This is a genomic window from Halorientalis sp. IM1011 (assembly GCF_001989615.1).
GTDB lineage: Archaea > Halobacteriota > Halobacteria > Halobacteriales > Haloarculaceae > Halorientalis.
This window is the reverse complement of the sequence record NZ_CP019067.1, coordinates 2,601,642-2,655,041: the sequence shown is the minus strand read 5'-3', so window position 1 is coordinate 2,655,041 and position 53,400 is coordinate 2,601,642. Positions and strand designations below refer to the sequence as shown.

At 67.2% G+C, this 53,400-nt stretch carries 67 protein-coding genes (2 of these 67 running past the window's edge); 34 read left to right on the top strand and 33 right to left on the bottom strand.

The genetic code is table 11. The features are described 5' to 3' along the window. The 3 genes from radB to BV210_RS13740 form a co-directional block, all read left to right on the top strand. On the top strand, nt 1-79 hold the final stretch of the coding sequence (gene radB / locus BV210_RS13750; RefSeq protein WP_077207201.1) for a DNA repair and recombination protein RadB. The gene continues 614 nt to the left of window position 1, outside the view; 79 of the gene's 693 nt are visible here — the last part of the coding sequence; its start codon lies beyond the left edge, outside the window; the stop codon is at nt 77-79. A 104-nt stretch (nt 80-183) separates the two neighbouring features. Continuing rightward, on the top strand, nt 184-1,521 hold the full coding sequence (hisD, locus tag BV210_RS13745) for a histidinol dehydrogenase (RefSeq protein WP_077207200.1): 1,338 nt from the start codon (nt 184-186) through the stop codon (nt 1,519-1,521). Next, nucleotides 1,521-2,294, top strand: coding sequence for an SDR family NAD(P)-dependent oxidoreductase (locus BV210_RS13740; protein WP_077207199.1), 774 nt, complete (start codon nt 1,521-1,523; stop codon nt 2,292-2,294). The genes hisD and BV210_RS13740 overlap by 1 nt, the downstream gene beginning before the upstream one ends. A gap of 175 nt (nt 2,295-2,469) precedes the next feature. On the opposite strand, the gene phoU is transcribed toward BV210_RS13740, so the two are convergent. The 6 genes from phoU to BV210_RS13710 form a co-directional block, all read right to left on the bottom strand. Next, nucleotides 2,470-3,156 (bottom strand): phosphate signaling complex protein PhoU, encoded by a 687-nt coding sequence (gene phoU, locus BV210_RS13735; protein ID WP_077207198.1) that lies wholly within the window; start codon nt 3,154-3,156, stop codon nt 2,470-2,472. Nucleotides 3,157-3,205: 49 nt separating this feature from the next. Beyond that, nucleotides 3,206-4,129 carry a phosphate ABC transporter ATP-binding protein PstB gene (gene pstB, locus BV210_RS13730; RefSeq protein WP_077207197.1) on the bottom strand — a complete coding sequence of 308 codons (924 nt, stop codon included), beginning with the start codon at nt 4,127-4,129 and terminating at the stop codon, nt 3,206-3,208. Next, entirely contained in the window at nt 4,126-5,763 is a 1,638-nt protein-coding gene (gene pstA / locus BV210_RS13725; RefSeq protein WP_077207196.1) for a phosphate ABC transporter permease PstA, read from the bottom strand. Before pstA ends, pstB begins: the two co-directional genes overlap by 4 nt. After that, the gene (gene pstC, locus BV210_RS13720) at nt 5,760-6,803 is read right to left on the bottom strand and encodes a phosphate ABC transporter permease subunit PstC (protein WP_077207195.1); all 1,044 of its coding nucleotides are present in this window, start codon (nt 6,801-6,803) and stop codon (nt 5,760-5,762) included. The genes pstA and pstC overlap by 4 nt, the downstream gene beginning before the upstream one ends. Continuing rightward, nucleotides 6,800-7,876: a PstS family phosphate ABC transporter substrate-binding protein gene (locus BV210_RS13715; RefSeq protein WP_216640626.1), complete on the bottom strand. Its 1,077-nt coding sequence runs from the start codon at nt 7,874-7,876 to the stop codon at nt 6,800-6,802. Before BV210_RS13715 ends, pstC begins: the two co-directional genes overlap by 4 nt. A gap of 106 nt (nt 7,877-7,982) precedes the next feature. Next, a complete protein-coding gene (locus tag BV210_RS13710) occupies nt 7,983-9,032 on the bottom strand; it encodes a PstS family phosphate ABC transporter substrate-binding protein (protein WP_077207194.1) in 1,050 nt (349 codons plus the stop codon). Between the two features lie 297 nt (nt 9,033-9,329). Between BV210_RS13710 and BV210_RS13705 the strand changes: the two genes are divergently transcribed. Then, nucleotides 9,330-10,325 carry a phosphate uptake regulator PhoU gene (locus BV210_RS13705; protein ID WP_077207193.1) on the top strand — a complete coding sequence of 332 codons (996 nt, stop codon included), beginning with the start codon at nt 9,330-9,332 and terminating at the stop codon, nt 10,323-10,325. Here the strand turns inward: BV210_RS13705 and BV210_RS13700 are convergent, their stop codons facing one another. Both BV210_RS13700 and BV210_RS13695 read right to left on the bottom strand, forming a co-directional pair. Continuing rightward, a complete protein-coding gene (locus BV210_RS13700; RefSeq protein ID WP_077207192.1) occupies nt 10,326-10,928 on the bottom strand; it encodes a DUF4382 domain-containing protein in 603 nt (200 codons plus the stop codon). It lies immediately after the preceding gene. A 95-nt stretch (nt 10,929-11,023) separates the two neighbouring features. After that, nucleotides 11,024-11,398, bottom strand: a complete 375-nt coding sequence (locus BV210_RS13695; RefSeq protein ID WP_077207191.1) for a 30S ribosomal protein S8e — start codon at nt 11,396-11,398, stop codon at nt 11,024-11,026. A gap of 112 nt (nt 11,399-11,510) precedes the next feature. Here BV210_RS13695 and BV210_RS13690 point away from each other — a divergent pair, with 112 nt between their 5' ends. Next, entirely contained in the window at nt 11,511-11,951 is a 441-nt protein-coding gene (locus BV210_RS13690) for a DUF2240 family protein (RefSeq protein ID WP_077207190.1), read from the top strand. Continuing rightward, nucleotides 11,951-12,331 carry a hypothetical protein gene (locus tag BV210_RS13685; protein ID WP_077207189.1) on the top strand — a complete coding sequence of 127 codons (381 nt, stop codon included), beginning with the start codon at nt 11,951-11,953 and terminating at the stop codon, nt 12,329-12,331. The genes BV210_RS13690 and BV210_RS13685 overlap by 1 nt, the downstream gene beginning before the upstream one ends. A gap of 1 nt (nt 12,332) precedes the next feature. Here BV210_RS13685 and BV210_RS13680 read toward each other — a convergent pair whose 3' ends face one another. After that, nucleotides 12,333-12,986, bottom strand: coding sequence for an HAD family hydrolase (locus BV210_RS13680; protein ID WP_077207188.1), 654 nt, complete (start codon nt 12,984-12,986; stop codon nt 12,333-12,335). A 105-nt stretch (nt 12,987-13,091) separates the two neighbouring features. Here BV210_RS13680 and BV210_RS13675 point away from each other — a divergent pair, with 105 nt between their 5' ends. Together BV210_RS13675 and pyrF are read left to right on the top strand one after the other, a co-directional pair. Then, a complete protein-coding gene (locus BV210_RS13675; protein ID WP_077207187.1) occupies nt 13,092-13,847 on the top strand; it encodes an SIMPL domain-containing protein in 756 nt (251 codons plus the stop codon). A gap of 48 nt (nt 13,848-13,895) precedes the next feature. Further along, the gene (gene pyrF, locus BV210_RS13670) at nt 13,896-14,693 is read left to right on the top strand and encodes an orotidine-5'-phosphate decarboxylase (protein ID WP_077207186.1); all 798 of its coding nucleotides are present in this window, start codon (nt 13,896-13,898) and stop codon (nt 14,691-14,693) included. Here pyrF and BV210_RS13665 read toward each other — a convergent pair. The 3 genes from BV210_RS13665 to BV210_RS13655 form a co-directional block, all read right to left on the bottom strand. Further along, a complete protein-coding gene (locus BV210_RS13665; RefSeq protein ID WP_077207185.1) occupies nt 14,677-15,504 on the bottom strand; it encodes a hypothetical protein in 828 nt (275 codons plus the stop codon). The genes pyrF and BV210_RS13665 overlap by 17 nt on opposite strands. 60 nt (nt 15,505-15,564) lie before the next feature. Further along, nucleotides 15,565-16,410, bottom strand: coding sequence for a hypothetical protein (locus BV210_RS13660; protein WP_077207184.1), 846 nt, complete (start codon nt 16,408-16,410; stop codon nt 15,565-15,567). Between the two features lie 119 nt (nt 16,411-16,529). After that, nucleotides 16,530-16,733, bottom strand: coding sequence for a hypothetical protein (locus BV210_RS13655; RefSeq protein ID WP_077207183.1), 204 nt, complete (start codon nt 16,731-16,733; stop codon nt 16,530-16,532). Between the two features lie 118 nt (nt 16,734-16,851). Between BV210_RS13655 and BV210_RS13650 the strand changes: the two genes are divergently transcribed. Beyond that, complete coding sequence (locus BV210_RS13650; RefSeq protein WP_077207182.1) at nt 16,852-17,403, top strand: J domain-containing protein; 552 nt, start codon at nt 16,852-16,854, stop codon at nt 17,401-17,403. A 4-nt stretch (nt 17,404-17,407) separates the two neighbouring features. Here BV210_RS13650 and BV210_RS13645 read toward each other — a convergent pair whose 3' ends face one another. After that, a complete protein-coding gene (locus BV210_RS13645; RefSeq protein WP_077207181.1) occupies nt 17,408-18,289 on the bottom strand; it encodes an MBL fold metallo-hydrolase in 882 nt (293 codons plus the stop codon). A 91-nt stretch (nt 18,290-18,380) separates the two neighbouring features. On the opposite strand from BV210_RS13645, the gene BV210_RS13640 reads away from it, so the two are divergent. The 4 genes from BV210_RS13640 (at nt 18,381) to BV210_RS13625 (ending at nt 21,647) form a co-directional block, all read left to right on the top strand. Next, the gene (locus tag BV210_RS13640) at nt 18,381-19,052 is read left to right on the top strand and encodes a phosphoglycolate phosphatase (RefSeq protein WP_077207180.1); all 672 of its coding nucleotides are present in this window, start codon (nt 18,381-18,383) and stop codon (nt 19,050-19,052) included. A 120-nt stretch (nt 19,053-19,172) separates the two neighbouring features. Beyond that, nucleotides 19,173-20,819 carry a GTPBP1 family GTP-binding protein gene (locus BV210_RS13635; protein ID WP_077207179.1) on the top strand — a complete coding sequence of 549 codons (1,647 nt, stop codon included), beginning with the start codon at nt 19,173-19,175 and terminating at the stop codon, nt 20,817-20,819. Between the two features lie 47 nt (nt 20,820-20,866). Next, nucleotides 20,867-21,460, top strand: coding sequence for a hypothetical protein (locus BV210_RS13630; protein WP_077207178.1), 594 nt, complete (start codon nt 20,867-20,869; stop codon nt 21,458-21,460). Beyond that, nucleotides 21,432-21,647 (top strand): hypothetical protein, encoded by a 216-nt coding sequence (locus BV210_RS13625; protein ID WP_077207177.1) that lies wholly within the window; start codon nt 21,432-21,434, stop codon nt 21,645-21,647. Before BV210_RS13630 ends, BV210_RS13625 begins: the two co-directional genes overlap by 29 nt. A 93-nt stretch (nt 21,648-21,740) precedes the next feature. On the opposite strand, the gene BV210_RS13620 is transcribed toward BV210_RS13625, so the two are convergent. From BV210_RS13620 to BV210_RS13605, 4 genes are read right to left on the bottom strand one after another with little or no spacing between them, the layout of a single operon-like run. After that, entirely contained in the window at nt 21,741-22,424 is a 684-nt protein-coding gene (locus BV210_RS13620) for an HAD family hydrolase (RefSeq protein ID WP_077207176.1), read from the bottom strand. A 48-nt stretch (nt 22,425-22,472) separates the two neighbouring features. Continuing rightward, nucleotides 22,473-22,955, bottom strand: a complete 483-nt coding sequence (locus BV210_RS13615; RefSeq protein WP_077207175.1) for a hypothetical protein — start codon at nt 22,953-22,955, stop codon at nt 22,473-22,475. Continuing rightward, entirely contained in the window at nt 22,955-23,887 is a 933-nt protein-coding gene (gene mch / locus BV210_RS13610; RefSeq protein ID WP_077207174.1) for a methenyltetrahydromethanopterin cyclohydrolase, read from the bottom strand. Before mch ends, BV210_RS13615 begins: the two co-directional genes overlap by 1 nt. A gap of 24 nt (nt 23,888-23,911) precedes the next feature. Next, nucleotides 23,912-24,235 carry an MTH1187 family thiamine-binding protein gene (locus BV210_RS13605; protein WP_077207173.1) on the bottom strand — a complete coding sequence of 108 codons (324 nt, stop codon included), beginning with the start codon at nt 24,233-24,235 and terminating at the stop codon, nt 23,912-23,914. Nucleotides 24,236-24,336: 101 nt separating this feature from the next. On the opposite strand from BV210_RS13605, the gene BV210_RS13600 reads away from it, so the two are divergent. The 3 genes from BV210_RS13600 (at nt 24,337) to BV210_RS19940 (ending at nt 26,434) form a co-directional block, all read left to right on the top strand. After that, nucleotides 24,337-25,257: a twin-arginine translocation signal domain-containing protein gene (locus BV210_RS13600; protein WP_077207172.1), complete on the top strand. Its 921-nt coding sequence runs from the start codon at nt 24,337-24,339 to the stop codon at nt 25,255-25,257. 82 nt (nt 25,258-25,339) lie between these two features. Beyond that, nucleotides 25,340-26,215 carry a homoserine kinase gene (locus BV210_RS13595; RefSeq protein ID WP_077207171.1) on the top strand — a complete coding sequence of 292 codons (876 nt, stop codon included), beginning with the start codon at nt 25,340-25,342 and terminating at the stop codon, nt 26,213-26,215. A 45-nt stretch (nt 26,216-26,260) separates the two neighbouring features. Then, on the top strand, nt 26,261-26,434 hold the full coding sequence (locus tag BV210_RS19940) for a hypothetical protein (protein ID WP_157526021.1): 174 nt from the start codon (nt 26,261-26,263) through the stop codon (nt 26,432-26,434). Between the two features lie 13 nt (nt 26,435-26,447). Here BV210_RS19940 and BV210_RS13590 read toward each other — a convergent pair whose 3' ends face one another. Further along, nucleotides 26,448-28,454 carry a DUF6114 domain-containing protein gene (locus BV210_RS13590; RefSeq protein WP_077207170.1) on the bottom strand — a complete coding sequence of 669 codons (2,007 nt, stop codon included), beginning with the start codon at nt 28,452-28,454 and terminating at the stop codon, nt 26,448-26,450. Between the two features lie 208 nt (nt 28,455-28,662). Beyond that, nucleotides 28,663-29,571, bottom strand: coding sequence for a pyridoxal 5'-phosphate synthase lyase subunit PdxS (gene pdxS, locus BV210_RS13585; RefSeq protein WP_077207169.1), 909 nt, complete (start codon nt 29,569-29,571; stop codon nt 28,663-28,665). 111 nt (nt 29,572-29,682) lie between these two features. On the opposite strand from pdxS, the gene BV210_RS13580 reads away from it, so the two are divergent. The 3 genes from BV210_RS13580 (at nt 29,683) to BV210_RS20780 (ending at nt 31,410) form a co-directional block, all read left to right on the top strand. Next, complete coding sequence (locus BV210_RS13580; protein WP_077207168.1) at nt 29,683-30,447, top strand: DUF1405 domain-containing protein; 765 nt, start codon at nt 29,683-29,685, stop codon at nt 30,445-30,447. 103 nt (nt 30,448-30,550) lie between these two features. Beyond that, nucleotides 30,551-31,162, top strand: coding sequence for a hypothetical protein (locus BV210_RS13575; protein WP_077207167.1), 612 nt, complete (start codon nt 30,551-30,553; stop codon nt 31,160-31,162). Between the two features lie 116 nt (nt 31,163-31,278). Then, a complete protein-coding gene (locus tag BV210_RS20780; protein ID WP_256385538.1) occupies nt 31,279-31,410 on the top strand; it encodes a hypothetical protein in 132 nt (43 codons plus the stop codon). Between the two features lie 262 nt (nt 31,411-31,672). Here BV210_RS20780 and BV210_RS13565 read toward each other — a convergent pair whose 3' ends face one another. The 5 genes from BV210_RS13565 to BV210_RS13545 all read right to left on the bottom strand — a co-directional run bounded on the left by BV210_RS13565 (nt 31,673) and on the right by BV210_RS13545 (nt 35,490). After that, complete coding sequence (locus BV210_RS13565) at nt 31,673-32,599, bottom strand: DUF6293 family protein (protein ID WP_077207166.1); 927 nt, start codon at nt 32,597-32,599, stop codon at nt 31,673-31,675. Nucleotides 32,600-32,650: 51 nt separating this feature from the next. Continuing rightward, a complete protein-coding gene (locus tag BV210_RS13560; RefSeq protein ID WP_077207165.1) occupies nt 32,651-32,956 on the bottom strand; it encodes a hypothetical protein in 306 nt (101 codons plus the stop codon). 358 nt (nt 32,957-33,314) lie between these two features. After that, on the bottom strand, nt 33,315-34,805 hold the full coding sequence (locus BV210_RS13555; RefSeq protein ID WP_077207164.1) for a sodium:solute symporter: 1,491 nt from the start codon (nt 34,803-34,805) through the stop codon (nt 33,315-33,317). Continuing rightward, nucleotides 34,798-35,019 (bottom strand): DUF3311 domain-containing protein, encoded by a 222-nt coding sequence (locus tag BV210_RS13550; protein ID WP_077207163.1) that lies wholly within the window; start codon nt 35,017-35,019, stop codon nt 34,798-34,800. The genes BV210_RS13555 and BV210_RS13550 overlap by 8 nt, the downstream gene beginning before the upstream one ends. 123 nt (nt 35,020-35,142) lie before the next feature. Then, complete coding sequence (locus BV210_RS13545) at nt 35,143-35,490, bottom strand: tRNA-binding protein (RefSeq protein WP_077207162.1); 348 nt, start codon at nt 35,488-35,490, stop codon at nt 35,143-35,145. A 200-nt stretch (nt 35,491-35,690) separates the two neighbouring features. Here BV210_RS13545 and dnaG point away from each other — a divergent pair, with 200 nt between their 5' ends. Then, entirely contained in the window at nt 35,691-37,016 is a 1,326-nt protein-coding gene (dnaG, locus tag BV210_RS13540) for a DNA primase DnaG (RefSeq protein ID WP_077207161.1), read from the top strand. Here the strand turns inward: dnaG and BV210_RS13535 are convergent. Then, nucleotides 37,013-37,435, bottom strand: a complete 423-nt coding sequence (locus tag BV210_RS13535) for a GNAT family N-acetyltransferase (protein WP_077207160.1) — start codon at nt 37,433-37,435, stop codon at nt 37,013-37,015. The genes dnaG and BV210_RS13535 overlap by 4 nt on opposite strands. Then, on the bottom strand, nt 37,432-38,823 hold the full coding sequence (locus BV210_RS13530; RefSeq protein ID WP_077207159.1) for a DUF92 domain-containing protein: 1,392 nt from the start codon (nt 38,821-38,823) through the stop codon (nt 37,432-37,434). Before BV210_RS13530 ends, BV210_RS13535 begins: the two co-directional genes overlap by 4 nt. Nucleotides 38,824-39,136: 313 nt before the next feature. Between BV210_RS13530 and BV210_RS13525 the strand changes: the two genes are divergently transcribed. From BV210_RS13525 to BV210_RS13515, 3 genes are all read left to right on the top strand, one after another. Next, entirely contained in the window at nt 39,137-39,676 is a 540-nt protein-coding gene (locus BV210_RS13525; protein WP_077207158.1) for a hypothetical protein, read from the top strand. A gap of 53 nt (nt 39,677-39,729) precedes the next feature. Continuing rightward, the gene (locus BV210_RS13520) at nt 39,730-40,338 is read left to right on the top strand and encodes an undecaprenyl diphosphate synthase family protein (RefSeq protein WP_077207157.1); all 609 of its coding nucleotides are present in this window, start codon (nt 39,730-39,732) and stop codon (nt 40,336-40,338) included. Nucleotides 40,339-40,526: 188 nt separating this feature from the next. Further along, complete coding sequence (locus BV210_RS13515; protein ID WP_077207156.1) at nt 40,527-40,850, top strand: hypothetical protein; 324 nt, start codon at nt 40,527-40,529, stop codon at nt 40,848-40,850. A 41-nt stretch (nt 40,851-40,891) separates the two neighbouring features. Here the strand turns inward: BV210_RS13515 and uppS are convergent, their stop codons facing one another. Beyond that, nucleotides 40,892-41,830: a polyprenyl diphosphate synthase gene (gene uppS, locus BV210_RS13510; RefSeq protein ID WP_077207155.1), complete on the bottom strand. Its 939-nt coding sequence runs from the start codon at nt 41,828-41,830 to the stop codon at nt 40,892-40,894. Nucleotides 41,831-41,937: 107 nt separating this feature from the next. Between uppS and BV210_RS13505 the strand changes: the two genes are divergently transcribed. From BV210_RS13505 to hemA, 6 genes are all read left to right on the top strand, one after another. Continuing rightward, nucleotides 41,938-42,132: a cold-shock protein gene (locus BV210_RS13505; protein WP_077207154.1), complete on the top strand. Its 195-nt coding sequence runs from the start codon at nt 41,938-41,940 to the stop codon at nt 42,130-42,132. 2 nt (nt 42,133-42,134) lie between these two features. After that, nucleotides 42,135-42,329, top strand: coding sequence for a cold-shock protein (locus tag BV210_RS13500; RefSeq protein WP_077207153.1), 195 nt, complete (start codon nt 42,135-42,137; stop codon nt 42,327-42,329). Between the two features lie 128 nt (nt 42,330-42,457). Beyond that, nucleotides 42,458-42,871: a DUF5778 family protein gene (locus tag BV210_RS13495; RefSeq protein ID WP_077207152.1), complete on the top strand. Its 414-nt coding sequence runs from the start codon at nt 42,458-42,460 to the stop codon at nt 42,869-42,871. Between the two features lie 51 nt (nt 42,872-42,922). Beyond that, a complete protein-coding gene (locus BV210_RS13490; protein ID WP_077207151.1) occupies nt 42,923-43,996 on the top strand; it encodes an Lrp/AsnC family transcriptional regulator in 1,074 nt (357 codons plus the stop codon). Between the two features lie 10 nt (nt 43,997-44,006). Next, on the top strand, nt 44,007-44,654 hold the full coding sequence (locus BV210_RS13485) for a bifunctional precorrin-2 dehydrogenase/sirohydrochlorin ferrochelatase (RefSeq protein WP_077207150.1): 648 nt from the start codon (nt 44,007-44,009) through the stop codon (nt 44,652-44,654). Continuing rightward, the gene (hemA, locus tag BV210_RS13480; protein WP_077207149.1) at nt 44,651-45,982 is read left to right on the top strand and encodes a glutamyl-tRNA reductase; all 1,332 of its coding nucleotides are present in this window, start codon (nt 44,651-44,653) and stop codon (nt 45,980-45,982) included. The genes BV210_RS13485 and hemA overlap by 4 nt, the downstream gene beginning before the upstream one ends. 3 nt (nt 45,983-45,985) lie before the next feature. On the opposite strand, the gene BV210_RS13475 is transcribed toward hemA, so the two are convergent. Continuing rightward, nucleotides 45,986-47,179 carry an MFS transporter gene (locus tag BV210_RS13475; RefSeq protein ID WP_077207148.1) on the bottom strand — a complete coding sequence of 398 codons (1,194 nt, stop codon included), beginning with the start codon at nt 47,177-47,179 and terminating at the stop codon, nt 45,986-45,988. Between the two features lie 66 nt (nt 47,180-47,245). Then, nucleotides 47,246-47,755 (bottom strand): hypothetical protein, encoded by a 510-nt coding sequence (locus BV210_RS13470; protein WP_157526019.1) that lies wholly within the window; start codon nt 47,753-47,755, stop codon nt 47,246-47,248. Between the two features lie 182 nt (nt 47,756-47,937). On the opposite strand from BV210_RS13470, the gene BV210_RS13465 reads away from it, so the two are divergent. The 5 genes from BV210_RS13465 (at nt 47,938) to BV210_RS13445 (ending at nt 50,505) form a co-directional block, all read left to right on the top strand. Continuing rightward, complete coding sequence (locus BV210_RS13465; protein ID WP_077207146.1) at nt 47,938-48,216, top strand: 4a-hydroxytetrahydrobiopterin dehydratase; 279 nt, start codon at nt 47,938-47,940, stop codon at nt 48,214-48,216. Further along, complete coding sequence (lwrS, locus tag BV210_RS13460; protein ID WP_077207145.1) at nt 48,213-48,635, top strand: LWR-salt protein; 423 nt, start codon at nt 48,213-48,215, stop codon at nt 48,633-48,635. The genes BV210_RS13465 and lwrS overlap by 4 nt, the downstream gene beginning before the upstream one ends. A 53-nt stretch (nt 48,636-48,688) precedes the next feature. After that, on the top strand, nt 48,689-48,937 hold the full coding sequence (locus BV210_RS13455) for a ribbon-helix-helix domain-containing protein (RefSeq protein ID WP_077207144.1): 249 nt from the start codon (nt 48,689-48,691) through the stop codon (nt 48,935-48,937). A gap of 60 nt (nt 48,938-48,997) precedes the next feature. Continuing rightward, a complete protein-coding gene (locus BV210_RS13450) occupies nt 48,998-49,753 on the top strand; it encodes an acetoacetate decarboxylase family protein (protein WP_077207143.1) in 756 nt (251 codons plus the stop codon). Nucleotides 49,754-49,857: 104 nt separating this feature from the next. Then, nucleotides 49,858-50,505, top strand: a complete 648-nt coding sequence (locus BV210_RS13445) for an HAD family hydrolase (protein WP_077207142.1) — start codon at nt 49,858-49,860, stop codon at nt 50,503-50,505. Between the two features lie 5 nt (nt 50,506-50,510). On the opposite strand, the gene BV210_RS13440 is transcribed toward BV210_RS13445, so the two are convergent. The 4 genes in view from BV210_RS13440 to glp are tightly spaced (at most 15 nt apart) and all read right to left on the bottom strand, a layout consistent with a single transcriptional unit that may run on beyond the window. Beyond that, nucleotides 50,511-50,927 carry a hypothetical protein gene (locus tag BV210_RS13440; protein ID WP_077207141.1) on the bottom strand — a complete coding sequence of 139 codons (417 nt, stop codon included), beginning with the start codon at nt 50,925-50,927 and terminating at the stop codon, nt 50,511-50,513. Between the two features lie 9 nt (nt 50,928-50,936). Continuing rightward, complete coding sequence (locus BV210_RS13435; protein WP_157526017.1) at nt 50,937-51,344, bottom strand: hypothetical protein; 408 nt, start codon at nt 51,342-51,344, stop codon at nt 50,937-50,939. Nucleotides 51,345-51,359: 15 nt separating this feature from the next. Beyond that, nucleotides 51,360-53,312 carry a molybdopterin biosynthesis protein gene (locus BV210_RS13430; protein ID WP_077207139.1) on the bottom strand — a complete coding sequence of 651 codons (1,953 nt, stop codon included), beginning with the start codon at nt 53,310-53,312 and terminating at the stop codon, nt 51,360-51,362. Then, nucleotides 53,309-53,400: the final stretch of a gephyrin-like molybdotransferase Glp gene (glp, locus tag BV210_RS13425; RefSeq protein WP_077207138.1), read on the bottom strand. 1,159 nt of this gene lie beyond the right edge of the window; the window shows 92 of its 1,251 coding nt (coding positions 1,160-1,251); its start codon lies beyond the right edge, outside the window; it ends in the stop codon at nt 53,309-53,311. Before glp ends, BV210_RS13430 begins: the two co-directional genes overlap by 4 nt.

Sequence of the window (53,400 nt, the reverse complement as noted above, 5' to 3'; positions counted from 1 at the left end):
CCAGGCCAAACCAGCGGGCGAGACGATCCAGTTCAAGATCACCGGCGAGGGACTGCAGAGCGTCGAGGACGTGCCGTAGGTTTCGGTCGACCTGTCACCGATCGAACCAGTCACGGTCTCGACCCTATACGGCCGCTTCTCGGCGGAGTAGCCTTTTGTAGGGTGCGTGTGACGCTTGGTCCCATGTCGAGAGAGTACCTCAAGGAGGCCGGCGACGCGTCGCTCGAGATCCCGCGTGACGTGACCGACTCGGTACGGGACATCGTCGACACCGTCCGTGAGGACGGCGACGAGGGACTGCGGGAGCTCACACGGACGTTCGACGACGTCGACCGCGAGGAGTTGCGAGTCAGCGACGCGGAGATCGCGGCGGCCGCCGAGGAACTCAGCGAGGCCGAGCGGCGGACGATCGACAACACCATCGAGAACGTCCGGGAGTTCCACGAGGAACAGCAGTCGAACCTGAACGGATTCGAGCGGGAATTCGCCGACGGCGTCACGCTCGGAACGCGCCTCGTCCCGATCGAGCGCGCGGGCGTCTACGTCCCTGGCGGGCGGAAGCCGCTGGTGGCCGCCCCCGCCATGACGATCGTCCCGGCGGTCATAGCGGGGGTGGACGAGGTCGTCGCCTGCGCGCCGCCACAGGGAGACGGATCGGTCCAGCCCGCACAGCTATACGCCATGGATCAGGCCGGGGCCGACGAGATCTACGTCGCCGGCGGGGCGCAGGCCATCGCCGCGATGGCCTACGGGACCGAGACGATTCCGAGCGTCGACAAGGTGACCGGCCCGGGCAACGTCTACGTCATCGAGGCGAAGCGGCAGGTGTACGGCCACGTCGGCATCGACTTCCTCGCCGGCCCGACGGAGGTGCTGATCGTCGCCGACGAGACCGCCGACCCGGAGATGGTCGCGACGGACCTGCTGGCCCAGGCCGAACACGACCCGCGCTCGCGCGCAGCGCTCGTCGCGACCGACCGCGAGACCGCCGAGGCCGCCGTCGAGGAACTCCACGAGCAGTTGCCGACCCTCCGGACCGAGGACATCGCCGAGCAGTCCTGGGAAGACAACGGCGAGGTGGTCGTCGTGGACGATCGCGAGGCGGCCGCCGCGGTCGCCAACGACTGGGCACCCGAACACCTCCAGGTGATGACCGACGACCCGCGGGACCTGATGGACGACCTCCGCAACTACGGGTCGCTGTTCCTGGGCCACCACGCCCCGGTCGTGTTCGGCGACAAGGCCGTCGGGACGAACCACACCCTCCCGACGCTTGAGGTCTCCCGGTACAGCGGCGGCATCAACGTCACGACGTACCTGAAAGTGCTGACACACCAGGAAGTCACCGCCGAGGGCGCGGACGGCATCGCGCCGTGGGCCGCCAAGATCTGCGAACTCGAAGGGACCCACGCTCACCAGATCTCCGCCGAGAAGCGGATCACGACCGACGACGGGCGCAGCCTCGCTCGCGACCTCGACCTCGAATCGGGCGGGGGCGTCGACCTCTCGGAGGGCGAGTGATGCTGTCAGGGACGACGGCGTTCGTCACCGGCGCGAGCCAGGGAATCGGCCGCAAGATCGCAGTCACGCTCGCCGACGAGGGCGCGAACGTGGCGCTCGCGGCGCGGAGCGACGGCATCCACGAGACGGCCGACGAGATCGGCGACGACAATCGGACCCTCCCGGTCGAGACGGACGTGACCGACGAGGAGTCGGTCGCCGCGGCCGTCGAGGCGACCGTCGACGAGTTCGGCGGCCTCGACTCCCTGGTGAACAACGCGGGCATCGCGGGGCCGACCGCGCCGGTCGAGGACGTCAGCGTCGAGGGGTTCGAGCGGACGATGGACGTCAACGTCACCGGCGCGTTCCGGTGTGTCAAGCACGCGGCCCCGCACCTCCGAGAGAGCGAGCGCGGGAGCGTGGTCACCATCTCGTCGATCAGCGGCAAGCGACCGCTGGAGAACCGGACGCCGTACACGGCCTCGAAGACGGCCGTCATCGGACTCACGCGAACGCTGGCCTTCGAGTTGGGCGAGGACGACGTGACGGTCAACGCGGTCTGTCCCGGCGCGACCCGTGGGCCGCGCATCGACCGGGTCATCGAGGCGCAGGCCGACCAGCGGAACCTCTCCTACGAGGAGGCCAAGCGCGAGGTGTTCACCGACGATACCGCGCTCGGGCGGCTCACCGAACCCGAGGACGTGGCGCGGACGGTGGCCTATCTCGCGAGCGAGGACGCCCGGAACGTGACCGCGCAAGACGTGAACGTCGACGCCGGGACGGTCTGGTACTGAAGAGATAGTGCGGTCGGGCGGTGCGGTCGAGCGGTGCGGGGCAGGCGAGCATCCGCGCGCCCTCGGCGCGCGGTTCACTCCGAGCGAGCGCGTGCGCTCGCTCGGAGCGGTTTTTCCCCCAAGTTTTTGCAGGAGGGGGTGCGCGGAGCGCACCCCCTCGCTGTAAAAAGTGGGTTCAGTAGATGAGATCGTCGTCGTTCTCGACCATGTAGAGCGTCCGGGCGGCGATGTTGACGGCGTGGTCGCCGACGCGCTCCAGGTCGCGGATGGTGAGGAGGAGCCGCGAGACTTCGGTCATGAAGGTCTCGATCTCGTCTTCGTTCAGGTCCTCGCGCTCTTCGAGTTCGGTCTCGATCAGATCCCGAACGACGAGTTCGGAGGCGGTCTCGCAGTGGGCGTCGATGTCGTCGTCGCGCTCTGCGATGGCGAAGCAGGCCGCTGGGTCCTGTGCGGCGTAGGCGTCCATGGCGTCCTCGACCATGTCCAGCGTTTCGTCGCCGATGGACTGGATGTCGACGTCGGGGAACACGTCCCGTTCTGCCTCCAGCGCGTACCCGCCGAGGTTGGTCGCGAGGTCACCGATGCGTTCGAGGTCGGTGATTATCTTGAACGTCGCGGCGATGAACCGCAGGTCGCCGGCGACGGGCTGTTGGAGGGCAAAGAGATCGATACAGTCCTGTTCGAGGTCGAGGTAGAGCTGGTTGATCTCGTGGTCGCCCTCGATGACCTCGCGGGCGAGGTCCGGATCTTTCTGTTCGAGGGCGTCCAGTCCCATCCGGAACCGTTCGAGGACGACTTCGCTCATGTAGAGGACGTCGTCCTCTAGCTCTGCGAGTTGCTCCTGGTAGTCCTTGCGTGGCATGGGTGTATGTGTTCGAGTGTCGGTTTAGGTGTTGGGCGAGTGTCTGACGCTATCCGAACTTGCCGGTGATGTAGTCCTCGACGCGCTGGCTCTCGGGGTTCTCGAAGATCTTGTCGGTGTCGTCGTACTCGACGAGTTCGCCGCCGGTGAGGAACACGGCGGTCTGATCGGAGATCCGGGCCGCCTGCTGCATGTTGTGGGTGACGACGACGACGGTGTAGTCCTCCGAGAGGTCCTCGATGAGGTCCTCGATCTTGGCGGTGGCGATGGGGTCGAGCGCGCTCGCGGGTTCGTCCATGAGGATGACCTCGGGGTCGACGGCGAGACAGCGGCCGATACAGAGCCGCTGTTGCTGGCCGCCGGAGAGACCGAGCGCGTTGTCACCCAGGCGATCGCTGACTTCGTCCCACAGCGCGGCCTGCTTGAGCGACCGCTCGACGAGTTGCTCCTCCTGTTCGCTGTCGTCACGGCCGAGCAGGCGGGCCAGCAGGCCGGTGTTCAGGTCGCCGTGCTTTCTGGGTCCGTAGGATATGTTCTTCCGGATCGACTTCGGGAACGGGTTGGGGTGCTGGAACACCATCCCGACGCGTTTGCGGAGTTCGACCAGGTTCGTTCCGTCGCCGTAGATCTCCTGGCCGTCGAGTTCGACGGAGCCGTCGACGGTGGCGCTGTTGATCCGGTCGTTCATGCGGTTGAGACACCGCAGGAACGTCGACTTCCCACAGCCCGACGGGCCGATGAGCGCGGTCACGCTGTTCTCGGGGATGTCCATGGAGACGCTCTGCAAGGCGTGGTCGTCCCCGTAGTGGACGTCGAGGTCGGACACCGACAGTTTCGGCTGGCCGCTGAAGGAGTAGTTCGTCCACGCGTCGCGAGTGCGCTCCTGGCTCTCGCCGGCCGGCGTGACGCCCGAATCGACGTCTGTCTCGATACCGATGCTATCGTCCTCCGTTGTCGCCTGTGTGTCACTCATTGGTGTAGTTTCTTCCGGAAGTAGATTCGTGACGCGATACCGACGGCGTAGAAGCTGAGCACGACGAGCAGCAGGACCAGCGCCGTGCCCCACGCGAACGAGAGGTTCTCACTGAGACCGGCCGAGATGACGGTGTACAGCTGGAGCGGCAGTGCGCTCGCGGACTGCACCAGATCGATCGTGGGGACGGTCACGAACGGGAAGGACCCGGTGAAGGCGAACGAGCCGGTGATGACCTCCGGGGCGCTGGACGGGAGCGGTTCCCCGAGCGTGACCAGCAGGATCGGCGCGGTCTCGCCGGCGATCCGTCCGACGCCGAGGATGACGCCGGTGATGACGCCGGGCATCGCGGCCGGCACGACGACGCTTTTGATCGTCTGCCAGCGGCCCACACCCAGCGCGGCGCTTGCGTTTCGGTAGTCGTCGGGGACGCTCTTCAGCGACTCCCGGCTGGTGATCAACACCAGGGGGAGCAACATCGATCCGAGGACGATCTGCCCGGCGAGAATCGAGTTCTGGTTGCCAAAGCGAGGCACCAGGAACGCCAGCCCGAACAGCCCGTAGACGATGCTCGGGGTGCTCCAGAGGCCGTTCGTCGAGACCTCGACGAGCTGGGTGAACCGACCCTGCTCGGCGTACTCGGTGAGGAAGACGGCGGCACCGACCCCGAGCGGGACAGCCATCACGACCGCGCCCAGCACCAGCCAGACGGTGCCGACGATGGCCGGGAGGATGCCGTTGGGCGCCTGCCCGAGCGGGTGGTACGGTTCCATGACGAACGGCCAGTAGAACCAGAGTTTCGGGCCGTTGACGGCGACGTACTTGTCCCAGATCGGGACGTGGACGTGGAAGTAGTGGTAGAAGTCCAGATACAGACCCCACTGGATGCCGTCGGTCATGGGTCCGAAGCCCTTCCAGACGACGAAGGCCACGACCATGACGAGCACCGACAGGATGGCGATCACGGTGGCCCCGATCAGCGCGTAGGCCCCGTTCTGCCGGCCGCGTGCCCCGAAGCCGCCGTAGGCGCGAGCGCTGACCCAGACGGCGATCAGGCCGCCGACGACGGCGAGCAGCGGGACGGCGATCACGCCGGTGATCGTCCCCGACATGCCGCCGGGCTGCCAGCTGAATCCGGGTGCGATCACACCGGTGGCGATCAGCCCACCGGAAAACAGGAGATAGACGCCGGCCGGGACTGTCGCGCCCAGATCCTCCCGGGCGACGGCGGTCCCGAACGCGACGCCGACGGCGGCGACGAGCGCGAGCACCGGCCACAACATCGACAGGCCGAGCGTCTGTGAGGTCACCAGACCGACGACGACCAGCGTCAGCAGCCCGTAGCTGACCCCGGTGACCAGCCCCGTCGTCGGGCTGGGTGACGTCTCGATCAGTTCGGCCGCCGACAGGACGCCGGCGGCGAGAATCGCCAGACCGAGTGCGGCGAGCAGGCCGCCGACGAGCGTCGCGACCTGCACGCCGGCGACGGTCGCGGTGGCCGGAATCACCATGAACAGGCCGGCGAATCCGAGGACGGTCGCGACCGCGGCGAGTGCGACTATCACGGCCGACACCGCCTCGAAGGTGGACGTCTCGCCCGACGTGAGCGAGCGCGTGCGTGTCTCCATGCTCATTCGCTCCCACCCAGTTTGCGCTGCATGTGCGACTCGATCAGTTGCGATCCGATTCCGAGGAACATGACGGTGATGAAGAGGACGACACCGGCGGCGAACAGCGCCGAGAGGTGGGTCCCGCTCGCGTTGCCGTACTGGCTCGCGATGAGACTCGTCAGCGTCACCGTGTTCCCGAACACGTCGGTCAGTGGGTCCGGCAGTTCCGTGATGTTACCGAGGATGACCGTCGCGGCCATCGTCTCGCCGACGACCCGGCCGACGCCCAGCAGGACGGCCGCCGAGACGCCCGAGAAGGCGGCGGGGATGGTCACGGTGGTCGTGGTCTGCCAGTCGGTCGCACCCAGCGCGAGAGCCCCGTCCTTTGTCGCGTCGGGGATGCTCGCGAGCGCGTCCTCGGCGACCGAGACAACCGTCGGCAGGGCCATCAGGCCGACGACGATTCCGACCGCGAAGAAACTCCCGTAGTTCGATAGCTGGAGTTCGGTCATCAGGTACTCGTTGAGCAAAACGAAGCCGAGGAAACCGTAGACGATAGAGGGAACACCGGCCAGAATTTCGATCGCCGGTTTGGTGATCTCGCGGGCCCAGCCCGGTGCCATCTCGCTGATGAAGACCGCGCCCGCGACCCCGAAGGGGCCGGCGATACACATCGCGATGATCGTGGTGACGAAGGTTCCCCACATCATCGGGATCAGCGAGTAGATGTCCGATCCGGGTACCCAGAACGGCTCGCTCGTCTCGAATATCCCCAGCCCCATCAGCTGGAAGGTCGGGAGCGACCTGAGGATCAGATATACCGTGATGAGGCCGAGGATCAGGATCGTCGAGACGGTCGCGAGGAAGGAGAGGTACCGGGCCGTGCTCTCGCGGTAGGTAACCCATCCGTAGGCGACGACCGCGAGAAAGCCCAGAAGCGGATAGAGCGTATAGCCCGGCACGGCCAGGAAGGCGGCGAGCGCCGCCAGCACGGTAATACTTCCCAGACCGCCGACGATCCGGGTCCCCTGGTCGACGTTTTCGAGACGCGCCGTGACGCTCATGACTGTGTGTCGGGGAGTGCGTCGAGCTGGTTTTGCTGGCGTTCCTCGGTGAGCGTCGAGTACCCGGCCGTCTCGACGAACGTCTGCTGCCCGAAGTCGCTCAGGATCATCCGGAGGAAGGCGGCCTCCTTGTTCGAGGTGCCCTCGTAGGTGTAACAGTGGAGATCCCGGCTGAGCGGGTAGTCGGGGTCGCTGAGGTTCTCACCGGGGACGTACTCGGTGCCGCTGAACTCCATGCCGATCGCCGGTGCCGAGTCGTCGACGAAGGCGAGCGCCATGTAGCCGATGGCGTTGTCGGACTGGCTGACCAGGGATTTGACCCGCTGGTTCTGGCCCTTCCGGGCGTCGGTGACCATCTCGGCGTCCGGGCCCCCGAGCAGGTTCGTCCGGAAGGCGGTGTCGGTCCCGGACCCTTCCGCGCGGCCGACCGCCTGGATCTCCCGATCGGGGCCGTCGTAGCTGTCGATCTGTGACCAGCGAGTGATCTCGCCGCGGTAGATACCCCGGAGCTGCTCCGCGGTGAGCATCGTTACGCCGGCCTCGTAGACCTCGCGGCTGACGACGATGGGCTGGGCGTCGACGCCGACGACGTGGTCGACGAACTTGTTCAGTTCGTTCCGACCCATGTCGGGGAACTCGGCCGACACCGGCGCGCTCGCGTTTCCGATACTCCGTTTCCCGGACTTGAGGTTCTCCAGTCCGGTCCCGGAGTGGCTCAGGCCGACCGTCACGTTGTACGGCGGCACGGAGTCGCCGTCGGCCTCGAAGCCGTACAGGCCGGCCCAGTAGTCGGCGAGTCGCTTGTCGGTCGTGATGCCGTACTGGGTCGGCCCCCAGTACTCCATGTCGGTCGCCGGGTAGTTGCCGGTCCAGTAGGACGCGGCCTGGTTCACGATCGGGAAAACAGTCGATGAGCCGCCGGTTTTCAGTGTCTCGTCCGCGCTCTGTCCATCCGCCCGTCCCGCCTGCCCTGGCGGTGTCGAACTCACACTGATACAGCCTGCGACGGCCGCCGTGAGTCCGGCCGCACCCGCCAGCACTGTTCGCCGGTCTACCGGAGTGTCCCGCATCATCGAAGCTGTATCCAGAGTATTACTAAATACCCTACTATTACATCTATATAGAGAAACGTTCCCACAGCCTCGTCATGTCTGATAGTCTAAAGGATAGCGGAGCCGCTCAGACCTGGTCGGGGAGCTTGTCGCGTTCTTCCTGGCGACGCTGTGTGGGAAGCGTGAAGTAATCGTTGGGCGCGACGAAGTTCTGCTGGCCGTACTCGCTCAGCAGCATGTTGATGAAGGCCGCCTCCTTCTTCGAGGTCCCCTCGTAGGTGTAACAGTGGAGGTCTCGCGACAGCGGGTAGTCCTTGGCCCCGAGGTTCTTCCCGTACTCGTAGGTCGTGCCCTCCAGTTCGACGGCGATGGGCGGGACGGGGCCGTCGGGTTCGACGAACGCGAGCGCGAGGTACGCGATTGCGTTGTCGGACTGGCTGACGAGCGTGTTGACCTGCTGGTTCTGGCCCTTCCGGGCGTCGACGCCGCCCATCGACGCGTCCGGATCGCCCAGCAGGTTCGACCGGAACGCGGTGTCGGTTCCGGACCCTTCAGCACGGCCGACCGCCTGAATCTCCTTGTCCGGGCCGCTGTAGCTGTCGATCTGTGTCCAGTCGGTGATCTCCCCCTGGTAGATCGCGGCGATCTGGTCGCCCGTGAGCTCCGTGACGCCGGCGTCGTAGATCTCGCGGCTGACCACGATCGGCTGGCCGTCGACACCGACCACGTGATCGACGAACGTGTCGAGTTCCGAGTCGCTGGCGTCGGGAAACTCGTCCGCGACGGACGCGCTGGCGTCGCCGATATCGATCTGTTCGTTCCGTACCTTCTCCAGGCCTGTGCCGGAGTGACTCAGTCCGACGGAGACCTCGAAGGGCGGGCTGGAACCGTCGGCCGGCTCGAACCCGTACAGTCCGGCCCAGTAGTCGGCCATCCGCTCGTCGGTCGAGATGTTGTACTGGCCGGGGCCCCAGTACTCCTCGTCGTCGGCCGGCGGGTTCGAGCTCCACACCGACGCCCCGTCGCTCGTGATGGGATACACCGTCGACGAACCACCCGCCTTCAACTGTCCGGGACCGCTCCCGTCCGCGTCGCCGCCGCCGATACAGCCGGCGAGGATCGACGTAGCCGCTGCACCCGTTCCAACCAGAAACGCCCGCCGTGATTCGTGTGTCATCACCGGAGACGAACGGGGCCTATTGAAAGTACTCTTCTAATATGTATATTTAGGAGGTCGAGCGCCTCGAACCGGCTCGATAGCGGTTTGATCCACATTTTGTTTCCACACCCCTCCGCATACATACGTTTTCGAAAGAGACCACCATTGTATTCCGCATCAGTATATAGACGTTCGACCGGTCTCCCGCCGAATTAGCTGCTACCACTGATCGATGACGGAAAGGATCTATTGCTTCCGTACATGTATTATATATTCTCACCATATTTTATCAGGAGGGAGTCTGAATGGCCGTCCATGGAGACGCGCAAGGTGCAGGTCACTGGTGGGTCGACGTACACCGTATCGCTCCCGAAAGACTGGGCGACGAGGAACGACGTGAGCGCGGGCAGCGTCGTCGAGTTCCACGCGGAGGGGGACTCGCTCCTGCTCTCACCGAAGACCAGCGACGAGCGGACGGAGGGGACCCTCGACGTGAGCGGACTGGAGGGAGACCAGCTCACGCGGGCGGTGATGACGATGTACGTCAGCGGCTTCGACATCATCAGGCTGGAGACGCCCCGGGTCAGCGCCCAGCAGCGCCGGACGATCCGGCAGGCCACCCAGGGGCTGGTCGGGCTGGAGGTGATCGAGGAGACCAGCGAGCGCGTGGTGTTACAGGACTTGCTGGACTCCTCGGAGCTGTCCATCCACAACGCCATCACGCGCATGCGACTGGTCGCGTTGACGATGCTGTCGGACGCGGTCGATGCTCTCGTGGAGAACGACGACGATCTGGCACACGACGTGCGCGAGCGCGACGACGACGTGGATCGACTCTGGTACATGATCTCCCGGGTGTTCCGGTCCGTGCTGCGGGACCCGACGGCGGCCTCACAGATCGGGCTGCCGCGGGAGACCTGTTTCGACTACCAGTCCAGCGCCCGTCAGCTAGAGCGGATCGCAGACCACGCCTCGAAGATCGCTCGGCTGACCCTGGAGGTCGGCGACGTGCCCGAGGAGATCGCCGAGGGCCTGTACGAACTCCGCGAGGAGGCGCTGGCGGTGCCCGAGACGGCGATGGACGCCCTGCTCGAAGACGACGCCGAGGAGGCCACGCGGCTGGCGACCGAGGCACGGTCGCGCATCCGTCCCATCGACGACAGCGCCCGGGAGATCGACGACCTCATCCACCAGATGGACTCCCAGACAGCGCAGGTGCTGGGGCTGGTGGTGGACTCGCTGTCACGGACCGCCGACTACGGGGGCAACATCGCCGAGAGCGCGCTGCAGAAGGCGGCACCGCGGCCCTGATCAGGCCGTCGTCGCCGTCGATTCGTCCTCGTAGCTGACTTCGACCCCGTCCGCGACCGGCTTGATCAGGTAGCGACCGGACCGACCCTGCTTCACGGGGGTGAAGTCCGCGAGGAACGAGGTCCGCTGGTCGGCGCGGATCTCGAACCGCTCGTTGAACTTCAGCGGTGCGTTACCGGGAGTCTCGACCGTCGCCTCGTCGCCGCCGGTGAGTCGAGCCTCGACGACCTCCCCGACGACGAGTTTGAGATACTCGTACTCCCCAGTCTCCAGTTCCGTCTCGTCGATCAGCGACGTGTCGCCGTCGGCCAGTTCCGTGAGGTCGACCTCCGTCTCCTCGATGTCGATGGTGCGTTCCCCGTCTTCGCCGTCCGACGCCGTGCCGGTCACGGTGTCGTCGGATACGGTCCCGTCCCCGGCCCGGGTCGTCCGAAGTCCCGTGAGTCGGAGTACGAGCGTCTCGAAATCGTCGATGTCGCTCGGCTGGTCGGTGACGCTCGTCGCCAGCGTCCCGGTTTCGATCTGACCGTCACCGCTACAGCCAGCGATCGCGGTCCCGGCGGCGGCGATACCAGTCGCTTCGAGGAACTGCCGTCGATCCATACCGCGACCTGGCGCTCGCCGGGGAAGTACCTGCTGGCCGTCAAAAATCGTGGCCGACACGACGAGTGGATACTCGGGCCGGCCCGCGAGTGAGATTACTCCTCGACGAGGACGCCGTTGACCTGGCCGTTCTGGCCGGGACGGGAGGTGACGCGGACCCGACCTTCGCTGGTCTCGAGGATCGCACCCTTGGTGATGATGTTTCGGCGGGCGTAGTTGGGGTTGGCGTCGTTTTCGGCGACGTTCTCGATCTCGGCGGCGACGACGTCGCCGTCCGTGGCGACGCTGGCGGTGTCGGCCTCGATGGCGCGGACCTTCTCGGTGTTACCGCGCTTCTCGACGAACTTCAGCTTCGCGTCGCCGACCTGTGTCTCGGTCGGCTCGTCGCCGAGTTCGTGCTTTTTCTTCTTGTGGTTCGGTCGCAGCCGACCGCCGGTACGCTTGCGCGGGGAACGTCCCTGGTCTTTCATACCCGAGGATTCGCGGGCGACCACTTGAACCTCTCGACTCACCAACGGTGGACGCCACCCGCTCGACCGGTATCCGATGGGTTTAGGACGGTCCCGGTCGCCGGAAGGGACGATGAGTCTCCGGACGGCCGTCGCCGCCCCGTTCCGTCAGCAGGGCAAGACCGCGATGGGGGAGAGCGAGTTCGTCGTCGCCCTCTCACTGGATCGGGACTGGTTCACGCCCGACCAGGCCAAGCGGCTACTGGACGTGGCCGCCGGCGAGGGACTGGTCGCCCGAGACGAGGGCGAGGTGACCGCCGAGTTCGATCCCGACGGCGTCGAGGTGCCCGAGGGGTTCGTCCCCGACGAGTCGATCCTCCAGCAGCGTTCGACGTTCGAGCGCATCCTCGACACCCTCGTCGAGGCCGGGATCGAGAAGCAGGCGGCCGTCGCCGAGATCAACTCACTGCAGGCGGACCTTGGCGTGACGGTCGAGGCTGCCGCCGTCGTTTACGCAAAACGTGAGGGACTGGACGTGGAAGACGCCGCCGAGCGCGCACTGGGTGAACTCTGATGGTCGAGGATACGATCACGGACGGCAAACGGATCGCACAGCTGCTGGCCTCCGAAATCACGGGCCGTGACACCGGCCCGCTGGCCGCGATGTCCGTCGTCGACGCCGATCCGGACGTGGAGCCGACCGCCGACGGCGCGTTCGCTTACGGCGTCGACCGCGACGACGAACGCGTAGGCGACGTGGCGGTCCAGCCCGAGCGCGCGTATCTGGAACTGAAGGTCGGCGTCGAAGCCGGGGCCGAGGCGGCCGAGGCGGCGGACCTCCGGGTTCGGCCGAAGACCACGGAACCACCACGCACTCTCGTGTTCGTCGAGTCCGGCGCAGCGGTGAAGTCGGCCGTGGACGTACTTGTGGCGGCCAGCGGTGGCGAGTACTGAGTTAGAGTGACTCGATGATTTCGGGCAGTCGCGCGACCAGTTCCGACCGTTCGATCGTGGTGTCGGCCGCCGGATGTGGGTCGGGACCGCCGGGATACACCACCTGCACGGTCGCGAGGCCGGCGTCTGCCGCGCCCTGGATATCGACCTCGGGGCGGTCGCCGACGTAGACCGTCGCGGTGGGCGCTGTGCCCAGTTCCGCACAGATCGCCGCGAAGGCCCGCTCGTCGGGTTTGCCGGCGGGGAGGTCGCCGGTGATCACGACGGCGTCGAACAGATCGGCCCAGCCCAGCGTCCCGAGTTTGCCCCGCTGGGCGGCCAGCGGGCCGTCGGTCAGGAGGCCAATCCGGTAGGACTCGCGCAGGGCCGCGAGCAGACCCTCGACGCCGTCGAGGGGTTCGAGTGCGTCCTCGATGGCCAGCCGGTAGGCCGTCGCTACTTTTTCGGGGTCGGTGTCGTCGGTCAGCAGTCGCTCGAAGATGGGGGCGCGGGTTTCGCTCGCCGCGACCGCGCCGTGGGCGTCGAGGTAGTCCGCCCGGTCGATGTCGTGGGCGTCGGTTCGATCGGTGGCGACGTCGAGCAGGGACTGTCGGTCCCGATCGGTGACCGCCAGCGTGTAGTCCAGATCGAACGCGACCGCGTCGAACGACGCCATTCCCCCGGCCGTAACGGCGCGTGTGGTTTGAGTGTTCCCCAAGACTCAAACGCCGATTTGACTCTCCGGCGAGTATTCGTAGGCTCCCGGTGAACGGACGGGTGCATGCGAAAGACGACCACCCTGGTGCTCGCCGCCGCCGTCGTCCTGACGGTCGGCGCGGCGGGCACGGTCCTCGCGATGGGGAGTACCGGAACGCAACCAGCACAGCAGACCGCCACGGACGGGGGGAGCGGCCAGACCATCACCGTCGCCGGCGAGGGATCGGCCAGCACGCAGCCCGATCAGGCCGTCCTCCGGCTGGCCGTGACGGCCGAGGGTGACGACCCCGCCGCGATCCGCTCGGAACTGGCTAGCGGTGCCGAGGAGTTGCGGAGCGCGCTCTCCGAGGCCGGCGTCGCCGAGGACAGTATCGAGACCAGCGGTTACAGCATTCAAGAACCTCCGCGTCGTGCCCCACCGCGTGAGGGTGGCGAGAGCGGCCCCGACCTGCGCGGTGTCCACAGCTTCGAGGTGACGCTCTCCGACACCGACCGCGCGGGCGCAGTCGTCGACGCGGCGACCGGTTCGGGGGCGGAAGTCGAGTCGGTCCGGTTCACGCTGGCCGATGACACTCGCGAGGACCTCCGCAACGAGGCCCTCCGGAACGCGATGGACAACGCTCGCGGACAGGCAGACACGCTCGCGGATTCGGGCGGGCTGTCGGTGACCGGCGTCGCCAGCATCGACGCGACGGGCACGAACTACCGACCCGTCGCCTACGAGGACACGGCGACCCAGGCCGGCGGCGGCACGACCATCGAGACCGGCGACGTGTCCGTCGAGACGAGCGTGCGGGTGGTCTACAACGCGTCGGGGTGACGGGCACCGGATAGGAAGCTTGTAGTGAGTGCCGGGCCAGCGCCCGGTATGACCTTCTTCGACCGGCTGGAAGACCGCATCGACGCGGTCGACAGCGTCGTGAGCGTCGGGCTCGACCCCGACCCGGACCGCATCCCAGAGCACCTGCTCGAGAAGGACCTCCCGCGGTGGGCGTTCAACCGCCGGATCATCGACGCCACCCACGAACACGCCGCCTGCTACAAGCCAAACGCAGCTTTCTACGAGGACCCCGACGGCTGGCGGGCGCTCGAAGAGACCATCGCCTACGCCCACGGGAAGGACGTGCCCGTCCTGCTGGACGCCAAACGCGGCGACATCGGCAACACCGCCCGCCAGTACGCCGACCTGCTCGACACCGCCGACGCGATTACCGCCAACCCCTACATGGGCCGGGACTCGCTGGAACCGTTCCTCGAACGCACCGAGGCTGGCGTGTTCCTGCTCTGTCGCACCTCGAATCCGGGCGGCGCAGACCTCCAGAACCTCGAGCTCGACTCCGGCGAACCCCTCTACGAGCGGGTGGCCGCGCTGGCCGACACCTGGAACCGCAACGGCAACGTCGGCCTCGTCGTCGGCGCGACCCAGCCCGAGGAACTCGCGGAGATCCGCGAGATCGTCCCCGAGATCCCCTTCCTCGTCCCCGGCGTGGGCGCACAGGGCGGCGACGCCGAGGCCGCCGTCGAACACGGGCTGGCCGACGGCGTGGGGCTGGTCAACTCCTCGCGCGGGATCATCTTCGCTGGAGAAGATCAGGGAGAAGACTTCCACAAAGCCAGCGGGCAGGCCGCCAAACAGCTGACACAGCGGCTCAATCAGTATCGCTGAGGCCGCGGTCCGGCGTGGTCCGGTCGTCGGAGGACTCGAATGCCCGGTCGAGCACGTCGGTGACCGCGTCGAGGTCGTCGATATCTTCGAGGCGCGACGTGAAGGCGAGCAGTGGGATCCAGCGGTCGATCACGAGCGCATCGTCGGTCACGCGGTAGCCGGTGAGCCGCTGCCCGGAAACGAATTGCCCGGCGAAGGTGCCCGGATGCTGGACGTAGAGGCCGTCGGGAAGGACACTGTACTCACGGGCGCGGCCGGCGAACAGCTCGAATACGAGCGTGACGGTGCCCATCGTCGGTGCGATCTCCGCGAACGGGTGGTGGAGGACGAAGCCGGCGACGATGAATGCGAGACCGCCTCCCAGCAGCGTCGCCCGGAGCCAGCGTCGACGGCGGGCTGTAGTGCCCGCTGTCCACTGGACCACAACGGCATCGGCGTCCCTGGCCCACTCGATTACGCGACGGTTCGCGACGACGTAGACCGCCAGTCCGAGAACGGCGACGGCGAGGATCAGCAGCGTTCCCATCGAGGTCGTGGAGCCGTCGCGCGCCAGCAGGTCGACGGAACCGAGCAGTAGCAGGAACGGAGCGACGACCACGGCCAGGTTCCAGTCCGTGCGGGCCAGCTCGACCGCGAGGTGGTCCCGTGTCGCGGCGACGGCAACCGTTCCCGCGAACGCGACGGCACCGGCCGTGATTACCTGCCAGCCCAGCACCGTGATGCCGGGCGAGAAGCCGACGACGGCCGCGGCGAGACCGCCGACGTACGCGCCGAGCAGGAGGGGGAACCAGTCCAGTAGCGGGCGGGACATAGACGGGTTTCTGTCACAGGATCTGAAAATGTCTTCGTTCGGTGGTCGGTCGACGACGACTCAGTCGGCCGCGCGGATCCGATCGAGACGGCGGTCGAGGTGGCGGACGACAGCGTCGAGGTCGTCGATACTGGAGCGGGCGCAGTGTACCGGAGCCCGGATCCGCCGGTGGAGGACGAGCGCGTCGTCGGCCAGAGTGTAGCCCGACAGCCGAGACCACGGATAGAGGGAGATTCCGAACGTGGTTCCGGACCCGACGAGGACGGCGTCGGGATAGACCGCGAATCGGCGTGGCCCCTGGTGGTCCCGGGACCGCATACCGAGTGCACTCCCGATGGCCGTGCCGAGGAGCATATGGCCGACGTCGTCGGCGAATAGCCCGGCGACGACGCCGACCGCGACCAGCCCGCCACCGAGGACGTAAAGCCGGCGTCGTCGGCGCACCAGCCGCCGCGCGGGACGGGCCGTCCATTCGACGACGGGGTCCTGTTCGGCCCGGATCCGTTCGATTCGCTTGCCGTCGGCCGCCTTCACGACGACGACGGCGGCGATCCCGCTCAGCGCGACCGGGAAGAACGTCGACTGGCCGACGAAGCTGAGGTCCGGGCCGACGACGACCCAGTGGGACCAGAGTTCGGTGGCCACGACGACCGCAGGGACCACGAGCAGTAGGTGGTGGAGCCGCGTCCGACTCAGCGTAGTACCGAGGGCCGGGACCGACGATGCGACCAGTGCGACGACCCCGGCCGTCACCCAGCCGGGTGCGAGCACCGCCTCGGCGGTCACCGCCGCCCCCGTCGTCCACGCGAGCCAAGTGGCCACGAGCAGGCCCGCGTACGCACCCAGCGCGAGCGAGAGCAGCGGGTGCGCGGACAGCATACGGTCGACGGTTCGCTGGAGGGACACGTTCGAGATGACAGCGGAGAGAACAGAAAGCGTTGCGGTACCCCCTCGACCTGCACACTGGGCGGGAGTGGCCGTGAGCAGACGGGGGTCGCGTGGCGACTCCCGACGGAAAACGTGGGTTAGAACCGGTAGGTGTCCACGCCGTCGGGCATATCCTGGGGCTGGCGCTCCTGGTCGGAGCCACCACCCACCTCCGAGAGACACTCGACGCAGAGGCCGGTCTCCTCGTCGAAGTGCTTCTCACAGACCAGCTGGGCACAGCGCGAGCAGGTGTGGTCGACGCCGCCGGTCCCACAGATCTCGCAGTTCCCGGCTACGCTCATGTGAGGACTTACCACGCCCAGCCGTATGAACCCTGCGCGGCCGGTTGGAGACGGGGCGCTGACGGCAGTCAGGGCCGCAGTCGAGAGGCTTACGGGGGTGGGGACCCAAACCGTTGGCGTGGATCACGACCGGTTGATCACGGGTATCGCGGCGGCGCTGGCGGGGTGTGCAGCCGTCGTTTTCGTCCTCGCGTTCGTCACCCAGGTCTACTCGATCCTGTTTCTGGCCGGGGCGCTGGGTGCGGCCGCCTACTTCATGTGGTACCAGGCCAGCGGCCGCCTCGCGGCCCGGGTCTACCGGTCGGTCGAGGAGCGAGCGCGACAGAACAGCGGCCGCGAGCGGGCCCGGACCCGCGAGACCGGCGGGTTCGGGGCGGGCCCGCGCGAGGAGTGGACCGCACCGGGCGGACGCGGCCGGCAACGACGCCAGCAGACGGGTCGACAGCGCCAGCGAGCAAGCCAGCAACGCCAGCGTCGACGACAGCCGTCGGCCGACGACGGACCGACCAGAGCCGAGGCCTACCGGATCCTCGGCGTGGACAGCGACGCCGACGAGTCGACGGTCAAGGCCGCCTACCGCCAGAAAGTCAAGGAGGTCCACCCGGACACCGACGGCGGCGACGAGGAGCGGTTCAAGAAAGTCAACGCGGCCTACGAGCGGTTGACCTGAGTTCTCAGTTCTGCCGGTCCAGATAACGACAGACACCGACCACGTCCCGACGGAGCGTCGGACTCTCCCACTCCGGGCGCAGGGCGTCGAGCATTGCATCGAGGTCGTCGCCGGTAGCGGCCCTGACGTCTTCGACGGCGTCGACCCACTGCGGGAGGATCTCTGCGTACTCGTGCAGTTCCGCCACCGCTTCACCGGGCTCGCCGGGACCGAAGTGGCTGTACAGCGTCCGCGAGGGGTCGAGTTCAAGCAGGCGGTCGACGGTGTCGAGGTTGGCTTCGAGATCGAAACTCGGCGGGGGCGTGGTGGGGGCGACGGTGTTCGAGCGCGGATCGAACGCGCCGACGGCGTCGGCAGCGAACAGCGTCCCGCTGTCGGGGTCGAGAGCGACGTAGTGGTGGGGGGCATGCCCCGGCGCGTCGTAGAGTTCGAGTTCGCGGTCGCCGAGGTCGAGTACTTCGCCGCCGGAGACGGCCCGACAGCGGCCTTCGGGGAGCAGGTCGGGGTCGCCGTAGGGGGCGTCCATGCCGATGGCGGCCTCGACGCTCTCGACGAGGCGGTCGAGTTTGTCGGCGTCGGTGAGGTAGGGGAGGCCCCGCTCGTGGACGATGGCAGTGGCGTTCTCGCAAGCGTCGAGCAGGCGAGCGGTCCCGGCGGCGTGGTCGAGGTGGACGTGGCTGACGAGGACGTACTCGACCGCGGCGGGGTCGATGTCGACTTCCTCCATAGCTGTGAGGATGCGCTCGGCACCGGAGACCGTGCCGGCGTCCAGAATCGCCGGTCTGGCGGCGTCGAGCAGGTAGGTCGCCAGCATCTTCGGGGAGCCGAACAGTTCGTTGTCGACGAGATAGGTGTCCGGACAGCCGTCGACGGGTGGGGCGTCCATACCCTCGACTGGGACGGTGGCCACTTATGCGATGTGAGCCACAACCGGGCCGCATGGACACACCGACGCGCGTGGTCACGGAGGGCGAGCCGTGACCCCGCCGCTGGCCGTCGACATCGACGGGACGCTGACCGGACCCAGCCGAGCCATCGACCCCCGCGTGATGGCGGTCCTGCGGGAGTGGGACGATCACGTCGTCGTCGCCACCGGGAAGGCCTTTCCCTACCCCGTCGCCCTCTGTGAGTTCCTGGCGATTCCGATCACGGTGATCGCCGAGAACGGCGGCGTCGTCGCCGTGGCGGGCGAAGAGATCGTCTTCACCGGCGATCCCGAGAGCGCATGGGCCGTCGCCGAGGAGTACGAACAGGCGGGCTACGGTCTGGGCTGGGACGAACCGGACTTCGTCAACCGCTGGCGCGAGACCGAGATCGCCGTCGCGCTCGACCAGCCACTCGACCCCCTCGAACGGATCGCGGCCGATCACGGCCTCGAAGTCGTCGACACCGGCTTCGCCTACCACGTCAAGACCCCCGACGTGGACAAGGGCAAAGGGCTAGAGGCGGTCGCAGAGACGCTCGATCGGGACCCCGCGGAGTTCGTCGCGGTCGGGGACTCCGAGAACGACGTGGCCACCTTCGAGACCGCTGGGCGCTCCTTCGCCGTCGCCAACGCCGACGACGCGGCGCGGGCCGCGGCCGACGAGGTGACCGAGGAGAGCTACGCCGACGGGTTCCTCGAAGCCGTCGACCTGATCGAGCGGTAGACGGCCGACCCTTCCAGCCGGGTCGAGCCCCACCGCTACGGACCCCTATTTATACGCACCGTGCTAACGTTAGACACATTCCGAGAAAGCTTTTAATAGTGGTCCCCTAACGCGGCACGTATGAGCCCCGACCGGGCCGTCCTCGAACGCGCCATCGAGCGCGGCGAACAGGAGGGCGGTAGCGTCGAGTTCAAAGAGCGGCTCACGAAAGACCTCCACGCGACGGAGGGGCGGTTCGAGAGCCTCGCGGCACAGCTCCGCCACCGCGTCCTCTCGGGCGACGGCGAGGCGACCTACGTCGTCGGCGTCACCGACGACGGCGGGCTGGCCGGCATCGAACCCGAGACGTTCTCCGAGTCGATGGACGTACTCTCCCTGCTGGCCGAGGAGGCCGGCGCACACATCGACGACGTGGAGACGTGGGGCGTAGACCGCGAAACCGGCACCGCGACGAAGGGCGAGACTGGCACGGACGGTATCGTCGGCGTCGCCACGATCCGCGAAGGGACGGTCATGGGCGACGACGAGCACATCGTCGTCGGGACCGCCGGCCACGTCGACCACGGCAAATCGACCCTCGTGGGCTCGCTCGTGACCGGCGACGCCGACGACGGCGAAGGGGGCACCCGCTCGTTCCTCGACGTGCAGCCCCACGAGGTCGAGCGAGGTCTCTCGGCCGACCTCTCCTACGGCGTCTACGGCTTCGACGAGGACGGTCCGGTCCGGATGGACAACCCACACCGCAAGTCGGATCGAGCCCGCGTGGTCGAGGAGGCCACCCGTCTGGTGAGCTTCGTCGACACCGTGGGCCACGAGCCCTGGCTCCGAACGACGATCCGCGGTCTGGTCGGGCAGAAACTCGACTACGGCCTCCTCACCGTCGCGGCCGACGACGGGCCGACCAAGACCACCCGCGAGCACCTCGGCATCCTGCTGGCGACCGACCTCCCGACGATGGTCGCCATCACGAAGGCCGACCTGGTCGACGAGGAGCGGTTGCGGGAGGTCGAACGCGAGGTCGAGCGCCTGCTCCGGGAGGTCGGGAAGACGCCGCTGCCGGTCGCGCGCCACGGCGTCGACACGGCCATCGAGGAGATCAGCGAGACGGTCGTCCCCGTCCTCGCGACGAGCGCGGTCACGATGGACGGCCTCGACCAGTTGGACGAACTGTTCGAGCGCCTGCCCAAGACCGCCGGCAGCGACCGCACCGACGAGGACTTCACCATGTACGTCGACCGCACGTACAACGTCACCGGCGTCGGTGCGGTCGCGTCCGGGACGATTCGCTCCGGTACCGTGGAGGCCGGCGACGAACTCCTGCTCGGACCGATGCAGGACGGCAGTTTCCGCGAGGTCGAGGTCCGGTCGATCGAGATGCACTACCATCGCGTGGACGAGGCCCAGGCCGGCCGGATCGTCGGCATCGCGCTGAAAGGCGTCGCGGAGGTCGACATCGAACGCGGGATGGTGTTGCTCCCCCGCGAGACCGACCCCACGCCCGTCCGGGAGTTCGAAGCCGAGGTGATGGTACTCAACCACCCGACGCGGATCGGCGACGGCTACGAGCCGGTCGTCCACATCGAGACCGTCAGCGAGGCCGCCGCCTTCTACCCCGAGGGCGGCCAGCTCCTGCCCGGCGACTCCGGCGAGACCCGTGTGCGCTTCAAGTTCCGCCCCTACTACGTCGAGGAAGGGCAGCGATTCGTCTTCCGCGAAGGGAGTTCGAAGGGTGTCGGGACGGTGAAAGACGTGACGCCGGTGGAGTGAACGGGACGGTCCTCGACTTTTTCACGTAAGCGGACGGAACGGCCACCATGGAGTTCACTGACGACGGTATTCACATCGACAAGGAACCCAACGCCCTCGACGAGTTGATTCTCGATCTCGTCGGGGTTCTCGACGCAGTCGGGATCGACTACGCCGTAGTCAGTGGCTACGTCGCCGTTCTGTTCGGTCGTTCTCGTGCGACCGAGGACATAGACGTACTCGTCGAACGGTTCGACGAAGCGACGGCTATGGAGATCGCGGAGCGACTGCAGGACGCCGGTTATTGGGGGTCGGCGATGCCACTGGACGAAATGTACGACACGCTGGTCGACGACCTGCCGATTCGAGTTGCAGAAGACGGTGATATCGTTCCGAATCTAGAACTCAAATTTCCCACTGACGAGTACGACCGTCTCTCACTCGAAGACACGACGACTGTCTGGCTGGCCGACCACTCGATACGTATCGGATCGCTCGAACTACAGATCGCCTACAAGCTCGGAATGGGGACGAAGAAAGATTTCGAGGATGCAGTCCATCTGTATCAGGTTACCGAGCCAACGCTTAACATCGACCGTCTCGTAGAGTACGTCGAACGGCTCGGTGTCCAAGATGACTACGGACGACTCAGAAACGTTTGAGCAGAAACACGCCCGGAACGACGCCGAGCGCCTCCGGCAGATCAAACAGTGGGCTGAGTACGTCCGAACGCATCCGGACGACGACTGGGGACGCCAGGTCAACAAACTCGTCGACGCACAGATCGAGTCCGCACGCCACCACGACACCGGGACACAGCAGCGGAGCCGGAACGATTCCGGCGACTGAGTCCGGCTGATTGATCACGCCCACAGCGTCGCCCGCAGAACCTTCGTTTCCGTTTTCCTACGGTGTTCGGCTGCCGTACTCGGCGAGCGGTACTCACCCCCCTTCCCACGGCGGGTCTTCGAGGTCGGCCATCGATTCGATCCGATAGTCCGGCGTAGTCGTCGGTTCGCCGTCGTCGTCGACGAGGAGAGCGGCCTGGATGCCCGCGCCGTCGGCCCCGCGCACGTCCTCGTGGACGGTGTCGCCGACGTGGACGGCCCGGCGGGGCGCAGCGTCCAGCGCGTACAGCGCCTCGTGGAAGGGGCCGGGTTCTGGTTTGGGCGCGGTGTCGTAGCCGCCGTAGACGATTACGTCGAAGGCGTCCCGAACCCCCAGCGCGTCGAGTTTCGGGCCCTGGATCTCGGGGCCACCGTTGGCGACCAGTGCGAGGTCGTACGCCTCACCGAGCGACTCGAGTGCCGCCATGGCTCCGGGGAGCGGTTCCACGTCGCCGTGGTCCCGCATCGAGGCGTAGAGGGCGGCCAGCCGACGACCGACTGCAGGGTCCCGGTCCGCCTCCTCGGCCAGTTCGGCGAAGGCCAGCTCGCGGCGCTCGGCGCGAGTCTCGTCGGTGACGACCTGCATGAACAGCTTCTCGCGGTACTGGCCGACGGTGAAAAACGGGTCGACGCCGAGTTCCTCGAACGCGGCCGCGAGCAGTTCCTCGCGGGACCGGCGGTACTCACAGAGCGTCCCGTCGAGGTCCAGAAAGACGGCGTCGGGCGGCCGGTCGTCCATCACTCGTGGGTTCGCAGTCCGATGGGTAAAGCGTTCCCCCGCGGCGAGTCAGGTCGGCCGGTACCCTGCGTCGACCCGCTCGACGTGGCCGAACACGACACCCCAGTCGAGCAGGCGGCGCGTCCGCTCCGTCCAGACGGCGTCCCAGTCGCCGTGTCGGTTGCGCTCCCACGGTGGGACAGTCTCCCGGATGGCGTCGAAGGCCACCGTCGCCGACAGCGGTTCGTCGGCCGCGTCGAGCGCGTCGAGGAGGTCGGCCACGCCGAACACCCGCTGGGCGAAGGCCGTCGCGACCGCCTCGTCGGTGAGGTCGCGGCGCTGTCGCTCGTATCCCCGGTCGGTCTCGGTCGCCAGACGCAGGGCCCGACAGAAGGCGAGCCACGCTTCGGCGTCCTCCCGGGAACCCACGTCGGTTCGGGACTGAATGCGCACACAGCAGTCGTCGACGGACCCGGGGACGAGCGGGATCGCCTCGTGGATCGACGCGAGCAGGTCGGGATCGACGGGGGCCGGCGCGACCTTGAACCGCATCAGAGGTCGAAGCTCTCGGCCAGCAGGTCGTGGTCGGGTTCACCGAGGACGTGGGTCGGGCCGCCGACCACGTCGATCGTGACCTGTGCGGGCGCGAAGACCGACTCGGGCACCTCGTAGAAGTCCCAGTCCGCGTCCGCGAAGATCTCGGCGAACGGCCGGCCGTACTCGTCGGTCGCGCTGGAGGGCACCTCGTCGAACCGGTCGAATTCGCGGTCGACGACGAGGTGGGCCCGGCCACCGTAGGCCAGCGCGTCGTTGGTCCGGGCGATGGCGGTCTCCTCGTCGTCACCGACGGGCGCGACGGGCGCGGTGGCCGACACCGACAATACGTCGAGGGGGTCGTAGCCCAGTTCCGAGAGGCGGAAGACGGCGAGTTCGGCGGCGCGGGCGGCCATCGAGACGCTGCCGGTGACGCTGGCGGTCGAGAACGCTGGCAGAAAGACGCCGCTCTCGGGGACGCCCGCGACCTCGGCGACGTGGTCGGCGACAGCCTCGCCGGGCACCTGCTCGGACTCGACGGTCAGGACGGCGAAGTCGAACTCGTCGCGGTAGCCGATTCGCTGGAACACGTCCTCCTCGGCGACCAGGGCGCGGGCCGGGCCGCCGCCCAGTCCTTCGAAGTCCTCGACCGAGAGTTCCCAGCCGGCCTTCTGTCCACAGAGCAGGGCCAGCGCCGGGTTGTCGGTCGACAGTTCGACGTGGGTCAGCGGCGCGCCGGCCACAGTGTCGACGGTCGTCGAGACGGTCGAGAGGCCCGCGGTCGCGATCTCGGTCAGCAGCAGGCCGGCCTCGAGGCCGCCGGGGATCTCGACCCCGAAGTCCAGTACAACCGCCTCGTTGTCGAGGCGCGAGACGGCGACGTTCAACTCGTCGGCGAAGTCGATGGCCTCGTCGACGAGGTCCGTCGCCATCCGGTTCAGGCTGTCCATACCCCTGCTTGTTCCTGTCCCCCTTTAGGCGTCCGGGTCCCGGTCGCTCCGGGCCGGCCGCCCCAGCGCTTCCTCGACGCCCTCGACCTTCTCGCTGGCCGGCCCCGCACGCGTGCGCTTGTCGTCGATCTTCAACACGGTGCTCACCCGGTCGGCGTCGACGGCCTCGTGGGCGGCCTGAGCCGCGGCGAACAACTCGTCGATCCCCTCGGCCTCGATGGTCGTTCCCATCGGCGTCGTCTCGTAGGCCACGTCGAACTCGTCGAGGGCCGCGACGGCCGCGGCGACCTCCTCGGCCATGCTCCCCTCGATCACCGGTGCCACGCTCAGGAATCCGACGACTGTCATGGGAACGGGTACGCCGGGGGCGCAGTAAAACCCCGTCCCGAGGGTTTACCGAGCGGGAAACTCCCCGAAGGTATTAGACATCTCAGCGAACGTAGACGTACATGAGCAGAGAGATCACACGGCGAGACGCGCTCAAAGCAGGTGCGGCGACGGCAGGGCTCACAGCGCTCTCGGGCTGTAACGCCATCGAGGACGCGATTCCGTTCATCGGCGGGGTGAACTACACGGACTGGGCCTTCGAACCCGGGACGGTGACCGACGCGGATCACCTGACGATCTCCTACCTCGATTACGGGACCGTGGTGGAAAACGAGAGCGAGTTCGACAGCGACTACTACGAGGAAAGCTTCGAGTCCAACGAGGACTCGTTCCCGCTCAGCGCCGTCAATCTCGACGTCGAGGACGTCAGCGTCCGGGTGGGGGTCAGCGGCTACGGCGGGATGTTCGAGGCGGACTACAATCAGGACGACGTGGCCAGCCACCTGGGAGACGAGGACTACGACGAGGACACGACCCACGAGGGGTACACGATCTATCTCGGCAGCGACGAGAACCAGGCGGTCGGAATCGACGGCAACAGGATCGTCCACGGATCGAGCGGCTTCCTGACCGACGCCAACCCTGTCGACATCGTCGAGACGCTGATCGACACGGCCAAGGGGGACGAAAATCGGTACGTCGACGACAGCCAGCCGTTCGCGGACCTGTCCGACGAGCTCGGCACTACGACGATCCTGCTCGCGTCGACACAGGACGCGCCCGACGAGACCGACGCCGAGAACGGCCAGTTCGAGGGCAACGTGGCGAGCGGATTCTCGTCGAGCGTCGACGGCCAGACCACCGCCGTCAAGGTGGTCTTCGTGTTCGAGAACGAGTCCGACGTCGACATGGGAGACATCGAGACCTACGCAGACACGGACAGCTTCGACAACCTGAACGACGTCTCCACGAACCGCAACGGGAACAGGGCGATCATCTCCGGGACGGTCGATACGGACGAACTCGGCGAGACGATGAACTGACCCCGGCCACTGCGTGACCGTGTCCCAGGGCGAAAACCCGGAGTCCGCTACCTTTTTGCCGGCCCTGACGGAAGCCACGTGCATGCTCACCGTCCGGGCACCGGCCACGAGCGCGAACCTCGGGAGCGGCTTCGACGTGTTCGGGGTCGCGCTGGACCGCCCGGCGGACATCGTTCGCGTCGAGAAGGCAGACGAGATCAGCATCGAAGTTACCGGCGTCGGCAGCCAGTACATCCCCGAGGACCCCGAGAAGAACACCGTCGGGGCCGTCGCCGAGGCGCTCGACGCCCCCGCCCGCATCGAGATCGACAAGGGCGTGCGCCCGGCCTCGGGACTCGGGTCGTCTGCCGCCAGCGCCGCCGCGGCCGCCGTCGGCCTGAACGAACTGTACGACCGGGGCCACACGCGGGAGGAACTGGTCCCCATCGCCGCCAAGGGCGAGGCCGTCGTCTCCGGCGACGCCCACGACGACAACGTCGCCCCCTCGATCATGGGCGGGTTCACCATCGCCACCGACGACGGCGTCACCAAGGTCGACGCCGACATCCCGCTGGTGGCCTGCCTCCCCGACATCGTCGTCTCCACCCGGGACGCCCGCCGCGTCGTCCCCGAGTCCGCCCGTGTCGAACAGTTAGTGGAGACTGTCGGCTGGGCCGCGACGCTGACGACGGGGATGCACCGTGACGACCCACACCTGGTCGGTGAGGGGATGAACGACACCGTCGTCACACCCGCACGCGCGGAGTTGATCGACGGGTACAGTCAGGTCCGTGACGCCGCGCTGGAGGCCGGCGCGACCGGCGTCACGATCAGCGGTGCCGGCCCGACCGTAATCGCCGCCTGCGAGGAACCGGACCGCCGGGCCGTCGGCACGGCCATGATCGACCAGTTCAACGCCGTCGGCGTCGAGGCGCGCGTCTACCAGACCGAAATCGGTGACGGCGCGACGCTGTTCTGATCTTTCGTCGATAAGACATACGTCGCCACACGACGACGCGAGCGCATGGACGCGACCGACTTGCAGGTTCTGGGTATCGGCGTACTCCTGTTCGGCGGTTTCACACACGTGAGCTCCGAGATGGTCGTCTTCTCGAACGAATTCGGTCTACTCGTCATGGTCGTCGGACTGTTCGTCCTGTTCGCGAGTCTGGTGCCCGGTATCGGAGAAGACAGCTGAGACGGCCGGTTACTCACCAGCGCTGGCGTTCGCTCTCGTTTATCCAGCGGAAGCGCTCCTCGCCGGTGGTGGTCTCGGTCTCGGCCTCCGTCGTCCCCGGTTCCTGCCAGGCGACACAGAGGCTACCGCCGACGATGCCGACCAGCATGCCGATGACGAGGCCGCCGAACGCGCCGATCAACGAGAGGATGGACATGGCGATGCCGGTGACGCCGATCAGCGTCGAGAGCTGGGGTTTCACGATGGCGAAGACCCCACAGGCGACGACCATCGCCGCGAAGACGATGCCCAGCGCCGAAAAGGAGGGGCCTTGCGTCGCGGAGATCATCTGGAGCCGGATCGGGATGGCCGCGATGATCATGCCGCCGAGTACCAGCAGCGTGCCGCCGGCGAAGGGTCGCCGTGACCGCCAGCGGGCGAACGCGCCCGGCTGGCCACCCAGCCGTTCGTCGTCCTCGACGGTCCGCTCCTCGCCCCCGAAGGACGGGAGGCCGAGGTCCACGTCGCCGAGGATCAGCCCGTACCCGGTCCCGAGCACCTGTCCGTAGAGGAGGAAGGCGACGACGATCAGCGGCCCCGTCGTCGGGAGGACGCCCAGCAGCGACCCCCCGTAGAACGCGATGCCGACCAGCAGGCCGAACCCGAGGCCCATGCTCCCGGCGGTGACCGCGAGGGCGGCCCGGGTCAGCAGTGGCACGAGCAGTTTCTGGGTGATCTCCGACCGCCGGGAGAACATGATCACCGTGTTCGTGAAGTCGTTGATCGTCCGCGAGACGTAGGCGACGAAGGCCAGTCCGAGCACGACGGACATGGCCATCCAGACGCCGAAGCCGGTCGAGACGCCGGTCGCGTCCAGCGTCGCCGCGAGTCCCGCGAACAGATCCAGCCCGATCACGAGGGCGACGAAGGCCCCACTGAGCAGGCCGGCTCCGAGCGACGCGACGACGCCCGCCCGGACCGCCTCGCCGGGGACGAACGTGGACGCGTCGACTTTCTCCATCATCAGGCCGTAGCCATTACCGAGCACCTGGCCGTAGACGATCAGTGCGATCAGTCCCGCGAGCCCCAGATTCGGGCCGATGCCAGCCGAACCGAGCGCGAGGACGACCACGCCGAGGGCGGTCCCGTAGACCAGCCCCATACTGCCGGCGGTGACGGTGAGCGCCCCGCGGGTCAACAATGGCACGAGCAGTTTCTGAGTGATCTTCGACCGCCGCGAGAACATGATCACCGTGTTCGTGAAGTCGTTGATCGTCCGGGAGAGGACGGCCGCGAACAGCAGGCCGAACACGAGGCCGGCGGCCACGAATAGCGCCGCCCCGAATTCCGGGGACTGGCTCCCGGCAAGCGCCGCGATCTCGGTGAGTGCAGCCGACCCCCCGAGCAGGGAGAGGACGGCGACGCCGGCGACACCGCCGCCGATCGCGCCCACGACCGCCGCGTTCTGTTCGTCCGCGGTCGTGGCTGGCTTGAACCAGTGTGCTTCGAGGAGCACGCCGTAGACAGTACCCATCAGCTGTCCGTACAGCAGGTACGCGAAGATCACCGAGAAGTCCGCGAGCGGTGGAATCCCCGCGTTGTAGCCGAGGGCGACCAGGGCCACCGGCATGCCGTAGGCGAAAAAGCCGTAGCCGAGAATGTGGCCGTAGAGCAACCCGAAGCCACCGGCGGTGACCCCGAGTGCCGACCGTTCCAGAAGCGGCACCAGAATCTTCTGGAGGACCCCGATGTTCCGGGACATCATGATGATCGTGTTCGTGAACTTGTGAACGGTCCGCGAGAGGAAGACGCCGAAGATCAGGGCGAACACCACACAGGTCCCGATCCAGACCAGCCACCCGGTGGATAGCCCACTGCCACCGACCAGCCAGGCGAAGTACTCGAATCCTCGGGTCGTGCTGCCGTTTGGCCCCGGCAGGAACTGGATCAAAAGCCCCGCCGGAATCGCCGCGACTAGCGCCCCGATCACCGCTGCCACTTGCTCGTCCCGCCCGAACTTCGAAGTCGTTTTCGTACTCATAATATGCCCCGCAAACCCCCAGGTTTTGCGGCTCTCTGGACGCGTGTTCCACAGTCGGCATAAAAAGTATTCTGCGCCTATTGACCGGCAGTTTAAGACGCCGTCTCGACAGTCGATTCGCCAGCGACGAGATCCGCCGTAGTCAGAACGGCTAGGGATGGCTTACGCGAGCCGAGAAATGCGCCGTCGGCGAAGCCGTTCGTTCCGATCAGACGCCCCGGCCCTGCAGTTTCTCTTCCTCGGGCAGGTCGGCGTTGGCGTCGCCGCGCATTCCCGAGCCGATGTTCGAGGAGATCTCGGCCAGTTTCTCGGGGTCGTCCCAGTTGTTGACTGCCTCGACGACGGCGGTCCCCATCGCTTCGGGGTCCTCCGCGCCGAAGATGCCCGAGCCGACGAAGATGCCGTCACAGCCGTGGTGCATCATGAGCGCAGCGTCGGCGGGCGTCGCGATGCCGCCGGCCGCGAAGTTGACGACGGGGAGCCGGCCCATCTCGGCGGTCTCGTGGACCAGTTCCGCGGGCGCCTCGTTCTCCCGGGCCCACTTCTCGCGTTCCTCGTGGGTCATCCCTTCGAGCTCGCGGATCGCGCCCTTGATGTTGCGCTGGTGGTGGACGGCCTGGTTGACGTCGCCGGTGCCGGCCTCGCCTTTCGTGCGGATCATGGCCGCGCCCTCGTCGATGCGGCGGAGCGCCTCACCGAGGTTGCGCGCGCCACAGACGAACGGCGCGGTGAACTCCCGCTTGTCGATGTGGAAGCGATCGTCGGCCGGCGTGAGCACCTCGCTCTCGTCGATCATGTCGACGCCGGTCGCTTCGAGGATCTGGGCTTCCTTGGTGTGGCCGATGCGGGATTTGCCCATCACCGGGATCGACACCTCGTCGATGATCTCCTGGACGTCGGCGGGGTCGGCCATCCGGGCGACGCCGCCGCGCTTGCGGATGTCGGCCGGCACGGCTTCCAGTGACATGACCGCCACGGCGCCCACGTCCTCGGCGATACGGGCCTGCTCGCGGTCGACGACGTCCATGATGACGCCGCCTTTCTGCATCTTCGCGAACCCGCGCTTGACCAGATCGGTCCCGCGACGGAGTTCCTCCAGATCAGTCGCTGCTGACATACCATCAGGTTGGGCGGTCACGCACTTAACCCGTGTCCTTTGCAGGAGAACGCGAGGCCGGCCGCGCCGCCCTCCGATACCGTTTTGCCGCCGTCGGTCGTTCGTCCCCGCATGTCCGTCGTTACCAGACTGGGCCGCCAGCTGGAGGGGTTCATCGCCCGCTACTTCGACGCCCCCCTCCCCGAGCGCGAGGCCCTGCCGCGGTACGTCGCACCCCTGCCCGCGTGGCTGGAGGACGCCGCCCTGCGACTGGCCTGGCCCATCGCCATCGTCAACCTGCTGGGGACCGCCTTCGGCTTCTGGTACTACGGCTTTCACCCCTGGCCGTTCACGGACCCCCTGTTCGCCGGCCAGTTCGGCCTGACGCCGCCCGAAATGTGGCTCTTCGTCCCCGATAGCCCCGTCGCGACGGGCTTCATCGGCCTCTCGCTGATCGCCTGGCGACTCGACTGGCACGTCGAGTGGCTCCACGTGCTCGCATTCTTCGGCTGTATCAAACTCGGCCTCTGGACCCCCTACGTCCAGTTGGTGGTCAACGGCCCCGGCGGGCTGAACCCGCTGATGTACCACTTCCTGATCTGGAGCCACGCGCTGATGGCCGTCGAAGCCTTCCTGATCCACCGCTACAGCCGCTTTCCCATCTGGGCCATCGCGATCGCCACGTTCTGGTACACCCTCAACGACGTGGTGGACTACTTCGTCCCGCTGATCGGCGACCCCCACCATACTCTCCTGCGCGCGGAACAGACCGTCCTCGGCTTCGACCACTCGCTTCCCGCCCACGATCAGGCCGCCGCCGGTGCCGTCGTGTTGACTATCATCGCGGTGTTTCTGGCCACGGCGACGCGCGCGAAGAAGGCCGAGATCGGGAACTGATCCGACGAAATGTGCGATAGTACGCACATACTCGCGACTAGTTAGCGGCTCGAAAGGAGCCATTCCGTACGAAATAAGTAACCATCGGGAACTTTCGTGTCGTATGTTGGATACTATCGAGCGAAGTCGCCGACGGTTCCTGACGGGCACAGCGGTCGCGGTCTTCGGCGGCCTCGCTGGTTGCACCGGGAACGACGACGGGAGTACGGCCGTGCCGGAGACGGGTACAGACGCGACAGCAACGGACACCGCTACCGCGACCAGTACCCGGGAAACCGACGAGGCGCCCGCATCGACGGCCGAGGCGGACACACCGACCGACCCCGAGGAGACCAGACAGTCGACGGCGGACGACGCCGGGTATCCGATGCACACCGTCGAGCGGTTCCTCACCGCGATCAGGCGGGGCGAACCGTCGGAGGCGCGGAAAGAGACCGTCGAAGGACACGATCTCGGACGGTTCGCGGACGTGGAGAAGATAACCATCTTCGGCATCGAGCGGTACACCCCCCAGAAGTACGCGGACTACAGGAACGTCACCGTCTCGGCGGTCGAAGATACCCTCCAGCAGGTCGAGGAGCGGGGCTACGACGACAGCGCCATCGTCTCCTACACCGTCCGTACGGACCAGCACGGCGAGATCCGTCGGTACTACGTCGTCGTCCTCGACGGCGACCGGTGGCTGATGTACGACTACGGGCTGCTGCCGGAGTGATCGCCGTCGTTGGCTAACCACAAATTATTCCTGAGCAACAATTAATCCATCGGGTGACGATGGAATGGAACGAATTGGTCCAACTCCTCACCCTCTGGTTCGTGGTTCTGATTTTCATGCAGACATCATCCGGAACTGGTGACAGTCAGTTGCTAGCAGCGATCGGGATCTTCGCGGGGATGCTGATGTTTCTTCTCCCACTCTGGATCGCCATCGAACTCGTCACGGACCTCGGTGCCGAACTGTGAATCCTTAGCGGTGTCCGATTCGTAGACACACCGAGCAGACGGTTCACCCAGATCCACCAGCTCTGCTACCGTCTAGAACACTCTCGACACTGACTGATCAGGGGACGCGCTTCGCTCGGGTTCACAATGCGGACTCGCTACGCTCGTCCTCGCAACTCGCGGGTCGTCGCTCTGCTCACCCCTCGCACTCCCCGCTCGCTAAAACGAGTCCTCGCTACGCTCGGACTCGCTGCTCACGGCTCCCCGTGGTCGCCGTTCGCAATTACGAGCCCTCACTACGTTCGGGCTCGCTATCCGCATGCGCCCTGACCCACAACTCCCCGATCCGCGAGAGCCGGGTCCGATGGGATTTCCCGTGTTCCTCCTGCTCGATGTACCCCTTCCCGCCCGGCCCGAGCCGATCCACGTTGTAGATCACCTTCGACCGGAAACTGTCGGTGTACTCCTCGCCGAGTTCCCGCGCGAGTTCCTGTGCCAACTCGGAGACGGACTCGAACTCCCCGTGTTCCCCGAGGGTGAAGAGGATGATCTCCTCGAAGGGCTTGACGTTCGAGAAGGAGGCGACGGGGAGTTCGACGACGTGGCTGCCGTCGATCTCCTTCGCGCCGATGGTCGTCCCGCGCTCGTCGAACTCGTCGAGGAGATTGCGGGCGCTCTCCAGTCGCTCGGTGATCCGGTCGTCGTCTACGTCCTCACCCAGATCGCCGAGCAGATCGATCTGGCGCCGGAGTTCCTCGGCGAGTTCCGTTTCGAGGTACTTCTCGGGAACCGTGTAGTAGGTGTGGATGCGGTCGCGGTCCTCCTGGCGCTCGACCATGATGGAGTGGGCGGCGGTGGCGAAGGCGAACGAAACTGTCCGGGGCATCGCGGAGATGTTGACCCAGACCTCCCCCTCCTCGTCACCCTCCCGACCCCGGTCGAGTTCGGCCATGATGAGGCTGTAGGCCTGCTCGAAGGCCTCGTCGTAGTCGTACACGTCCTCAACGACGATCCGCTCGGTCTCAGCGCCGAGGAGGTTCGTGAAGTCCTTCTCGAGTTTCTCCGCGAGGTTGCGGGAGTACTCGACGTTGGCCTCGCTCCCGACGGCCCCCTCAAGCAGGACCACCCGATCCACGTCGAGACGCTCGCGCACCAGCGGCGCGATCAACCGGTCGTAGTCGAAGCCGACCGGCACGATGTGGGTCTGCATACGCACACTTGTCTCGACGCGCTCAAAAGGGTGAGGGGTTCGTCGATCCGCTCAGTCCGCGTTCTGCGGTCCGTGGTGTGTCGCCGACTCGCGTACCTGCGCAGTCAACTGGTCCCGGAAGGGGTGAGGCGACCGGAGGGCGGCGATTAAGCTCCACATTATGCCGGTCGAGAGCGATCCCACCGCCGACATCGTCATCCCCATCGTGAAGAAGGTGACACCGTAGATGATCCCGATCGACGCGGAGGGGATGGACGTGCCTAACGGGACGTTGGCCATCCTGTCTTTCAGCGTCGGCACGAGGACGACCAGCGAGAAGACGCTGCCACAGAGGAACACGATATCTTGCCACATCATCGTCGATCACCGCCTGTTCGTTCGGACTCGAAGAGAACCATATTCCAACGGAGCCGACTGCAGTAGATAAGCCTTACTTACTATCGAGTAAAAACTTCCATTAACAACTCTCGTGATACGAATTAGCACCACATAGCGGCGTTCGTCGACAGGTCGGTCCGGCGATACAGTTCAGCCGTCCCAGTTCGGGTGTAAGCGATCAGTACGGACGGGATAAGGCAGACTTACACTCCGGATCGGTCGTCCACTGATGAGTACAGGTCTGTGAACGTATCGGTCCACGAGCGAACCGGTCGGTGTGGGGACGAGTCAGCGAGGAGAGCGATCGTCGTGGGGGAGGGATCAGGTTACCGAGGAGTCAATCGGCCGAGTGACCCTGATAGACCGCGGCGTCCTCGCCGGCGGCGGGGGCGGTGACCGCCGAGACGCCCACGGTCAGGGCGAGACCCAGCGCCATCCCGACGACGGAGGCAGACCAGCCGCCCAGACCGGAAGCGAACGGGAGGACGTAGCTCGCGGGGACGAACGGGAGGAAGACACTGGCGAGATAGAACAGCTGGCTCCCGCCGACGCCAGCGTACATGCCGTAGCGGGTGGTCCCCGGCCAGTAGAGCGCGATCAGCACGGGGAGTGCGAGCTGTGCGAACCCGCCGAAGGCAGTGTCGCCGATCTCGATGAGCGTCCCCGGCTGGAAGAGACTCGCGACGAAGGACAGCAGGGCGATGACGACGACGCCGATCCGGCCGACCATGGCTTCACGGCGATCCGTCACGCCTGCGACGACCTGCCGGTACACGTCGCGGGTCAAATAGGACGACCCCGACAGCAACATCGAGTCGCTGGAGGACATCATCGCGGCCATCGCCCCGGCGATCACCAGCGCCGCGAACCACGCGGGCGTGTACTGGTTCAGCAAGAGCGGGAGGACGTTCTGGTTCTCGCCAGCCGCGATACCCAGCCCCTGCGCCCACGCGCCGAGCATGAACGCGGGGACGAAAAGCAGGATGACGAGGACGGGCCAGAGCGCGAACGTCCGCTTGAGCACCGTCTTCGAGCCGGCGACGAAGAACCGCTGGTTGACCTGCGGGAACATCGTCACGCCGAACGCGATGGAGACCGCAGTGGAGAGCACGTACGCGGGCGTATAGAGCCCGCCGCCCAGCGAGAGGTGGCCGGGCGAGACCGCCGCGAGTTCGCTCGTAGCCGCACCGGGACCGCCGACCGCCGAGAGGATCCAGGCCACCGCGAGCCAGATCATCCCGAGCATGAAGATCCCCTGGAGCGTGTCGGTCCAGGCGACCCCGCGCATCCCCGACAGCACGACGTAGACGATCATGAACAGGGTGATGCCGCCAGCCCCGATCCAGTAGGGGACCGCGCCGTCGGTCAGCGCCGTGATGGCGGTACCGGCTCCCTGCTGCTGGAGCATCACGTAGGGCACCAGCCAGAACAGCGAGATCCCGGCGACCACCACGCGGAGGACCGGCGAGCCGAACCGGTCGCCCAGCATCTCCCCGAGGGTCACGTAGCCGTGGGCCTTCCCGACGAGCCACTGCTTGTAGCCGAGCACGTACCAGAGGATGCCGAAGAGGACGCCGTCCATCAGCCCCATCACGAGGATCCACTCCGGCCCGGCTGCGTAGGAGACGTTGGGCCCGCCGAAGAAGGTGAAGGCCGACAGCAGCGTCGCGAACGTCGTGAAGAGCAGGACGACCGTCCCGAGCGTCCGACTCGCGAGGAAGTAGTCCTCGGCGGTGCGGTCGGTCAGCCGATAGGCCACCAGCCCGACGCCGAGTGCGAGCAGGAGGTAGCCGACGATGATCCCGATCTGGAGACCGGTCTCAGCCATTCGTATCACCCGCCCGCGACTCGATTCCCAGCCCCCAGGCCCGCCGGACGAAGACGGCGAAGACGACCGACGACAGTCCCAGCCAGCCGACGTGCCACCAGACCCAAATTGGCAGCCCGGCCACGACCCGACTCGACCCCCACCAGAACCAGGGGACCGCCAGCGCGACCAGCACCACCGCGACCGCACTCCAGAGGAACGTCGCTCGATCCATGGTTGTCGAAGTCTCCCACTCAACGCAAATAGACGTGTCGATAGCGTTCAGATCGCGAGTCCGAAGAAATATTTCCTTCAATCCAGTGGCCGTCGCAGCGTCGGCCACGGGTGCGATCGGCGCTCAGTACAGTCGCGTTCCGTCGGGCACCTCTCGCTCGGGCTGGAGGTGGACTACGTCGCCGTTCTCGTCGTCGACACCGGTCACAAGACACTGGCTCTCGAAGCCGGCGATGTTCACTGTTCCGAGGTTGACGACGGCGAGCACCTGCCGCCCCTCCAGTTCCTCGGGATCGTAGTTGTCCGTGAGGCCGGCCGCGGACTGTCGGGTTTCGGAGCCGAAGTCGACGTCGAGTTTGTACACGTCCTTGCGCGCTTCGGGGAACGGCTCCGCCGAGCGGATCGTACCGATCCGCATCTCTACGTCCTCCAGAAACCGCTCGGGGTCGATGTCGGCTTCCTCGATTCCCATGGAGCGATCACCGAGGGGCTGGCAGAAGTGCGTTTCGTCGCCGCCGGAACCTGCTCGTCACGTGTCACGACGGTAGGTATATGACGGCAAGGCCGCTACGTCCACTGTATCCATGGGTGCGTTCATGGAGACGTCATCATCACGCGGTTCACATCAATGCGGTTCACAGCATCGCCCCAGACCGGGGCAGTTCACCAGCTATGCACGATTCAGCGAAATACCTGATACACGCGGACATCGTCGCCGACGGGGTGGTAGAGCGGAGTGACGTCGTCGGCGCGGTGTTCGGGCAGACGGAGGGATTGCTCGGCGCCGAACTCGATCTGCGCGCGCTCCAGGAGTCCTCGAAGGTCGGCCGGATCGACGTGACGGTCGAGTCGGAGGGCGGCCGCTCCTACGGCGAGGTGACCATCGCCAGCGGCCTCGACAAGGTCGAGACCGCCATCCTCGCGGCCGCCCTGGAGACCATCGACCGGGTCGGGCCGTGCCGCGCCGACCTCGAGGTGACGAAACTGGAGGACGTGCGCGCGGCCAAGCGCCGGGAGATCGTCGACCGCGCGACCGAGTTGCTCGCCGAGTTCGAGGGCGAAGTCGCCCGCAGCGCGGACCTGATCGACGAGGTCCGACAGGCGGTCCGCGTCGAGGACATCACGGAGTACGAGGGGCTGCCGGCCGGTCCCCGCGTCAGCGACAGCGACGCGATTATCGTCGTCGAGGGCCGAGCCGACGTGCTCCAGCTCCTCAAGTACGGCATCAAAAACGCCGTCGCCGTGGAGGGGACCGACGTGCCCGAGGCGGTCGCCGACCTCACGCGCGAGCGGACGGTGACGGCCTTTCTCGACGGCGACCGCGGCGGCGACCTGATCCTGAAGGAACTGGAGCAGGTCGGGGACGTGGACTACGTCGCCTTCGCCCCGGAACACCGGTCGGTCGAGGACCTCGCGCGCGACGAGGTGATGAGCGCGCTCCGCCAGAAAGTCCAGATGGAAGCCGTCGCGGGTGCGAACTCGCCCCACGAGACCGTCGCCGCGACCGACGGGAGCGCCCGGCCCGCACCGCCGGAGACGACCGACGGCCCCGAGTCGACCGCGACGCCGGAGGAGACCACCGACGAACCGGCCGCAGAACCCGCCGACGAAGCGGGTGCGACGGAGGCGACTACCGATACACCGAACGAGGCGGAGGCGACCGAGGATGCAGAAGACGATACCGCCACGGCGGACGCGCCGTCCGATCCGGAGACGCTGGCGGGATACGTCGAGGCGATTGTGGGCACGGACAGCGGCGAGGTCGTCCTGCTGGACGGAGCGTTCGAGGAACTCGCGTCGGCTCCCGCCGAGGAGGCGTTCGACACCGTCGCCGACGCCGAGGTGGTGCCGACGACGGTCGTCCTCGACGGGACACTCGACCAGCGGTTGCTCGACGTGGCAGCCCAGCGCGGCGTCGAACAGGTGGTCCCGCGCTCGACCGGCGAGTTCGTCAAGCAACCGACGGGCGTCCGCATCCGAACGGCCGATCAGTTCTAGAACTGACGGGCCAGCAGTAGCCCGTCCCCGTCCTCGTAGTGGTCGAGCAGTCGCTCCTGCTGGGTGAACCCCTGGTCCGTGTAGAAGCTCCGCGCCCGCTCATCTTCGGCCCTGACCGTCAGTTCCAGCGCCTCGAACCCGTCGGCCGCGAGTCGGTCGCACAGCGTCTCGAGTAGTCGGGATCCACGACCATCGCCGCGGTAGCCGGGCGCGACCGCCAGTTCCGCGAGGTACGCGACGGTATCCTGCGGGATGGCAACGGCGTATCCCCGCGGCTGGTCGGTCTCGTCCGTAACCACGAACACGACCGGCGGGCCGTCGATGGCCGGTTCCAGCAGGCCGTCCCACGGTTCGGCCAGCGACGCCGTCTGTATGGCGCGAAGGTGCGGCAGATCGACCGTTCGGGCCGGGCGGATCATAGCGCGCCGAGTACGAGCGCGACGCCGCCGCCCGCGACGGCGGCGACGACCGTGGCGAGGAAGTTGACGGTCTGGTTGCCGACGTACCGGCCCTCGACGGTCGCTCCGAGGAGACTGTCGGCGGTCATCCCGAGGACGCCCGCGAGGACGATCACCAGCGCGCCGAGCGGCAGGAGCGACTCGAAAACGGCGGCGATGACGGCGATCAGTCCAGCTCCTGCAATTCCGGCGAGTTCGCCCTGCCACGTGACCGCGCCGTCGGTGCCGGGTGCGACCCGCTCGAACGTCGTGATGAGCCGCGGATCGTCGTAGAGCCCCCCGATCTCGCTGGAGAGCGTATCGCTCATCGCGGCGGCGACCGCCCCGGCGAAGGCGTAGAGGAACACGTCCGGGGAGACGGGGACGTGGGTCGGACTCGCCGCGAACCCGACGACGGCGACCAGCGCCATCAGGGAGTTCGCGAGGACGTTCCCGCTTCCCCGGGTCCCCTCGTTTTCCTGTGCGACGCCGCGGTCGAGTTTCTCGTCGTATCTGAACTTCGAGGAGAGCGCCCCGACGCCGAAGAAGGTAATGAGCATGGCGAACCAGCCGTAGCCGCCGAGGACGATGGTCAACAGTCCGAGCAGAACCCCGGTGACCATCCCCGCGATCGAGGCCGCGTCGAGCCAGTAGGAGACGTAGCCGAAGACGCCTGTCACAACGAGTGCGACCGCGATACGAAGCGGCGAGACGGCGACGCCGAGATCCGCGAACAGCCACAGCAACATCGCGGCCGAGACCATCACCAGCGGGTCGTCACGGGCGAACAGCACCGCCCGCAACAGCGACGCGAGCAAGGCCCCGCTGACCGCGAAGAACGCCAGCGTCGCCGGCGGGACGGACTCGGGCGTCAACGCGACGGTCGCCAGGCCCGCACCGAATCCCAGCACCGAGCCACCGACGACGAAGCCAGCCGTCGCTACCGCTGGCTCCGTCCGCCACGCCCTGACGAGGTGTTCGGCGAGATTGCCATAGGAGAGGATGAACACCGCCGTCGAAAAGACCGTCATCGGCAGCGCGAACTGCAGGGCCAGCAGTGCCAGCCCCGCGATGGCGAGTGCAAAGCCCGCCAGCCCGTAGAGGCGACCGTCCTCGCGGTCGCCCGGCCGGGCGAACAACTCGAACACGAATCCCTCGTCCACGACGTAGAGGGCCAACACGGCGATGGCGACGAACGGGAGCGTCCCGGCGACCGTGGCGACCGCCTGCGAAGTCAGCCGATCGGCGACCGGGCCTGCCCCGGCGATGGCGGCGACCAGTTCTGGCGCCACCCGGGTGACTGCCGGGACGAGCAACCCAGCCGTCCCGACCAGCGCGAACGCCCCCGCTCGCCGGACTGTCGACGTCACGGTCCGCCCGTTTTTCGGAGACCCACTTAACAACCACCTTTTTCCCGCTCGGGTGGCGCGCTCTGCGCGCCACCGCTCGCGGCAAAAACGTGGTTCCCGCGAACGGAGTGAGCGGGAGCTCGAAAGGCGAGCGAAGCGAGCCTTTCGGTGGCGAAAAAGGCGGATCGCGCTTCCGCGCGATCCGTTGCTGTGCTGGTACGCAACCGCGACCGCACCGCTACCGCACCGCCACCGCACCATCAACCCGCTACGCGACGGGCGAACTCACCCGGGACCGACAAGACATTTACCACAGGCTACAGGATCGACGACCGTGCGCCGAATCGCCCTCCTCGCCTGCCTGCTCCTCTTGGCGGGCTGTCAAACCGGCGGCGGACCCGTGACGCCGACAGCGACGACGACACTCGCCGAAGCGCCGACCGTCTCGGTCGCGAACGGGAGCGCCGACCCATTCGACCTCCCTATGTTCCGGTCGATTCCCCGAGCGAACGGCACCGTCGAAACCGTTACCGTCGGGACCCAGCACGATTTCGAGGGGAGCGTGGCGGTGGTCGTCTGGAACGACGCCTCGCGGAACCGGTCGATCCGAATTAAGTTGACGTATCTCCCCACCAATGAGACGCTCTATCGCCGGGTGGGGGTACCGGCCGACGAGGCGGTCGAGTTCGACCTGGTGCGCTCGGGTCGGTATCGGCTCTCGGTGACGACGAACGCGACGACCCACTCGCTCTCGCTCGGCCGGGACACGTTCGACTGCAACGACCACATGTTCGGTGCCCGGGTCGGCCCCCAAGGGAACGTGTCGACGGCCGAGATCGCGACGGAGGTGGCCTGTGGCCCGCCAGGGGAGTGACCCACCGCACGCCGACCCGTGACCTTCATATTCGCCGACAAGGAAGCCCAACCGTGGGCATCTACGATCAGTACCTTGCGGTCCGGACACAGTGGGCCGACGAGGAGACGCCCGACAACGTCGCCGTCGTCATCACCGAGCGGGACCTGCTGGAACAGGGTGCCTACGACACCCTGGAGTCGTTTTTCGACTGGGCCGTCGAGTACGGGGCCGAGCGGATCATGGTCTACGTCTCCGTCCTCGACGAGGAGGCCGTGCCAACCCTCCGCCGGGCGCTCGAAGACGTGACCGCCCCCCGCGAGATGGCCGTTCGCGGCCCCGAGGACGACCAGCGGGCCGACGCACCCATCCAGGTGAGTATCGGCCTCGGCGGCAAACACGAGTTCGCCGCCGCCGTCCAGGGCGTCGCCGAGGACGTCGAAGACGGCGAGTTGACGCCCGGCGAGATCGACGAGGACGACATCGAACAGCGACTCGTCTTCCCGACCGACCCCGACCTCGTCATCAAGACCGGGGCCGAGCGGCTCTCCGATTTCATGATCTGGCAGTCGGTCTACTCCGAACTCTACTTCACCGACGTGAACTGGCGGGACTTCCGCAAGCGGGAGTACCTCCGGGCGATCCGGGACTTCCAGGATCGACAGCGGAGATTCGGGCAATAGCCCAAATTACGTCGGGGAGCGACCTCAGGGAGCGGACCGACAGCGGTTTGGACCGTGATCGCAGGGAACTGTCCAGACATCGAAAATCGAACGAAGTGAGATTTCCGGAAGTTCGGGGGGTAACTCGGACGATTCGGGAAACGAAACCGACGCGTACTACTAAGTATCCGCGAGCTGAACTATCAGTTATGGACATAGATCAGGAAGACCTCACGGGGGCGGTCGTGCTCGGCCTGCTCGTCGTGGCGCTGGGTCTCGTCGTGGCCGGGGTCGAAACCGTGGCGGGATTCGACGTCCTCGCGGCGGGCGAGTCGGCGGTCGGGTACCTCGCGGCCGGGAACTTCAGCGTCGGCGTCATCTCGACCGGCATCTTCTCGGTCGGGATCTTCGCCGCGGGGATCTTCTCCGTCGGTGTGTTCTCCATCGGCGTCTTCTCGATCGGGATCTTCTCGTTCGGGATCTACGCCGCGGGCCTGTACGCGGCACAGCGCCACGTCAGGTCGAGCGAGTAACCCGACTCGCGCCGTGGCGAGTGGCTCGCCCAGTCCAGCGATCAGTCGGCCGCAGGTTCGGCTTCGATCTCGGCCTCGAACTCCTCTTCGTCCAGCCGTTCGCGTTCACTGCTGGGGAGCGCGTCGCGGAACCGGCCGAGGATCGAGCGGGCCTCGTCGAGTTCGGCGCTCCCCATCGCCCGGACCAGTGCGAGCGCGCGCCTCGCGCGGGCGGTCCGCCAGGACTCCTCGCGGGACTCGTAGGTCCGGATCGCGCGCAGGAAGTCGACCTTCCGGAACTCCGGCCAGTAGGGTGTACAGAAGAACACGGCGGCCTCGTTGCCGTTGGCGTGCCAGGGCAGGAAGTTGCTGGTCCGCTCGGCGCCGCCGGTCCGGATGATGAGGTCCACGTCCCGTGACGGGCCCTCGTAGAGGCGCTGTTCGACGGTCTCGGCGTCGATCTCGTCGGATTCGAGGTCGCCGTAGACCACGTCACGGGCCACGTCGCGGGCGGCCCCGAGCAGTTCCGCGCGGCCACCATAGGCCAGCGCGATGTTCAACTGGAGTTCGTCGTAGTCGCGGGTGCGCCCCTCGGCGTACTGGATGGCGGTGCGGACGCGGCCGGGGAGGTCCTGTGTCTCACCGATGGCCCGGATCTTCACCTCCCCCTCGTGGACGCGGTCGGCGTCGGCGAACTCGTATAACTTCTCCTCGATGAGGTCGAAGAGGGCTTCCCGCTGGTTGACCGGCCGGTCGAAGTTCTCCGTGGAGAAGGTATAGAGCGTCAGCTCCTGGACGCCGAATTCGTCACACCAGTTGAGCATGGCCTCGGTCGTCTGGGCCCCGGCGCGGTGGCCGTCTGAGGTTTCCTCGCCCTCCTTGCGGGCGTATCGGCGGTTCCCGTCCTGAATGACGGCGACGTGATCCGGCATCCCCGACAGCTCCCACCGTAACAGCCGTTCGTACCCCGACAGCGCCTGCTGGCGCACCCACGAGAACATTACAGGAAAAACTCTCACCCCGTGATAAGAATCTTGTCCTCGGGGACCAGTACCGGGTGGGGTGACCCGCAGGCTTTTAATATAGTGACCTCCTCTGATAAGGTGCAATGGCGACCGGTACGGTTGATTTCTTCAACGACACTGGCGGTTACGGATTCATCGACACAGAAGATGCGGACGAAGACGTGTTCTTCCACATGGAAGACGTCGGCGGCCCCGACCTGGAGGAAGGTCAGGAGGTCGAGTTCGACATCGAACAGGCCGACAAAGGCCCCCGAGCGACCAACCTGGAGCGACTGTAACCATGGCTGAAGGCACAGTCGACTTCTTCAACGACACTGGAGGGTACGGGTTCATCGACACCGAGGACGCGGACGAAGACGTGTTCTTCCACATGGAGGACATCGGCGGTCCCGACCTCGAAGAAGGCCAGGAAGTGGAGTTCGACATCGTGCAGGCCGACAAGGGCCCGCGCGCCGAGAACCTCACGCGCCTGTAAACGCCAACCGCGGTACCGTGCGGGGCTGCTGGCCCCGAGACGCACATTTTCGAGCGACGGCACTGTCGTAACTCGCCGCCGATATCAGACCGTGAGAGGTATGGGGCAGGGACGGCCAGCATCGGGTAATGGAGACCGAAGACCCCATCGACCCGGATCTCTACCAGCGGGCCGAAGCGCTACTCGAACCCGGCGAGATCGAACTCGTGGGGATCATCGTCCACACCGAACTGGGCAGCGACGACGAGGCGTCGCTCCACGAGACGACCATCGAAATCGGCGAGCACATCGCCGACCACGCGGGCGTCGATCCGAAGGACACCTACGTCTACTCGGGCAACGACGACGCCGAGTTCGGCCTGAACCAGCATCAGGGGCGCACGCTGGACGGCGACGAGTTCGTCTGGGAGTGCCAGCAACTACTCCGCGAGGAGGAGTTCAAGGTCGTCTTCTACTACGAGGCCGACACCGATCAGGAGGGGCTGGTCGAGGCCGTCCGCGAGGACGGATACACGGTCGAGGCGGTATCGGAGCCGGCCTGATTCGCGGCCGACAAGCGCGGATTTATGCCGCCCCGGCCCCCATATTCTGGCATGAGCGATGATCTCGGACGGGTCGACCGGGCGATCGTCAACGCCTTCCAGGGCGGGTTCCCGGTCGTCGAACGTCCCTTCGAGCCGGCGGCCGCGGCGCTCCGGGACCGCGGCGTCGACGTCGACGCCGACGATCTCTTCGAGCGGGTCAGGGACCTCGACGAGGAAGGCGTCCTGACGCGCTTCGGTGCGCTGATCAACGCCGAAGAGATCGGCGGCGCGGCCACGCTGGTGGCCATGCACGCCCCCGAGGACCGGTACGACGAGGTCGCCGAGCAGGTCAACGAGTACGACGCGGTGGCACACAACTACGAACGCGAGCATCCCCACCTCAACATGTGGTTCGTCGTCAGCGTCCCGGACGCGGACGCGGTGGAAGACGTGCTCGCGTCCATCGAAGACGACACGGGACAGGAGACCTACAACCTGCCCAAACAGCAGGAGTTCCGGGTGGAGGCGAAGTTCCTGCTCGACGGCCCGATTTCGGAGGGCGACGTGGACTGCTCGGATCTCGGCCCCGACGTGACCCCGACCGACCGGGCCTCCCTCACGCCCCGGGAACTCGATCTCGTACTGGAGATTCAGGACGGGCTGCCGATCTCGCCGACGCCCTATCGGGACGTGGCCGAGGCTCTCGAGGTGGACGTGGAGTGGGTGCTCTCGACGATCAAGCGGTTTAACGAGGAAGGAAAGGTCCGGCGGGTCGGCGTGATCCCGAACCACTACGCGCTGGGCTACACGGAGAACGGCATGACGGTCTGGGACGTGCCAGACGAGGTCGTCGACGAGGTCGGGCCGGCCGTCGCGTCGCTGGACTTCGTCACGCACTGTTACGAACGGCCCCGACACGAGGGTGTCTGGCCGTACAACTTCTTCGCGATGACCCACGGCCGCAGCGAAGAAGAGAGCGCCGAGCGTGTCCAGCAGGTCCGCGAGAAGATGGCCGAGTTCTGGGACGTGGACGACGAGGACTGGGACACGCTGTTCTCCACCCGGATCCTCAAGAAGACCGGCATCCGGATGGACGAGCGGGCCCGAGCGAACACGGTCGAACCGGGTGAAGCCGACGACTGATGGGGCAGGAATGATCCCCCTGTTGCACGACTTCTCGGGCGCGACCGTTCTCGTGTTCGGTGGCGGGTCGGTCGGCGCGCGGAAGGCCCGGCGGTTCGCCCGCGAGGCCGAGGTGATCGTCGTCAGCCCCTCGTTCGCCGACGCGGACTTCGGCGGGGCCGAGCGCGTGACGGCCGCGCCGGACGCCGCCGCGGTCGCGGAGTGGATCGACGACACCGATCCGGCGCTGGTGGTGGCGGCGACCGACGACGGCGACCTGAACGCGGCCATCGAGCGGGCGGCCCGGGACGCTGGCGCGCTGGTCAACCGGACGGACGAGCACGGCGAGCGCGATCCAGAGAGTGTCGTCGTGCCGGCGACGGTGCGGGACGGACCGGTGACGGTCGCGATTTCGACTGGCGGGCGGAGTCCGGCGCTGAGCCGGCATCTACGCCAGGAAATCGAGGACGACATCGAGGGGGCCGGCGAGATGGCCGAGTTGACCGGCGAGTTGCGGTCGGAGTTGCAGGGCGATGACGTCGATCCGGACGAGCGGCGGGCGGCGATTCGGGCGGTCGTGCGGTCCGGGCGTGTTTGGAAGCATTTAGATAGTGGCAGGACAAAGCCACGGCAAGTGGCCGAGGACGTGATTGCGGACGTGACGGGTGATCTCGAGTGATAAACGGAGCCGGCGTGATTGCAGGTGTCAGTATCGCCCACGGGCAGGCCAGTGTCGACGACATCGAGGCGGCCTGTACCGAGGACCAGCGTCGGGCCGTCGAGTCGCTACTCGATCAACCGGGCGTCGAGGAGGCGTACGTCCTCCAGACCTGTAACCGCGCGGAGGCCTACGCCGTCGCCCCGGAAGCGTCGGTCGGTCGGGCCGCGCTGGAGAACTACCACGCGACCGTGTCCGACGATGCCGTCGTCGAGATGGGGCACGAACAGAGCCTGCGCCACCTCCTCCGGGTGGCCGCGGGCCTCGAATCGATCGTCCTGGGCGAGGATCAGATCCTCGGTCAGGTCAGGGACGCCTACGAGGACGCACGCGGCGTCGGCGCGATGGGGCCGGTGCTTGAAAACGGCGTGACGAAGGCGATCCACGTCGGCGAGCGCGCCCGCACCGAGACCGCCATCAACGAGGGGACGGTATCGTTGGGTAGCGCAGCCGTCAACCTCGCCGAGCGGAAACGTGACCTCGAAACCGCGACGGCGCTGGTCGTCGGCGCGGGCGAGATGGGGTCACTCGTCGCCAAAGCCCTCGACGGGACCGTCGAGCGCGTGCTCGTCGCGAACAGAACTGTGCCCCACGCGGAGCATCTGGTGGGCCGACTCGACGTGGACGGGTCCGCCCTCGGACTCAACGGCGTCTCGACGGCCATCGAGCGGGCGGATCTGGTGATCACGGCGACGGGCAGTCCCGACCACGTCGTCGGCGTCGACACGCTCGAGCGCGCCGGCGATACCCTCGTGATCGACCTCGCCCAGCCCCGGGACGTGCCGCCGGCGGCCGACGACCTGGACGCCGTGACGGTCAGGGACATGGACGCGCTGGAGTCAGTGACGGCGGCCTCCCGGCAACAGCGGGAGTCCGCCGCCGAGGCGGTCGAACAACTCGTCGACGAGGAGTTCGAACACCTGCTCACCCAGTACAAGCGCAAGCGGGCCGATCAGGTGATCGCGGGCATGTACGAGAGCGCCGAGCGGACGAAGGCCCGCGAGCTATCCACGGCGTTCGAGAAACTGGATCTGGACGACGAGGAAAAGGAGGTCGTCGAGTCGATGGCCGACGCCCTGGTCGGGCAGTTGCTCGCGCCGCCGACCCAGAGTCTGCGCGACGCCGCCGAGGAGGACGACTGGACGACGATCAACACCGCGCTCCAGCTGTTCGATCCGGAGTTCGGTTCGGACGTCCCGGAGTTCGTCTCCAGCATGGATCCCGAGGAGATCCCCGAGGACATGAAAGCCGAGATGCCACAGGCGGTCCTCAACCAGCTCGACGACTGATTCTCAGGAGTCGACTCGTTTCTCGACGCTCGGAATATCCAGCCGGAGAAAGGCCGGGATAGCCAACGTCGCGACGACGACTTCCATCCCGCCGACGGTGAGGAAGGCCGCGAAGAAGCCAAACTCGTCGGCGACGGTGCCGCCGACGAGGACGCCGGCCAGGAAGCCGAGGCTTCCGACGGCGTTGAACGCGGCCATCGCGACGCCGCGGCGGTCGTCGGCGGCCAGGTCGGTGACCAGCGCCATCGTCGCCGGGGCCATCAGCGCGCCGATGACGCCGACGGCGACCATCGCAGCGCCGGCGAGCGCGACTGTCGGCGCGAAGCCGACGCCGATCACGACGATACCGTACAGCGCCGATCCCGCGAGGACGGGAATCGTGCGCCCGATTCGGTCCGAGAGGACGCCGAAAGGGTACTGAAAGAGCGCGAACGGCGCGAAAAACAGCGCGAGCATCAGCCCCGTGGCACCGGGCGAGAGTTCGAACACGTCCCGGAAATAGAGGGTTCCCACGAGGGCGAAAAAGCCCGCCGTGAGGCGGTCGACGAAGCCGAACGCGCAGGGGACGAGGATTGCGGGGGTCTCCCGGATCGTCTCGCGGACGGCCGCGAGTCGACCCCGGTGTTCGTCGGGAGCCCGATCTGTGACTCGGGAAGCGAGGAGGCCGACGACGACGAGGAGGGCGCTGGCGGCCACGAGCGGTGCGAAGGGGTCGAGTTCGTACAGTTGCCCGCCCAGCGGCGCGCCCAGCGCGGTCCCGCCGCCGATGGCGATGCCGGCCGCGCCCATGTTGCGGCCGTGCCCGCCATCCAGGTCCATCAGCATCGTGATCGAGAGGGAGAACGCGCCGATGGTCGCCGCGCCCTGCAGGGTACGCAGGCCCAGAATGGCCAGAAACGGGAGGTCGAACACCTGCGGGAGGCCGGCGAGCAGGGCGTAGCCGGCCGCGCCGGCGAGCGCGCCGGTGACGATGAAGGGGACCCGGCGGCCGGCGGCGTCACTGGCCGCGCCCCAGAGGCCGGCGAAGAGAACGAACGCACCGAACTCGGCGGCGAGGAACCACATGCTCGCGTCCAGCGTCGTGTCGGCACCGAGCGCCGTCACCAGCGTGTCGATACCGGGGTAGAGCAACACCTGTGCCAGCAGGACGGCGAACACGACGGCGGCCAGGGCGGTACGAGCCGAACGGGGCGTCACAGACGCGCTTCGAGCGCGGGCGTGGAAGGGATTTCGGATCGGAGACGGGGTCTCCCGGCCGTTGGCCTACGAACGCCGGAGCGGTTCGACGGACAGCGAGAGGGTCACCATCGGGTCCCCGTCGCCGCGGCTCCCGGACCGCGATTCGAACCGGTACGCACCGGGTTCGATGGACGCGGTCTCGCCCGGAACCCCCCAGAGCTGCCAGGACCAGCTCGCGGTTTCGCCCGGGTCGAAGGTATAGCCCTCCAGCGGCAGAAATGTCGTTATTTCATCCGCGTCGTTCGGGACCCAGGTCCGGTCGTCACGGCGGTCGATCGCCGCACCCGTCTCCGCGGTCACCAGCATCGCGGTGGCCCCGTCCGGGGCGGAGCGTCTGGGATTGCTGAACGGAATCTCGTTCGCGCCGAACTCGATCCGCCGTGTCTCCGAGCCGGTCCAGGTGAACGAGAGATCGAGCGACGCGGTCGATTCCGTATCGATCACGTCCTGGGTCGCCCGGACGTTCCCGACCAGTTTCTCGGGGGTTTCCACCGCGAGGGTCGGATCGGTCACGACCCGAGGGCCGAGATCCACTGCGGATGACGACGACGGCGGCCGTCTCGCTATCGCTCCGGCAGCGACGATCGCCGAGCCGCCTGCCAGGAACCGTCGCCGGTCGATCCGATCCCACATGGTCTGTCCGATACGTGTTAGCGATACTAACTCTTTTCCCGGCGAGGCCGAGCTTTTTGGGCCGCCCGCCCGACGATACGGGTATGGCGGACCTGCTCGACGACTCCGAGATCGAGGCACAGCTTCCCGAGGACTGGGACCGGGACGGCGACGAAATCGTCCGGACCTACGAGTTCGATTCGTACCTCCCCGGCGTCGGGTTCGCGTCGGGCATCGGTGGCATCGCCGAGGACGCCTGGCACCACCCGGAGATAACGATCACCTGGGGCGAGGTGGAAGTCCGGCTGACCACGCACGACGCCGGGGGCATCACCCAGAAGGACATCGACCTCGCCGAGCGGTTCGACGAAGTCTACGAGTGACGACGAGCGACTGGAGCGGGGGCAGTGACGAGCCGTCGGGCACCGCCGAGTACGTCTTCGGGTGTCGGTTCCGGCTCGATCCCGACCCGCCGGGGCTGCGGGCCGACCCCGCCGAGTTCGAAACGAGACTCTACCGCGAGGCCGACCCACCCGGAGAGGACGGCTGGCTGTTCTTCCGGGACAACTGCTGGCGCGGGGAACTGAACGACCCCGACTACTTCCGCGAGTTGACCGAGGACGCGCTGGGCGTCACGGTGCTCTCTGTGGACTTTCGAGAACTCCGGACGGACGGAGCGTATCTCGACGCGCTGAAAGCGGAGATAGCCGACGACCTCGGCCAGTTCAACGCCGACGGCGTCCCGGACGTGCTGTCGAAGTATCTCGGCTCGTCGATCCGTGTGGTCGACGGAGACGGTTGACCGGGAGCTGTCGAACCAGAGCCGTTTTCTTTCTCGACTCAGCAGCCGCAAGTATGGGAGAGTACGACGACACGACGGGGATCGAGGTGGAACTGCCGACGGCGCTGCTTGCGGCGGTCGACGAGGCCGGTGCGGCCGGTGGCTTCGAGGACCGGTCGGAAGCGATACAGGCGGCCCTCGTTGCCTGGGTCGACGCCATCGGCGGGGAGAGCGGGGACGACAGCGGTGGCCTCGGTGGATTGACCGACGGCCTGAGCGACGTGGACGTGGACGTCGGTGTCGACGTGGGCGTAGATGAGTAGGCGGACTGGGCGAACCAGACGGCGACAACGCTTTCCCCGGGGGCGGTGACAGCCACGGACATGGGGACGACGCCACAGGCTGGGGGCACAGTTGCGGAACCGATCACGCTGTCGACGGGAGAGACGGTATCGGTGCCGTTGTCGACGGAGGCGACGGTGTATGGGGCGATCTTCTCGGCCGATCGGCCGGCGGTCGACGACCTGCTCCCGCGGGGGCTCGAACCGATACGGGCGACGCCGCGGCGAGCGGCGGTGACCGTCCTCGCCGTCGAGTACCACCGCATCGGCGACGAGGTGATGACGCCCTACGACGAGTTCAGCGTCATGTTTCCGGCCGTCGAGGCGGGGGAGCGCTCGTGGCCGTTCGCGTCGCTCGCCACGCACGGCGCGTCGGGGTACGTCTGGTACCTCCCGGTGACGACCGAACCGGCGAAAGCCCTCGGTGTCGACGTCTGGGGCTACCCGAAAGAAGTCGCGGAGATCGACCACGACGACCACGTCGCCGGGCGGCGGACGACGGTCACGGCGGACGGACAAGAGGTCATCACGCTCGACGTCGAGGCCCCACCAGCAGTCGACCAGCGCCAGGAGGGCGTGTCCTACACCGTCAAGGACGGGACGCTCCTCCGGGAGCAGTTGACGCTGGACGGGCGACTCGGCGCGTGGCCCTACTCGGGCCAGGCGACGTGGGAACTCGGCGACCACCCGCGGGCCGACCGGCTCCGCGACCTCGATCTGGGGGAGCGGGCGCTGGCGCGGCTCCGGTTCGACGGTGAGTTCGTGATCGGTGCCGGCGAACCGGTCGGGACGGTCTGATGGGGTTCGGTCGCGGTGCGGTCCGTCCGAGTCGTGGTATACGGTACCGAAACGAACAGAAGGCACTTAGTAACTAACCGCGTATCTTCGGAATCCCGATTCCGATGGTTTCGTACGACTTCTGGTTGCTCGATCTCGACGGTACGCTGGTGGACATCGAGCCCGACTACGTCGGCGGCGTGTTCGAGGAGGTCGGCGACCGCCTCGGTCGCGAGTTCACCGACCGGGAGGCCGAGATCATCTGGCACGGCCTCGGCGGGTCGCGCGACGAGCAGTTGCGCGAGTGGGGCGTCGACGTCGAGGAGTTCTGGACCGTCTTCCACGACGTGGAGGACGCCCAGGCTCGCGCGGAACACACTTACCTCTACGACGACGCCGACTTCGTCGCGGACCTCGACGGCCCGGTCGGACTCGTCACGCACTGCCAGCGGTACCTCACCGATCCCGTGCTGGACCGACTGGACATCCGCGACTGGTTCGATACGGTGGTCTGCTGTACGGAGGACATCGGCTGGAAACCCGACCCCGCACCGGTCGAGTTGGCGATGGAGGATCTGGGTATGGGATACAACGGTCACGCGGGGGTCCTCGCAGGCGACGGCCCGCACGACATCGGTGCGGCCTGGAACGCCGGCCTCGACGGGATCCACGTCGAGCGCCACGATCCCCACCGCCGGGGCCAGTGCGTACTGGGCGACCGCCGGATCGAGAGCTTCGCCGAACTCGGCGGGGAGTCGCCGGCGGGCGACTGACCGGCTCAGACGAGCGGTCGCGGACCGAACCGGCCGGTCCAGCGTTCGATTCCGCGACGGATCAGGTACTCGACGAGTCCAAGCCCCAGCGCCGCGGCGAACGCCCACGGCCAGTGGCTCAACAGGACTACCAGCGACTCCGTCTCACCAGCGCCGAGAAACCCGGCGTAGACGACGGCGAGGTACCCGCTACCGACGATCCCCGGCGACAACAGGGACCGGCCGACGAACAGGAACAGCGAGACGGTCGCGACGGCACCGGTGCCGATGGCGACGTAGGCGAATGCAGCGAGAAGGGTCACCGGTTCCTCCATCCTGACGGTGATCGGCGAACCGACCACGCCGAAAACCGTCGTTGCGGCGCAGACGACGCCCGCGAGGAGTGCCATCGATCGCACGTCGCGTGAGCGGCTCGGGGCCATCGGTTCGGGTTACCGACGCCACGGGAATAAATGTGACAGTCCATTTGAAAGACTCGCCCCCGCGAGCCCGACCGCCGCCACACCAGCCACGGCGGCCAGCCCGTACGTGTACCGCGTCGGGTCGGGGGTCTGTACCAGAACGACCGTCACGATGGCACAGCCGACGCCACAGAGACCGACCTCCAGGGCACCGAGTTCGGTCTCGTACTCCCGGGCCAGCGCCGGCCACCCGAGGTTCGTCACGAGCGCCAGACACGCGACCGCGAGCATGGTGACGTACCAGCCGACCAGTAGCGGAAGCGACAGCGACGCCTCGACGACCAGCGGCAGGTGTGCGAGGACGGCGAAGACGGCGAACTGCTGGACGCCGTAGAACCGATCCCAGTCCATCCCCGCGGCGATACGAGTCGCCGGCACTTCACTCCGGCCACATCAGGCCGGCCGGTACCCCGGCAGGTCGGCCAGCACCGACTCGACATTCTCGACTGCGGTCCGGAGGCCCTCGACGCCCGCTTTCCCGGTCCGGTCGGGATTGGCCAGCACCCGAACGTCCTGCTCGCCCAGCGAAACGAACCCGAGGTCGAGTTTCGCGGCGGTCGCTCGCAGGCCCAGTCCCGCGTCGGCCTCGCCGGCCAGCACCTTCCGGGCCGGGCTCTCGTGGGCTTTCACGGTGAGTTCGTAGCCGTCGATTGCGTCGGTCAACTCTCGCCGGGAGGCGTCGCGCTCCTCGGCCAGCGCGGCGACGGCGTCGTCCAGTGCGGTCCGCAGGCCGGAGTCCGTCCCACGGTTGATCAGCCGCAGGTCGCGATCCACGAGGGCGGCCACATCGCTGACGTCGTTGGGATTGCCCTCGGGAACCACGAGCCCCCACTCGCGGGTCCAGCCGCCGAGGACTTCGTGATCGGCCGCGATCTCGGGGTCGCCGGCAGCGACGGCCGCGTCGGGGACGCCGTTGCGGAGGCGGCGCAGACCCTCTCTGGTCCCGAGCGAGAGGTAGCGCGGTCGGTCGAGGCGGTCGAGAAGTCGGGAGAGCGCCGGGTCGTCCTCGCCGACGGCGTAGAGCGAGGGTGGGCGAACGTCGGGCGAGAACAGCTGGACCTCGACGGACTCGCCGGCCGCGAGGTACTCGGTCTCGGGCGGCACGTCGACGATCCCGTCGGCCTCGACGAGGCTCGTCGTCGCGCCGCTTCCCTTGTCGACGGGGTAGACGAGCGTGTCGCCGCGCGCTCCGGCGGCGTTGCCGCCTCCGGCTCGCTGTCCCTCCGGGCCAGCGCCGTCTTCGACGAGTCCTACTGGCATCAGCCGACGCCGGCCCTCCCCGTAGCGCTCCTCGACGGCCATCCGACCGTCGACGGTGGCGGTTCGGGGTTCGGGGAGTCCTGTAGCCTCGCGGATCGCGGGGGCGACGAAGGTTCTGAAGATCGTGAGCGCGGAGACGGGGTATCCCGGCAGGCCGACGTAGGCCGACGGGGAGTCGCCGCCGTCGAGGCGGCCGATCAGCATGGGCTTGCCGGGCTTGACCGCGACGCCGTGCAGGAGGAGGTCGCCGCGCTCCTCGATCACGCGGTAGATCACGTCGACGGCGGAGGCGCTGGTCGACCCAGAGGAAAGGACGAGGTCACACTCCTCGGCGGCCTCGGTGAGGATGCGCTCCATCTCCTCGTAATCGTCGCCGGCGTGGGGGTAGAGGACGGCCTCGCCGCCGGCCTCCTCGACGGCGGTCGCGACGGTGTAGCTGTTGACGTCGTAGATCTGGCCCGCGTCCGAATTCAGGTCCCCGCCGGGCCGGACGAGTTCGTCGCCGGTCGAGACGATGCCGACGCGGGGTTTCGCGCGGACTGGCACCTCCTCGATCCCGAGCGCCGACAGCAGGCCGATCTCGCGGGGCGTGAGTTCCGTTCCGGGGCCGAGCGTGCGCTCGCCGGCGGCCACGTCAGCGCCCGCGAGCATCACGTTGTCGCCCGGGGCCAGCGAGGTGCGGACGAAGACTTCGTCGTTACCCTCTGCCTCGTCGGTTTTCTCCACCATCACTACCGAGTCCGCGCCGGGCGGCATCACCGCCCCCGTCGAGATTTCGGCGGCAGTGCCCTCCTCGACGGTCACGTCGGGTTCCGCGCCGGCGTGGACTTCGCCCACGAGGTCGAGTTCGGCGGGATCGGCCTCGTCCGCGCCGAAGGTGTCCCGCGCCCGGACCGCGTAGCCGTCCATCGAGGCGCGGTCGAACCCCGGCACGTCGAGTTCGGCGTCGACCCGTTCGGCGAGCACGCGGCCCCGGGCCTCCCGGAGGGGAACGGTCTCGGTCCCGCCGCCCAGATCCAGCGAGGCGATGGCCTCGTGGGCGTCCTCGGGCGGCGCGAGGTCGCGGAACTCTTTCCTATCGGTCATGGATACCACTCCCAGTCCTGCACGGCGACGCGTTCACCCTCGGGAATCCCCTCGCGTTCCTCGGGGACGACGACCCAGCCGTCGGCCA

Bases quoted from the DNA above. Each gene is read 5' to 3' on its own strand.
- hisD (WP_077207200.1), top strand. From the start codon at position 184: ATGTCGAGAGAGTACCTCAAGGAGGCCGGCGACGCGTCGCTCGAGATC.
- BV210_RS13740 (WP_077207199.1), top strand. From the start codon at position 1,521: ATGCTGTCAGGGACGACGGCGTTCGTCACCGGCGCGAGCCAGGGAATC.
- phoU (WP_077207198.1), bottom strand. From the start codon at position 3,156: ATGCCACGCAAGGACTACCAGGAGCAACTCGCAGAGCTAGAGGACGAC.
- pstB (WP_077207197.1), bottom strand. From the start codon at position 4,129: ATGAGTGACACACAGGCGACAACGGAGGACGATAGCATCGGTATCGAG.
- pstA (WP_077207196.1), bottom strand. From the start codon at position 5,763: ATGAGCATGGAGACACGCACGCGCTCGCTCACGTCGGGCGAGACGTCC.
- pstC (WP_077207195.1), bottom strand. From the start codon at position 6,803: ATGAGCGTCACGGCGCGTCTCGAAAACGTCGACCAGGGGACCCGGATC.
- BV210_RS13715 (WP_216640626.1), bottom strand. From the start codon at position 7,876: ATGATGCGGGACACTCCGGTAGACCGGCGAACAGTGCTGGCGGGTGCG.
- BV210_RS13710 (WP_077207194.1), bottom strand. From the start codon at position 9,032: ATGACACACGAATCACGGCGGGCGTTTCTGGTTGGAACGGGTGCAGCG.
- BV210_RS13705 (WP_077207193.1), top strand. From the start codon at position 9,330: ATGGAGACGCGCAAGGTGCAGGTCACTGGTGGGTCGACGTACACCGTA.
- BV210_RS13700 (WP_077207192.1), bottom strand. From the start codon at position 10,928: ATGGATCGACGGCAGTTCCTCGAAGCGACTGGTATCGCCGCCGCCGGG.
- BV210_RS13695 (WP_077207191.1), bottom strand. From the start codon at position 11,398: ATGAAAGACCAGGGACGTTCCCCGCGCAAGCGTACCGGCGGTCGGCTG.
- BV210_RS13690 (WP_077207190.1), top strand. From the start codon at position 11,511: ATGAGTCTCCGGACGGCCGTCGCCGCCCCGTTCCGTCAGCAGGGCAAG.
- BV210_RS13685 (WP_077207189.1), top strand. From the start codon at position 11,951: ATGGTCGAGGATACGATCACGGACGGCAAACGGATCGCACAGCTGCTG.
- BV210_RS13680 (WP_077207188.1), bottom strand. From the start codon at position 12,986: ATGGCGTCGTTCGACGCGGTCGCGTTCGATCTGGACTACACGCTGGCG.
- BV210_RS13675 (WP_077207187.1), top strand. From the start codon at position 13,092: ATGCGAAAGACGACCACCCTGGTGCTCGCCGCCGCCGTCGTCCTGACG.
- pyrF (WP_077207186.1), top strand. From the start codon at position 13,896: ATGACCTTCTTCGACCGGCTGGAAGACCGCATCGACGCGGTCGACAGC.
- BV210_RS13665 (WP_077207185.1), bottom strand. From the start codon at position 15,504: ATGTCCCGCCCGCTACTGGACTGGTTCCCCCTCCTGCTCGGCGCGTAC.
- BV210_RS13655 (WP_077207183.1), bottom strand. From the start codon at position 16,733: ATGAGCGTAGCCGGGAACTGCGAGATCTGTGGGACCGGCGGCGTCGAC.
- BV210_RS13645 (WP_077207181.1), bottom strand. From the start codon at position 18,289: ATGGACGCCCCACCCGTCGACGGCTGTCCGGACACCTATCTCGTCGAC.
- BV210_RS13635 (WP_077207179.1), top strand. From the start codon at position 19,173: ATGAGCCCCGACCGGGCCGTCCTCGAACGCGCCATCGAGCGCGGCGAA.
- BV210_RS13630 (WP_077207178.1), top strand. From the start codon at position 20,867: ATGGAGTTCACTGACGACGGTATTCACATCGACAAGGAACCCAACGCC.
- BV210_RS13625 (WP_077207177.1), top strand. From the start codon at position 21,432: ATGACTACGGACGACTCAGAAACGTTTGAGCAGAAACACGCCCGGAAC.
- BV210_RS13620 (WP_077207176.1), bottom strand. From the start codon at position 22,424: ATGGACGACCGGCCGCCCGACGCCGTCTTTCTGGACCTCGACGGGACG.
- BV210_RS13615 (WP_077207175.1), bottom strand. From the start codon at position 22,955: ATGCGGTTCAAGGTCGCGCCGGCCCCCGTCGATCCCGACCTGCTCGCG.
- mch (WP_077207174.1), bottom strand. From the start codon at position 23,887: ATGGACAGCCTGAACCGGATGGCGACGGACCTCGTCGACGAGGCCATC.
- BV210_RS13605 (WP_077207173.1), bottom strand. From the start codon at position 24,235: ATGACAGTCGTCGGATTCCTGAGCGTGGCACCGGTGATCGAGGGGAGC.
- BV210_RS13600 (WP_077207172.1), top strand. From the start codon at position 24,337: ATGAGCAGAGAGATCACACGGCGAGACGCGCTCAAAGCAGGTGCGGCG.
- BV210_RS13595 (WP_077207171.1), top strand. From the start codon at position 25,340: ATGCTCACCGTCCGGGCACCGGCCACGAGCGCGAACCTCGGGAGCGGC.
- BV210_RS19940 (WP_157526021.1), top strand. From the start codon at position 26,261: ATGGACGCGACCGACTTGCAGGTTCTGGGTATCGGCGTACTCCTGTTC.
- BV210_RS13590 (WP_077207170.1), bottom strand. From the start codon at position 28,454: ATGAGTACGAAAACGACTTCGAAGTTCGGGCGGGACGAGCAAGTGGCA.
- pdxS (WP_077207169.1), bottom strand. From the start codon at position 29,571: ATGTCAGCAGCGACTGATCTGGAGGAACTCCGTCGCGGGACCGATCTG.
- BV210_RS13580 (WP_077207168.1), top strand. From the start codon at position 29,683: ATGTCCGTCGTTACCAGACTGGGCCGCCAGCTGGAGGGGTTCATCGCC.
- BV210_RS13575 (WP_077207167.1), top strand. From the start codon at position 30,551: ATGTTGGATACTATCGAGCGAAGTCGCCGACGGTTCCTGACGGGCACA.
- BV210_RS20780 (WP_256385538.1), top strand. From the start codon at position 31,279: ATGCAGACATCATCCGGAACTGGTGACAGTCAGTTGCTAGCAGCGATC.
- BV210_RS13565 (WP_077207166.1), bottom strand. From the start codon at position 32,599: ATGCAGACCCACATCGTGCCGGTCGGCTTCGACTACGACCGGTTGATC.
- BV210_RS13560 (WP_077207165.1), bottom strand. From the start codon at position 32,956: ATGATGTGGCAAGATATCGTGTTCCTCTGTGGCAGCGTCTTCTCGCTG.
- BV210_RS13555 (WP_077207164.1), bottom strand. From the start codon at position 34,805: ATGGCTGAGACCGGTCTCCAGATCGGGATCATCGTCGGCTACCTCCTG.
- BV210_RS13550 (WP_077207163.1), bottom strand. From the start codon at position 35,019: ATGGATCGAGCGACGTTCCTCTGGAGTGCGGTCGCGGTGGTGCTGGTC.
- BV210_RS13545 (WP_077207162.1), bottom strand. From the start codon at position 35,490: ATGGGAATCGAGGAAGCCGACATCGACCCCGAGCGGTTTCTGGAGGAC.
- dnaG (WP_077207161.1), top strand. From the start codon at position 35,691: ATGCACGATTCAGCGAAATACCTGATACACGCGGACATCGTCGCCGAC.
- BV210_RS13535 (WP_077207160.1), bottom strand. From the start codon at position 37,435: ATGATCCGCCCGGCCCGAACGGTCGATCTGCCGCACCTTCGCGCCATA.
- BV210_RS13515 (WP_077207156.1), top strand. From the start codon at position 40,527: ATGGACATAGATCAGGAAGACCTCACGGGGGCGGTCGTGCTCGGCCTG.
- uppS (WP_077207155.1), bottom strand. From the start codon at position 41,830: ATGTTCTCGTGGGTGCGCCAGCAGGCGCTGTCGGGGTACGAACGGCTG.
- BV210_RS13505 (WP_077207154.1), top strand. From the start codon at position 41,938: ATGGCGACCGGTACGGTTGATTTCTTCAACGACACTGGCGGTTACGGA.
- BV210_RS13500 (WP_077207153.1), top strand. From the start codon at position 42,135: ATGGCTGAAGGCACAGTCGACTTCTTCAACGACACTGGAGGGTACGGG.
- BV210_RS13495 (WP_077207152.1), top strand. From the start codon at position 42,458: ATGGAGACCGAAGACCCCATCGACCCGGATCTCTACCAGCGGGCCGAA.
- BV210_RS13490 (WP_077207151.1), top strand. From the start codon at position 42,923: ATGAGCGATGATCTCGGACGGGTCGACCGGGCGATCGTCAACGCCTTC.
- BV210_RS13485 (WP_077207150.1), top strand. From the start codon at position 44,007: ATGATCCCCCTGTTGCACGACTTCTCGGGCGCGACCGTTCTCGTGTTC.
- BV210_RS13465 (WP_077207146.1), top strand. From the start codon at position 47,938: ATGGCGGACCTGCTCGACGACTCCGAGATCGAGGCACAGCTTCCCGAG.
- BV210_RS13455 (WP_077207144.1), top strand. From the start codon at position 48,689: ATGGGAGAGTACGACGACACGACGGGGATCGAGGTGGAACTGCCGACG.
- BV210_RS13450 (WP_077207143.1), top strand. From the start codon at position 48,998: ATGGGGACGACGCCACAGGCTGGGGGCACAGTTGCGGAACCGATCACG.
- BV210_RS13445 (WP_077207142.1), top strand. From the start codon at position 49,858: ATGGTTTCGTACGACTTCTGGTTGCTCGATCTCGACGGTACGCTGGTG.
- BV210_RS13440 (WP_077207141.1), bottom strand. From the start codon at position 50,927: ATGGCCCCGAGCCGCTCACGCGACGTGCGATCGATGGCACTCCTCGCG.
- BV210_RS13430 (WP_077207139.1), bottom strand. From the start codon at position 53,312: ATGACCGATAGGAAAGAGTTCCGCGACCTCGCGCCGCCCGAGGACGCC.